49 protein-coding genes (2 of these 49 only partly in view) are annotated in these 56888 nt (G+C 61.1%); 25 read left to right on the top strand and 24 right to left on the bottom strand.

Features of this window, described 5'->3' with window-relative positions; genetic code table 11:
* Positions 1-1001: the beginning of a membrane-bound PQQ-dependent dehydrogenase, glucose/quinate/shikimate family gene (locus RHE_RS17355; protein WP_042118964.1), read on the bottom strand. It extends 1318 nt beyond the left edge of the window; only the first 1001 of its 2319 coding nucleotides appear in the window; it begins with the start codon at positions 999-1001; its stop codon lies off the left edge, out of view.
* A gap of 168 nt (positions 1002-1169) precedes the next feature.
* Here RHE_RS17355 and RHE_RS17350 point away from each other — a divergent pair, with 168 nt between their 5' ends.
* On the top strand, positions 1170-2321 hold the full coding sequence (locus RHE_RS17350; RefSeq protein ID WP_187331696.1) for an acyltransferase family protein: 1152 nt from the start codon (positions 1170-1172) through the stop codon (positions 2319-2321).
* A 243-nt stretch (positions 2322-2564) separates the two neighbouring features.
* Here RHE_RS17350 and RHE_RS17345 read toward each other — a convergent pair whose 3' ends face one another.
* Together RHE_RS17345 and RHE_RS17340 are read right to left on the bottom strand one after the other, a co-directional pair.
* Positions 2565-3683, bottom strand: coding sequence for a glycosyltransferase family 2 protein (locus tag RHE_RS17345; RefSeq protein ID WP_011426624.1), 1119 nt, complete (start codon positions 3681-3683; stop codon positions 2565-2567).
* 59 nt (positions 3684-3742) lie between these two features.
* Complete coding sequence (locus RHE_RS17340) at positions 3743-4654, bottom strand: glycosyltransferase family 8 protein (RefSeq protein ID WP_011426623.1); 912 nt, start codon at positions 4652-4654, stop codon at positions 3743-3745.
* A gap of 302 nt (positions 4655-4956) precedes the next feature.
* Here RHE_RS17340 and RHE_RS17335 point away from each other — a divergent pair, with 302 nt between their 5' ends.
* The gene (locus tag RHE_RS17335) at positions 4957-5256 is read left to right on the top strand and encodes a hypothetical protein (protein WP_042119320.1); all 300 of its coding nucleotides are present in this window, start codon (positions 4957-4959) and stop codon (positions 5254-5256) included.
* A 137-nt stretch (positions 5257-5393) separates the two neighbouring features.
* Here the strand turns inward: RHE_RS17335 and RHE_RS17330 are convergent, their stop codons facing one another.
* A complete protein-coding gene (locus RHE_RS17330; protein ID WP_244425796.1) occupies positions 5394-6809 on the bottom strand; it encodes a hypothetical protein in 1416 nt (471 codons plus the stop codon).
* Here RHE_RS17330 and RHE_RS34380 point away from each other — a divergent pair.
* On the top strand, positions 6696-6986 hold the full coding sequence (locus RHE_RS34380) for a hypothetical protein (protein ID WP_244425801.1): 291 nt from the start codon (positions 6696-6698) through the stop codon (positions 6984-6986). The genes RHE_RS17330 and RHE_RS34380 overlap by 114 nt on opposite strands.
* On the opposite strand, the gene RHE_RS17325 is transcribed toward RHE_RS34380, so the two are convergent.
* The 4 genes from RHE_RS17325 to RHE_RS17310 all read right to left on the bottom strand — a co-directional run bounded on the left by RHE_RS17325 (position 6983) and on the right by RHE_RS17310 (position 11964).
* Positions 6983-8362, bottom strand: a complete 1380-nt coding sequence (locus RHE_RS17325) for a polysaccharide biosynthesis/export family protein (RefSeq protein ID WP_011426620.1) — start codon at positions 8360-8362, stop codon at positions 6983-6985. The two genes, RHE_RS34380 and RHE_RS17325, sit on opposite strands and share 4 nt — an antisense overlap.
* 4 nt (positions 8363-8366) lie before the next feature.
* Complete coding sequence (locus RHE_RS17320) at positions 8367-9389, bottom strand: glycosyltransferase family 2 protein (protein WP_011426619.1); 1023 nt, start codon at positions 9387-9389, stop codon at positions 8367-8369.
* The gene (locus tag RHE_RS17315) at positions 9386-11035 is read right to left on the bottom strand and encodes a tyrosine-protein kinase domain-containing protein (RefSeq protein ID WP_244425795.1); all 1650 of its coding nucleotides are present in this window, start codon (positions 11033-11035) and stop codon (positions 9386-9388) included. The genes RHE_RS17320 and RHE_RS17315 overlap by 4 nt, the downstream gene beginning before the upstream one ends.
* A 227-nt stretch (positions 11036-11262) precedes the next feature.
* The gene (locus RHE_RS17310) at positions 11263-11964 is read right to left on the bottom strand and encodes a sugar transferase (RefSeq protein WP_011426617.1); all 702 of its coding nucleotides are present in this window, start codon (positions 11962-11964) and stop codon (positions 11263-11265) included.
* 447 nt (positions 11965-12411) lie between these two features.
* Between RHE_RS17310 and RHE_RS17305 the strand changes: the two genes are divergently transcribed.
* From RHE_RS17305 to RHE_RS17285, 5 genes are all read left to right on the top strand, one after another.
* A complete protein-coding gene (locus RHE_RS17305) occupies positions 12412-13149 on the top strand; it encodes a Crp/Fnr family transcriptional regulator (protein WP_011426616.1) in 738 nt (245 codons plus the stop codon).
* Positions 13149-14495: a glycosyltransferase family 4 protein gene (locus tag RHE_RS17300; RefSeq protein WP_011426615.1), complete on the top strand. Its 1347-nt coding sequence runs from the start codon at positions 13149-13151 to the stop codon at positions 14493-14495. Before RHE_RS17305 ends, RHE_RS17300 begins: the two co-directional genes overlap by 1 nt.
* Positions 14492-15736 (top strand): glycosyltransferase family 4 protein, encoded by a 1245-nt coding sequence (locus tag RHE_RS17295; RefSeq protein WP_020922140.1) that lies wholly within the window; start codon positions 14492-14494, stop codon positions 15734-15736. The genes RHE_RS17300 and RHE_RS17295 overlap by 4 nt, the downstream gene beginning before the upstream one ends.
* A gap of 79 nt (positions 15737-15815) precedes the next feature.
* Entirely contained in the window at positions 15816-17297 is a 1482-nt protein-coding gene (locus RHE_RS17290) for a lipopolysaccharide biosynthesis protein (protein WP_011426613.1), read from the top strand.
* A 51-nt stretch (positions 17298-17348) separates the two neighbouring features.
* Complete coding sequence (locus tag RHE_RS17285; RefSeq protein WP_020922138.1) at positions 17349-18176, top strand: glycoside hydrolase family 16 protein; 828 nt, start codon at positions 17349-17351, stop codon at positions 18174-18176.
* Between the two features lie 21 nt (positions 18177-18197).
* Here the strand turns inward: RHE_RS17285 and RHE_RS17280 are convergent, their stop codons facing one another.
* The 6 genes from RHE_RS17280 to RHE_RS17255 all read right to left on the bottom strand — a co-directional run bounded on the left by RHE_RS17280 (position 18198) and on the right by RHE_RS17255 (position 24271).
* Positions 18198-19277, bottom strand: a complete 1080-nt coding sequence (locus RHE_RS17280) for an ABC transporter ATP-binding protein (protein WP_011426611.1) — start codon at positions 19275-19277, stop codon at positions 18198-18200.
* Complete coding sequence (locus RHE_RS17275; RefSeq protein WP_011426610.1) at positions 19274-20203, bottom strand: PfkB family carbohydrate kinase; 930 nt, start codon at positions 20201-20203, stop codon at positions 19274-19276. The genes RHE_RS17280 and RHE_RS17275 overlap by 4 nt, the downstream gene beginning before the upstream one ends.
* The gene (locus RHE_RS17270) at positions 20204-21226 is read right to left on the bottom strand and encodes an SIS domain-containing protein (RefSeq protein ID WP_011426609.1); all 1023 of its coding nucleotides are present in this window, start codon (positions 21224-21226) and stop codon (positions 20204-20206) included.
* Positions 21223-22068: a carbohydrate ABC transporter permease gene (locus RHE_RS17265; RefSeq protein ID WP_011426608.1), complete on the bottom strand. Its 846-nt coding sequence runs from the start codon at positions 22066-22068 to the stop codon at positions 21223-21225. The genes RHE_RS17270 and RHE_RS17265 overlap by 4 nt, the downstream gene beginning before the upstream one ends.
* Complete coding sequence (locus RHE_RS17260) at positions 22068-22952, bottom strand: carbohydrate ABC transporter permease (protein ID WP_011426607.1); 885 nt, start codon at positions 22950-22952, stop codon at positions 22068-22070. The genes RHE_RS17265 and RHE_RS17260 overlap by 1 nt, the downstream gene beginning before the upstream one ends.
* An 80-nt stretch (positions 22953-23032) precedes the next feature.
* Entirely contained in the window at positions 23033-24271 is a 1239-nt protein-coding gene (locus RHE_RS17255) for an extracellular solute-binding protein (protein ID WP_011426606.1), read from the bottom strand.
* A gap of 229 nt (positions 24272-24500) precedes the next feature.
* Here RHE_RS17255 and RHE_RS17250 point away from each other — a divergent pair, with 229 nt between their 5' ends.
* The 5 genes from RHE_RS17250 to RHE_RS17225 all read left to right on the top strand — a co-directional run bounded on the left by RHE_RS17250 (position 24501) and on the right by RHE_RS17225 (position 30482).
* Entirely contained in the window at positions 24501-25706 is a 1206-nt protein-coding gene (locus RHE_RS17250; RefSeq protein WP_011426605.1) for an ROK family transcriptional regulator, read from the top strand.
* A gap of 364 nt (positions 25707-26070) precedes the next feature.
* Entirely contained in the window at positions 26071-27426 is a 1356-nt protein-coding gene (locus tag RHE_RS17240) for an extracellular solute-binding protein (RefSeq protein WP_011426604.1), read from the top strand.
* Positions 27427-27550: 124 nt separating this feature from the next.
* Complete coding sequence (locus RHE_RS17235; RefSeq protein ID WP_011426603.1) at positions 27551-28435, top strand: carbohydrate ABC transporter permease; 885 nt, start codon at positions 27551-27553, stop codon at positions 28433-28435.
* 10 nt (positions 28436-28445) lie between these two features.
* Positions 28446-29360, top strand: a complete 915-nt coding sequence (locus RHE_RS17230) for an ABC transporter permease subunit (protein ID WP_011426602.1) — start codon at positions 28446-28448, stop codon at positions 29358-29360.
* A 12-nt stretch (positions 29361-29372) separates the two neighbouring features.
* On the top strand, positions 29373-30482 hold the full coding sequence (locus RHE_RS17225) for a sn-glycerol-3-phosphate import ATP-binding protein UgpC (protein WP_011426601.1): 1110 nt from the start codon (positions 29373-29375) through the stop codon (positions 30480-30482).
* Between the two features lie 16 nt (positions 30483-30498).
* Here the strand turns inward: RHE_RS17225 and RHE_RS17220 are convergent, their stop codons facing one another.
* The gene (locus tag RHE_RS17220; protein WP_011426600.1) at positions 30499-30972 is read right to left on the bottom strand and encodes a cupin domain-containing protein; all 474 of its coding nucleotides are present in this window, start codon (positions 30970-30972) and stop codon (positions 30499-30501) included.
* Positions 30973-31063: 91 nt separating this feature from the next.
* Between RHE_RS17220 and RHE_RS17215 the strand changes: the two genes are divergently transcribed.
* Positions 31064-31600 (top strand): hypothetical protein, encoded by a 537-nt coding sequence (locus RHE_RS17215; RefSeq protein ID WP_020922132.1) that lies wholly within the window; start codon positions 31064-31066, stop codon positions 31598-31600.
* Here RHE_RS17215 and RHE_RS17210 read toward each other — a convergent pair.
* Positions 31597-32367 (bottom strand): TIM barrel protein, encoded by a 771-nt coding sequence (locus RHE_RS17210; RefSeq protein ID WP_011426598.1) that lies wholly within the window; start codon positions 32365-32367, stop codon positions 31597-31599. The two genes, RHE_RS17215 and RHE_RS17210, sit on opposite strands and share 4 nt — an antisense overlap.
* A gap of 140 nt (positions 32368-32507) precedes the next feature.
* On the opposite strand from RHE_RS17210, the gene RHE_RS17205 reads away from it, so the two are divergent.
* On the top strand, positions 32508-33296 hold the full coding sequence (locus RHE_RS17205; protein ID WP_011426597.1) for an SDR family NAD(P)-dependent oxidoreductase: 789 nt from the start codon (positions 32508-32510) through the stop codon (positions 33294-33296).
* 176 nt (positions 33297-33472) lie between these two features.
* Complete coding sequence (locus RHE_RS17200; protein ID WP_011426596.1) at positions 33473-33937, top strand: RrF2 family transcriptional regulator; 465 nt, start codon at positions 33473-33475, stop codon at positions 33935-33937.
* A 12-nt stretch (positions 33938-33949) separates the two neighbouring features.
* Here the strand turns inward: RHE_RS17200 and RHE_RS17195 are convergent, their stop codons facing one another.
* Positions 33950-35098, bottom strand: coding sequence for a monooxygenase (locus RHE_RS17195; RefSeq protein WP_011426595.1), 1149 nt, complete (start codon positions 35096-35098; stop codon positions 33950-33952).
* 204 nt (positions 35099-35302) lie between these two features.
* On the opposite strand from RHE_RS17195, the gene RHE_RS17190 reads away from it, so the two are divergent.
* Positions 35303-36040: a metallophosphoesterase family protein gene (locus RHE_RS17190; protein ID WP_011426594.1), complete on the top strand. Its 738-nt coding sequence runs from the start codon at positions 35303-35305 to the stop codon at positions 36038-36040.
* 136 nt (positions 36041-36176) lie between these two features.
* Here RHE_RS17190 and RHE_RS17185 read toward each other — a convergent pair whose 3' ends face one another.
* From RHE_RS17185 to RHE_RS17175, 3 genes are all read right to left on the bottom strand, one after another.
* A complete protein-coding gene (locus tag RHE_RS17185) occupies positions 36177-39362 on the bottom strand; it encodes an efflux RND transporter permease subunit (protein WP_011426593.1) in 3186 nt (1061 codons plus the stop codon).
* Positions 39359-40537 (bottom strand): efflux RND transporter periplasmic adaptor subunit, encoded by a 1179-nt coding sequence (locus RHE_RS17180; protein WP_011426592.1) that lies wholly within the window; start codon positions 40535-40537, stop codon positions 39359-39361. The genes RHE_RS17185 and RHE_RS17180 overlap by 4 nt, the downstream gene beginning before the upstream one ends.
* Before the next feature lie 259 nt (positions 40538-40796).
* A complete protein-coding gene (locus tag RHE_RS17175; protein WP_011426591.1) occupies positions 40797-42338 on the bottom strand; it encodes a cation:proton antiporter in 1542 nt (513 codons plus the stop codon).
* A 230-nt stretch (positions 42339-42568) separates the two neighbouring features.
* Between RHE_RS17175 and RHE_RS17170 the strand changes: the two genes are divergently transcribed.
* From RHE_RS17170 to RHE_RS17160, 3 genes are read left to right on the top strand one after another with little or no spacing between them, the layout of a single operon-like run.
* Entirely contained in the window at positions 42569-43033 is a 465-nt protein-coding gene (locus RHE_RS17170; protein WP_011426590.1) for a MarR family winged helix-turn-helix transcriptional regulator, read from the top strand.
* Positions 43026-44243 carry an HlyD family secretion protein gene (locus RHE_RS17165; RefSeq protein WP_011426589.1) on the top strand — a complete coding sequence of 406 codons (1218 nt, stop codon included), beginning with the start codon at positions 43026-43028 and terminating at the stop codon, positions 44241-44243. The genes RHE_RS17170 and RHE_RS17165 overlap by 8 nt, the downstream gene beginning before the upstream one ends.
* Positions 44236-45777 (top strand): DHA2 family efflux MFS transporter permease subunit, encoded by a 1542-nt coding sequence (locus tag RHE_RS17160; RefSeq protein WP_011426588.1) that lies wholly within the window; start codon positions 44236-44238, stop codon positions 45775-45777. The genes RHE_RS17165 and RHE_RS17160 overlap by 8 nt, the downstream gene beginning before the upstream one ends.
* Here RHE_RS17160 and RHE_RS17155 read toward each other — a convergent pair whose 3' ends face one another.
* From RHE_RS17155 to RHE_RS17145, 3 genes are read right to left on the bottom strand one after another with little or no spacing between them, the layout of a single operon-like run.
* A complete protein-coding gene (locus tag RHE_RS17155) occupies positions 45778-46395 on the bottom strand; it encodes a DNA-3-methyladenine glycosylase (protein ID WP_011426587.1) in 618 nt (205 codons plus the stop codon).
* Between the two features lie 47 nt (positions 46396-46442).
* Complete coding sequence (locus RHE_RS17150) at positions 46443-46757, bottom strand: hypothetical protein (RefSeq protein ID WP_011426586.1); 315 nt, start codon at positions 46755-46757, stop codon at positions 46443-46445.
* A 23-nt stretch (positions 46758-46780) separates the two neighbouring features.
* Positions 46781-47689 (bottom strand): LysR family transcriptional regulator, encoded by a 909-nt coding sequence (locus RHE_RS17145; RefSeq protein ID WP_011426585.1) that lies wholly within the window; start codon positions 47687-47689, stop codon positions 46781-46783.
* A gap of 116 nt (positions 47690-47805) precedes the next feature.
* Between RHE_RS17145 and RHE_RS17140 the strand changes: the two genes are divergently transcribed.
* Positions 47806-48549 carry an SDR family oxidoreductase gene (locus RHE_RS17140; RefSeq protein WP_011426584.1) on the top strand — a complete coding sequence of 248 codons (744 nt, stop codon included), beginning with the start codon at positions 47806-47808 and terminating at the stop codon, positions 48547-48549.
* A 245-nt stretch (positions 48550-48794) separates the two neighbouring features.
* On the opposite strand, the gene RHE_RS17135 is transcribed toward RHE_RS17140, so the two are convergent.
* Positions 48795-49706 carry a LysR family transcriptional regulator gene (locus RHE_RS17135; protein WP_020922119.1) on the bottom strand — a complete coding sequence of 304 codons (912 nt, stop codon included), beginning with the start codon at positions 49704-49706 and terminating at the stop codon, positions 48795-48797.
* 164 nt (positions 49707-49870) lie between these two features.
* Between RHE_RS17135 and RHE_RS17130 the strand changes: the two genes are divergently transcribed.
* The 4 genes from RHE_RS17130 to RHE_RS17115 all read left to right on the top strand — a co-directional run.
* Positions 49871-50686, top strand: coding sequence for an alpha/beta hydrolase (locus tag RHE_RS17130; protein ID WP_020922118.1), 816 nt, complete (start codon positions 49871-49873; stop codon positions 50684-50686).
* 46 nt (positions 50687-50732) lie between these two features.
* A complete protein-coding gene (locus RHE_RS17125; protein WP_011426581.1) occupies positions 50733-51923 on the top strand; it encodes an efflux RND transporter periplasmic adaptor subunit in 1191 nt (396 codons plus the stop codon).
* A gap of 117 nt (positions 51924-52040) precedes the next feature.
* Positions 52041-55241 carry an efflux RND transporter permease subunit gene (locus tag RHE_RS17120; protein ID WP_011426580.1) on the top strand — a complete coding sequence of 1067 codons (3201 nt, stop codon included), beginning with the start codon at positions 52041-52043 and terminating at the stop codon, positions 55239-55241.
* Between the two features lie 290 nt (positions 55242-55531).
* Positions 55532-56888, top strand: the 5' portion of a protein-coding gene (locus RHE_RS17115) for an IlvD/Edd family dehydratase (RefSeq protein WP_011426579.1). Its footprint extends 428 nt past the window's final position; only the first 1357 of its 1785 coding nucleotides appear in the window; it begins with the start codon at positions 55532-55534; its stop codon lies off the right edge, out of view.

The following is a 56888-nucleotide window of genomic DNA, read 5'->3' as shown; positions in this document are numbered from 1 at the left end:
TGATTGTCGGTGACCCAGCCTCCGATGACAATCAAGTTGCGGGCAATCAGCGGAGCCGATGTCTGGAAATAGTAGCCGGTCTTGACTTCGCCCATGCCCTGGGAGAGCTGCACAGTACCGTTGTCGCCGAAGGCCGTGCACGGCGCGCCGGTCTTGCTGTCGATCGCAAGGAGGCGGGCATCGATCGTCGTCTGTATCAGACGCTCGTTGCAGAGATCGTCGGCCAACCGGTCTTGTTCCGGCATCCTGTAATAGCCAAGGCCCCGGCAGCGCTGCCAATAGGGCGCCGACGCTTTGGGGTCGAACGTCCAGCGGAGTTTTCCCGTATCGGCATCGAGAGCTGTGATCACATTCGTCGGTGTGCATGTGTAGACCGTATCCCCGATCTGCAGAGGTGTATTCTGATCGACGCCGTCGCCCCTTCCGGTTCGATATGTCCAGGCAAGGTCAAGCTGGGCAACGTTGCTGCGGTTGATCTGGTCGAACGGGGAATAGCGATCTCCCGCCGTGCTGCGGCCATAGGATGTCCAGTCGGAAGGGGAGTTGTCGCCCTTGACGGTCTTGTAAGCCGGGGTGTCTGCAGAAGGGCGGATCACCTCATGCGGGATGAAGGCAAGACCGAAGCCTGCAGCAAACAGAATGGCGGCAAGCACGGCGCCCCTATGGAAAAGCTTTCGGCCGGCGGTCGGCAAACGTGCTGGCGCAAAAACAAACGCAAATCCGGCCAGCGCGATGGGGGACATCAAACGTGCGAAGAGCCCCCAGAAATTGGTGCCAGACTCCCATAATGCCCAGGGAAGAGTGAAAACGGCGACAAGCAGGATGATGAGTGCTCCCAAGGGCTTCCGGCGCCAAAGCACGACGGCCGCAACGAGGTAAGCAAGTCCCGTGATTGCGTAATAGGGCGAGCCGCCGAGGCTGAGCAGCAAGGCGCCGCCTCCCATCAGGCCCAATCCGATAAAGGCGAGAACGAAACAGAACAGAGCAGCCAGAAACTTCATCGTCTTCCTCATCAATTCACTGCCCGATCGCCCACGTTCGTCTCCAACCATCGAACGGCGTTCGGGGCAGCACTGGACGGATAGTCAGGTATTCGTTTCGAAGAGAGGCAGCCCCTCAAAATTTCTCTGATGTAGCTGTGGTCACTGACACGTGTTCCCGAGCCGGCAATGATGCTTGCGATTGCGTCAAAACTTCTGAAAGGGGCACAGATGGTTATCGGCGAAAAACTTGATCTGGCGAAAGGGCGGCCGACAGGATTCGATTACATGCGGCTGCTTTTGGCCTTTTCGGTGCTTTGGTTACATACGGCACGCGTCACCTATGGTGATGATCTGTTTCTGTGGGAAACGCCCCTGCGTCCTTTTATCAAGTCGGTGCTACCTATGTTCTTTGCCCTCAGCGGGTTCCTGGTTGCCGGCAGTCTGGCGCGATCGAAGACGTTGATCTCCTTTCTTGGCAATCGGTTTATCCGGATTTACCCCGCTCTCGCAGTGGAAGTGATGCTGGCTGCTTTTATACTTGGAGCGATCTACACCGAGTATGACCTCAGTAACTACTTCACCGACGCCCAGTTTTTTGCATATCTGCTGAATGTCACCGGACACATTCACTTCAATCTTCCGGGAGTGTTCCTGAACAATCCTGACGCCGCGATGGTAAATGGCCAGCTCTGGACCGTGCCTTTCGAACTTGAATGTTACGTCGCGATCGCCGTGTTTTTCCTGCTCGGCGTGGTCAAGCGGCGTGCAATCGCGCTGGTGGCGACGACGGCGTTGATCGTGGGTTTTGGGCTTGCGAGATATTGGAAGCACGAGAGCAACTGGGCATCCATGCCGACGACCGCATCGGGGAATCTGCTGATCGGTGCCTTCCTCGTGGGGGTGACCATCTACCTCTACAGGGACAAGATTCTGTGGGATGTCCGCATCTTCATCGCTGCTGTTGCCGTCATCTTGTGGGCTTACTGGTTCAGCCCATTTGGGGACTTCGTTGCCATTCCGGCTATTGGATATGTAACGGTCTTTCTCGGGCTCACCTCGCCCCGTAAACTCGGAGTGCTTCAGGGGGCCGACTATTCCTATGGCGTATTCCTCTATGGCTATCCCATCCAGCAGGCCTTCGTCGCGCTCGGGCCCTGGGCGCATAACTGGTGGCTGAATGGGATCGTCTGCAGCATGATTGTCACTTGTTTTGCCGCCTTCTCGTGGCACTTTATCGAAAGGCCTGCGTTGGGGATGAGGAAACAGGTGACCTGGCTTGAGAACCTGTACCTGCAGCGTGGTTCAAGACGGGAGTTGGCCGGCGTGGTTTTGAAATAGGCCTCTGTCGCCATCGGAGAGCCGGCAAACCGAAGCCGGCCAGCGAAGAGATCATCGCGATTTGCCGTCGCAGCGGGCTCTGACTGCTCAATGCTGATGCTGGGCTTATGCAATCGCATGATGGCTCAAGCAGTCGTACCGTGCGACGCTTCAGCCGAGCCGCGCGACTTAGATTTTCCCCCTAAGCTTCGAGCGGAACGGCGGAAAATCCGATAGAGCCGTATTGGCGGCTACCAGGTTCGGTCACGATGCCGATCCAAGGGAGGCAGGGTCGTAGCGATTTTCATGCCTTCTCTGCGGATGTCGCTGCGCTGAACCAGGCATGTTCTGCTGGACTGTTTCGATTTCGTCCTCGGATACATTCTTCCAATATTTCCAGCCTTCGCCTTGAATGAGCCCGTGATCGGACAAGTCCCTCCAGCTTGCATAAGTGCCTGTATCGTCACAGACGAAGCCGCCCATCCCCTTGTCAGTGGAGTAAACAGTATATTCTTCCGTATGCTGAGAAAGATGCTCGGCATCGGCAACCTTGTGCACGAAGGTCGATAGGAATTTGAAGTGGAGAAGCGCGCCGGATACGCAAATCGCGCCGTGCATGTCGCCCAGATTCAGGGAGAGCGGCCAGACCTGGTGTGATGATTTGAGAAACAGCCGTTCACCTGTCACATATACGAGAGGGATCTTGTTGAGCGCCGGCCCGTCCCAGAGCCGATCGCGAAAGTAAATGCGTCCGCGAACGCCGCCTTTGATCCACGTTGTCCTGTTGCGGTCGTCGAAATGTGCGACGTAGCCGGACCGGTCGAAAAGATTGCAGACCTCCAGCGGATTGCGACCGGGTTCGCATATATTTTCCAGGACCGGACGCTCACTGTACATGTCGATCATGACCGAGCGGAGGGAATGGCCGCCGGTGGATTCGATATAGGCTGTCAACTGATTGATCGGGCGGGAGTCGCAATGCGGATAGACCAGAAACTCGTCTGCATCCACATAAAGGACCCATTTCTCCTGACAGTGCCGGTTGATGACTTCATTGATCCAGTCGTTCCCGAACCTTGCCGCCTTGTAGGAACCGTGAGCCGAGAGAAGCGAGACATCGTCGAAGCCGCCCAGCAATTCTACCGTTCCGTCCTTCGAGCCGTTGTCGATGCAGATGAAGTGCTCGAAGCCGAGGTCGCGATAATATTGCAGAAAAAATGCCAGCCGATGGCCCTCGTCACGGATGACGCAGATGACGACGTGGCGTGCCTGCCCGAGCGTGCTACGCAGCAGGTCGTAGCGGATCTGCCGAGCCTTTAACGACCGGCGCAGGCGCGCTTTTGCGTAATGCGAGATACTAGCGACGGAAGCCCGATAACTCATTTTCCATCCTGGGTTCTATATGCGGCTCTTTATTTTTCGGGTCGGACCAATATGCGTCATCATACGGCGTAATCGCCAACCAGCAGGCTCTGGACCCTCGGGTGAGGTCCATTCCTCTCGATCGCGTGTTCGAGGCGCGCCCGCATCGACCGATATTTATAGAGCATCTTCCGATCGAGGCTTATTCCGCGATAGAGCGCGCTGTAAATCGGATGCGCTTTGCGCAGATCGGCATAGACTTGGCTTTCCCGGTCGGTCCATGGAAAGAAGGTTCCATGCCATGGTTTCGGATGCGCCATATAGTGGACGATCGCCAGTGACGACATATTCACCAGATGCAGGAACTGCTTGGGAAAATTCCAACGGTTGGACACGAGGATGAGCGACGAACCGCAGACATAGTTCAATGCACCCTGGTCGTGTTTGCCCTCGCAAGCCTCGGGATTTTTAGCAAAAAGCGCAAGCGCCTCCTGCCCGATCCAGCCGTTGCGGTGGAACTTCAGAACCCCTGCATTGAAGTAGTGGTTGTCCTTTCCAGTGTTGAGGAAGTCCTGAATTGCCGTGTAATCGCGCGCCGCGAAAAACCGTCCCTCAGGTACGGTGGCGTTTTCGAGTTTGCCGAGATCGCTGACGATCTGGGTATCGCCGTCCAGATAGATGATCTGGCTGTAATGGGCGGGCAGGATCTCGCATAGGACCAGCTTGGCCATCGTGCTGACGCTGATGCGCCCCTGAAAATGCGAGCTGTCGAGTTTGCCGAGCGAGTCCTGCAGAGCGTCGGCCGCATCGGCCAATTCGACTCCGCTCGCGGCGAGCAGGGCCTTCAACTCATTGAAATTATCGAGACGTTCAGACATGAGGACGCAAACATCGGTTGCGGGGCTTGCGGATTTGCGAGCCTGAAGCGCAGAAAGAATGGTTGGAAATGAATATTCGACATCCGTGACGTACACAACGCACTGATTGTTCATGTCATCACCCTTGCGGTTGTCTTCAAAGCGAGTGAATGGCTGCTCTCTTCAGGGTTGAGGCAACAGTTGTTGCTTGACCCGGCAGACCTGTCGTATGACAGTCCGGTCCTGTATACATAGCGGATCGCAGGGCCGCTCGTTTGCTGAAACAGCGTCCCGCCTCCGGTTGTGTGTTCCATTGTTGAGACGCTCGTCATGGAGAATGCCGTGCCTGTCACAGGACTGTGCTTCGATATCTTGAACCGCGGCAGGACGATTGGTGCCGGGGTCCTTGTCGAAATGCAGAGGGAAGGAAGATGGCCATGCTGATCACCACCCTGGTGGCGGCCGTGATTTCGATAGCCGCCGGCGCTTCGATCCGCGCCTGGGCCTTCGCGATTTTCGCAATTCTTGTGGCAATCGGCTTCAGCAGCGTGGCATTCGCCGACGGCTCCTCGCTGATCGCAGCGATCGCTTCCGGTCTCGCTCTCCTCGTGCTCATGGAGATCGGCTATCTCGCCGGCGTCTTCCTGTCGGGTTTTGCGCGGCGTAGCGCCAGGCTGCGGCAAAGCAATTCCGCCACCGATAGCATCGCACCCACCAGCGAGCGCCAGCAGGGCTGATGTTGAAACGGGACCGGCCACGCGTCCTTCCGAGGACGGGGCGGAACCGCGTTCCTCCCGCGTTTCAACGCCGGTATTTCCTGACGGATGCGGCGCGAGCGGCTTTTGACCTTGAACGAAATTCGCGGCTGGGGTCATCACGCTGCCAACACCCGTGCTCTCCTCAGAGATGCCGATGCCTCCGGTCGATGCCGATTTGCGACAGATCGGGTCACTCGATACTGCGAGACATAGGGAGCGGCCAGGCAACCGGCAGCCAAACCCGCCGTGGTACTGAACAGCAGGCCGAGATCGGTGCCGCTTCCTGAAATCGCCGCAGAGGCGATCTGTGAGATCGACGCCGCAATGGCAGCATTTCCGATCGCATGCGTCTCCCGATCGCCCGAGGCATGTCGACCGGGGGCTCTAATAAGGCTGTACAGAAAGGTGACGAAGAGAAGCGTGCCGGTCAACCCGACGTTTGACAGCAATGCGGCGATAAAGCTCGAAGCTCGAACCGTTCCTAGCCCGGCGCCGAAGGTGGCGGTATCGACGAATGCTATCAGTGCCAGCGTGTTCCAGGCGGTGCGCTCTTCGCCGGATTGCGATTGCAGTTTGTCCGAGACGGTGGTGTTAACCAGGCTGGTGATGGAATCCCACGCATCAGGAACAAGGCTGAGAGCGACGATGGCGCAAGGGACCAAGAAGAGGGTTATCGCCAGGAAAGTCATATGCGAGCTCTTAGCCGACCCGGCAATCATACGTTTGAAGCAGAAAAGCACGAGCATGCAGACAACGAAGAGCCCGGCGATATAGGCGGTTGTCGACGTGCAGAGCAGGATCGTGGGGCCGATGAAAAGCGTTGCCATGCCGGCCATGCGGCTGCGGACATGCTCCAGCCAGAGCAGAAGAGTGAATGAAAAGTAGGCCAGTGCGACCGTCCCGTATATGCTCGCTTCGGGAAAGGCGCCGACGATGCGTTTGAAACCGCTGATCGTCTCGGCCGTGTGCATGGTATAATTCGCGTTTCTGATGACATTGAGGAGGTAGGACTGGCCGGTCAAAAACGTTCCGATGTCAAGCAAGGCAAAAGCAAAACATGCGATTGACGCGACGATCAACTGCTGTGCGATGAAGCGTGCATATCCGAGCCTCGCAAGTCCCGAGACCACGGCAAAGCAGGCGAGATCGCCGAGCAGATAGGCAGATTGGCTAAGGTTGGATGAACCTGGCGACAAGGGGGCGGCCACCGTCGACATCATGCCCGTCGCATCTCTGGCAGAGGAGTACACGAGTGTCGCGCCCGCAAAAATGCGCGGCAGGAAAAAGGACGACACTACGGAAAACAGGACATAGGCGGCAAACCAAAAGCCGGGACTTGGATAGGCGATGCTGGCCAGCGCCGCTTGCGTCTGGACAGGGCGCACGAGGACGGCGGCGACGACAAACAGCAGCAGAAGATGGCTTGGCTGGATACTGCTGCCGCCGAGCGCGGGCAATTGGAGAGCCGCCGCGGCTCCCAGCAGCGTCAACAGGCAAAGGGTCGTGACTGCAAAACGCGCGCCGTGGACCATGGCGAGCAGGCCAAGCAGGAGAACGATGAAACCGAGCGGCTCTATTGCCATGAGTCCAATCCTGACCTGAGCAAGCAGCCGAAACAGCGCTTTGGCCAAATGCGGGCGTTCGCGAGCCGAAATGAGGGCCGGGGCCAAAGTCGCCAGCTGTCGTCGCTGATCATCATCGCCTCCTAGTTCGAGCCCGTCGGGGACATCCAGCCGCGGCCCGCGCGATCATCCCCTGCCACGTCAGACGACGGGGGTGCCGAGCTCTGAGTCTGGAGTGCGGGCTGCCGCGGCGAAATCGGTGTCTGAAGACTGGTGTCCAAACCGACCTCGACGAGATCATGCGGCAGCAATGCGGTTTGCTCGTCGGCGACGATGTTGCTGGTGCTTCCGTCATTGTTGCGGCGCACAATCCTGTAGTTCTTCTGCGCTCTGCCAACACCCGGCTCCTCCATGTTCATCTGAGCAAGTTGAGCGTCGTAGCCGGCCTGTTCGCCGAGGAGCTGAGCCACCTGGATATCTATTGCGGCCCTGCCGATCGCAAGATTGACCTGGTTCAGCAGCTCCTGGTTTTCGCTGTTCTGCCTGTTGACGATATTGATCTTGGAACGTTCGGCTTCACTGAGGCCTTGGCGAGCCGTGGTCAGGGCAACTTCGAGATCGATCAGGGTGCCTTGTGCATCCGCAACCCAGCGGTCGACAGAGACCTGGCGGGAATTGCTGACCAACCCTTTGCTCACCAGACTGTTGACATTGTCCAGTTCCTTTTGGGCAAGGTCAATCTGCCGCTTTTGCGAGCTGATCTTGGCCTCGAGCGACTCGACCTGCTGGCCATAGAGGCGGGTGAGGTCATTCGCCGCTTCGATCTGGCTGTCGATATCGACGCGACGCAGCCGCATCAGGTTCAATTCCTGTGCTTTCAGCTTATCGACGTCAGGCGTTCCCACGAGTTCGGCGGGGATCTCGAAGCTCTGTTCGCCGGCGATCTCGGCGCGCAGCCGCGCCTGCCGCATCAGCAGATCGCGCCGATTGAGGACGGCGGTTCGGTAGGCCCCGGCTGCTTGAATCCGGTCGCGGTTGAAGTAGGTGTTGTCCTCGCGTTCCCGCAGAAAGCCCCCAGCGATGCTGATCGCCTTCATGACAGTCAGTCGCGGTTCAAAAGGATAGCGTCCCGGGGTTTGAACGGTGCCGGTCACAAAGATCGGCGCATGCTCCGCAATCTCCAGGGCAATGTATGGTTTGCCAGGAAGTTCCGTCTTTTCAGCGAGCGCGCTGGCGATGGCGTCGGCAAGTTCTTCGGTTGTCTTTCCGGACGCCTGTACATGGCCAGCGATCGGAATCGACAAGTCGCCATTATCGTCGATCGTGTAGACGCCATCGAGAGCTTCCCAGCTGGCATAGCGGGAATCGGCTGAACGCCATTCGACGACGCGCAGTCTTACCTTGTCTTCCGGCACGAGGGTGAAGGTTTGCGCGCGGGCAACGCTCCAGCCGGTCAGACAGCAGAAAATCAGCAAGGCAAGGGCCGCGGAGATAATGCGATCGGGCAAGACTGTGGACTGCATTGATCTATCTCCGTTTCGGTGCGGTCGGCGGCGACCCCATTGCGCGGGACGGCGGATTGCCGAATTCGAGAATGCGGGACGGTGCGGCGCGGCCGGCAAGAAGATCGGCGAGCGCCAGCAAATTGCCTTTCAAACGGCCCCATCGGTCGACCAGGCGATGGTTGAACAACATGCCCGATGCGTTCGCTAGGATGTTGCGGCCGATCTGCGCTATCGCCCGGCTCTTCGACATCGTGCCCTTCCGGATCAGGTAGGCAGGATTTGCGACCTGCGAGTAGCCAAGTCTTCGGCCGGGCTGTCGCCCGGATCTGACGCCGAGATGCACCCCACGGGCCCCTTCCACGTGCACACATCTGCCGTAGTGGGCGATGGACCTGCTGAAATCCACATCCTCAAGCCAGCCATAGAGCGGCAGTTGCTCGTCAAAGGTCAGTGCGTGTTGGAGAACGGGGGCAAGGCGAACCGCCATATTGCATCCGTAGGCATTATAGACATCCGCGATCCGCTCGCACCCTTCGCCGGCGGTTTGAAGAGCCTCCAGGGCTTTCGACATTTCGAGTCCCCCAACGAGGACGCCATCGGCCAGGACCTCGCCGGTGGCGATCACGACGTCGGGTTTTGCTGCAAAAACGGCTTCCATTCGCGACAGGAAGGTTGTGGCGGGAATGAAATCGTCGTCCAGGAAGATCAGAACATCCGTATCGGCCGCGGTCGCCCGGATGATGCTGTTGCGCTGGGAAGTGAGGCCACGGCTGCCGACAATGACTTCCACGTCGGCGCGGCCGGCAAGCCCGGCGGCATCGTCGATGCCCGGTACGCAGACGATTAGCCGCTGCGGCTGGTCCGGCAGGCGGGCGAGATAGTTGACCGTTTCCAGCAGGATCGAAGGGCGGCCCGCCGAGGCAATTCCGATGGCGAGCCGCAACGGCTGGCCCGCGCGTCGCGCCATCGCCTCCGCGTCGCAAGAAACAGACGCCGGTCCGCTCAGGCCGTCCGGTATGGCCGCTTTTGCCGAATGCGCGCTCATGACTGCATGCTCGCCGGAGCGTGGTTGATGACAGCGCCAAGGATCTCCGCGCCGACATTGCGCATCGTCTCGATAACACGGGTGGCCTCATCGATCGAGGTGCGTCCGTGCGAGGCGACCACCAGAACTCCGTCAAGCTCCGGCGCGATGGCATTGGCATCCGGCGAAGCGGAGAATGCGGAAATGTCGACGAATATGGAGTCGAACTCCTTTTTCAGCTCGGCGAAGCTCAATTGCGTGCGGCGCGAACTCAGGCGAATTGCCGGCGTCACGGTGTCGACCTCACCGAGTGGAAGGAATTTCAGCGTCGGGGTGAGGGACAGGGCCGCTGTCCGAATCAGTTCGCTATTGTCGAGGACGTCCACGAGGCCGCTGGAGCTATGGGGCGCGATCGCCTCGCTGAGCCATGGCCTCTGCGCGGCCGCATCAATCAGAAGTGTCGTCGCTCCGGACACCGACGACAGCACCGCAAGTTCACTTGCGATGGTCGATGCGCCGCTGCCGGGACTGACGCCGACCACTCCGATGACGATCCGGCGTTTGCGCCGAAGGCCGACGACCGTTGCGCTCAGTTCCATCATGCCTGGAATAACCGGATAATCGACGGTAGGGCAGTTGGTGCCGGCGGCGAGCAATGGCGTGGGGTGGCCGTTACGTGTCCTTTTTGAAGTCGTCAGTACAGTCACGAAGGGCAGATCACAGGTTTCAGCGATCTGATGCGGGCGGACGAGCCGGCGGTCGCTGGCATGTCTTATCATCGCGAGTGCGAAACCCGTGCCAAGGCCGAGGGCGGCCGCAAAGGCAGCGATCAGCGTGCTACGCGGTCTCGCCTTCGAAAGAGGCAGTGTGGCTCGCGAGACGATGGTGGCATCGGACATCGGGTAGGTGATGCGCTGCTTTGCCTCGGTCAACTGGTTCAAGGTGTTTTCATAAAGAGTGCGGCGGGCATCTGTCGCGCTCTGCAGCTCGGCTAGTTTGAACTGGTCGCGCGGATTGCTCGTGAAGCTGGCCAGGGCGCTGGCGGCCTCGGCCAGCCCTCGCTGTTGCTCGGCCATGAATTTCGCCAGCCAGTCGCTATATTGGCGGGCGGCGTTGGCCTTCATCGCGATATTCTTCTGGATATATTGCCTGGCGAGCGTGTCGGCGATGTCGACGGCCTTCTGCGGAGTTGACGCCGCAGCCGATATCTCGACGATCGTCGAGTTTCCGATCCGGCGGATGCCCACCTTGTTCAGCAATTTGGCCGTTGCCCAGTCACGGAGCCGCTCCTCCTCCGTCTGCTGTTGCGCTTCCCCTGATCCCTTGCCCGCCGCGTTCTGCGATGGTTTATCCGATTGTGGGGAAAACCCCATCAGCCAATTCTTCGCTCTGTCCTGCAGCGAAGGCGTCTGATCGACAAACTCCAGATCATGGATGAGGTCGAGCGCCGCCACCGTTCCGCCGACGACATCGGTCGATCTGGCGATTTCCAGCTGTCCTTCGATGAATGCATCTTCGGCGAAAGCCCTCTGTGGTTCAGAGCCACTCACCTGGGGGAAAATCACGAGCTGTGTGCTGGCAACGAAGGTCGGTTCGGCCGCTAGCAGATAGGTTCCGGCGATCGCCAGGCAGGCGATGGTGGTTACGACGATCCAATGCCAGCGCATTCTCAAGAAGAAGAGCATGTCCCGCAGGGTCAACGGCGAATTACTGCCGCCTGTGGCTGTTGCAGGCAGGGATATGGGAGAGACACCGCTGAAGATCGTGCTGGAGGTCATGTCGTCCTAATCCGGAATGGGAAATCAAGGAATAACCAGGTAATGGCAGCTTCGAGGGGACGGTGGAGAAGCGCATCTCCCGATCTCGGGCATGGTCGGCGGCCTCCCCTGAAGGCTCAGTACGATCCGCGCTGCGAAAACAAGGCAGGAATGGTCTTGGCGATGATGATGAAGTCTCGGGCGAGCGACCAACTGTTGAGATAGTGGACGTCGAGGGAAACCCTGTACTCGTAGCTGACGTCGTTGCGCCCGCTGGTCTGCCATTGACCGGTCAGTCCCGGGCGGACCGACATATAGGCCCACATGTGTTCACCGTAGCGCGGCAATTCCTCGGCCGTAACCGGCCGGGGTCCGACGAGGCTCATTTCGCCGCGCACGATATTGATCAGCTGGGGCAGCTCATCGATGCTCGACCGCCTGAGGATATCACCGACTGCGGTAATCCTCGGATCGTCCTTCAACTTGCGCGTTGCTTCCCATTCGCTGCGGGCAGCCGGGTTGTTTTGCAGCAGTTCGGCAAGCTGAGCGCTCGCATCGGTTTTCATCGTCCGGAACTTGATGCATCCGAACGGCGCTCCCCCGAAGCCAATGCGTGTATGGGAATAAAAGACAGGGCCGCGGTCGGACAGTTTCACGATCATCGCCACGGCCAACAGAAGCGGCGAGAGCAGGATCAGCGCGGTGATCGCGACAATAAGATCGATAGCACGCTTCGACGACCTGCCCACTGAGCGAGGCCGGGACTTGCGTAATTCGCCGCCGTTCGCAGTCCGTCCGAGGCGCGACCAGGTCTCAAAACTATGTGCTTCCCATGTCATCGCGGTCTCCAAAACATTGCCGTCAAGAACCATTCAAACCTTGCTGCGCCGCACCCTGATTGTCTGTTACCAAGGTCATAATTCTTAATTAATTCTTTATGCTACCACGCTGAATAAGAGATTTCCGATGTCGTGCCTGTGTCATCAATTCTTTTAAGTGGTTTTGTAAGATGATTATTCTCTAATATTCGATGTGACAGTTTTGATATTGCTTTAAAAATGTTGATTATTTTTGATCCATGTAGTCTATGTATGTGCATGTATACTGGTTATGACGATGAAGTTTTGATATTCTCGCTAAGAATTTTTAGGGGTTCGAGAATTTAATTTGATATAGACTTGAATTTTTGCCCCGTTTTGCTGATGTTATTTGACTAACGTCCTAATCCAAGATAATTGGTGCAGTGCAGCATTTATTGAGGTCATTCTCGTACTGGAGTGGAGTGCATGGACGGGATCACGCATGCATCAGATCGCAGAGGCGGCATCGGCAAGGCCGCGATTTCGGCCAATGGCGGCATTCGTCTCAACAGCCGCATCGTTATCGATGATGAATTTCTTTCATGCCGCTCGAGCGTACGGCGTTTCCGTCGCGGCGAGGTGATTGCCGGCGCCGGCGTCCTTGTGGATATGTTCGCTCGCGTGCATTCCGGATTGGTCAGTGCGAGCACGATGCTGCCTGACGGCAGGGAATTCATCATCGAAATTATTCCGAAATCGGGTCTGATCGGCGAACTCGAAGTCCTGCGCAGACAGACATTGAGCCTCGAATACAGAGCCGGTTCCAACTGCGAGCTGCATTTCTTCGAGGGACGGCTGCTGCGCGACATGTATGCGAGCGATCCCTGCTTCCGCGAAAAGGTCTTCTCGAGGGCCTTGGCGCGTATTTCAGAGCTTGAACATAGGATCATTGCCAATGCGGCATCGACCCTGCAGGCAAGACTGGCGAGCACGCTTCTGCGGCTCTCGGCTGTTTACGGAAAGGATGCGGCAAATAGTGGCGACGAAGTGATCATCTCGCAAAATGATCTAGCCGCGACACTGCCGGCGTCCCGCGAGAAGGTCAATCAATGCCTGCGGCGTCTGCGCGAATGCAAGATCATCGACGGAGGGCAGGGCAAGATCAGAATTCTCAATCGCAAGGCGCTTGAGGCCTGTGCGAATGGCGCGTTTTCGGTGAAGTGATGCACCCGTCGCTTTCCGAGGCCAACGAATCCGCCGCAAATGTCAGCCGCTTTCCCGGCGGCGGCACGCAAAGGATCGATCGTGTGGTCGTCATCGACGACTACTCGGTGGCCAGGGGCGGGGCAACAGGGTTGGCGGTCCTGTCAGCCAAACTTTTTCGAGGCCTGGATATCCCAGTGACTTACATTTGTGGGGATGACGGGGCCAATGCGGAGCTTGCTGCGCTCGGTGTCTCCACGGTTGGATTGAGCAGCCGCGATCTGCTGAGCGCCGAACGCGCGAAGGCTTTCGTGACCGGCATTCACAATGGGGCGGCCACGCGAATGGTTGCCAACTGGATTGCTGCAGAAGATACGGCGAATACCGTCTATCACGTCCATGGCTGGCATCAGATACTTTCTCCGGCGCTCTTCCGGGCACTGGCCCCGGTCGCGGGACGGTGTGTGGTTCACGCCCATGACTTCTTCACCGCCTGTCCCAACGGCGCCTTCTTCAATTACCAGGCGCAAGAGATCTGCTTTCGGCGTCCGCTCGGCGCCGGCTGCATCACGACGGCTTGCGACAAGCGCAGTTATTCGCACAAATTGTGGCGAGTCGCCCGCGGCTCGAATATCCTCAGGCTGTTGAAGGCGCGGGCCGATTTCGGCCGGATCATCCTGCTGCATGAAAAGATGGCGAGCTTTCTCGTCGGCGCCGGCTATCGGCCCGAACGGCTGACGACGATCCGCAATCCTGTCGCCCCCTTGTCGAAACAGCGCATCCAGGCGGAGGCGAACGACGAGTTCGTCTTTATCGGCCGGCTCGATGAGGAAAAGGGTGTGGAGGACGCCGTGGCCGCAACGCGAAGGGCGAGTGCCAGGCTCTGCGTGATCGGGGACGGGCCGCTGAGGGGTTTGGTTGAGGCTTCCGGCGATCACGTCAGGGCCGTCGGCTGGCAGTCGCATGCAGAGATCGGCACCACGATCCGCGGGGCGCGGGCCTTGTTGATGCCCTCGCGTTATCCCGAACCCTTCGGCCTCGTGGCGATCGAAGCGGCGAGGAGCGGCCTGCCCGTTATCATGTCGCGCAGCGCCTTTCTTGCCGAAGAAATGGAGCAGGCCGGTATGGCATTTGCATGCGACACGGCCGATGAAATCGTCTTTGCCGATGCCGTGATGCGCTTCAGCCAAATGCCGACGCATGAAATCCGCGCCATGAGCGAGAGGGCCTTCCGGCTATCGCCGCATCTCGCCTCGACGCATGAGCAATGGCGCGACGCGCTCCTTGCCGAATATTGCAGCCTGCTTTCGACGAATGCGGTTACCGAGCTGACAGACGCTGTGGCGACACAAGGAGTATTCCTTTGACCTTGAAAGCAACAACCTCTCTTTCCGACGCAAGGGCATTTCTCGGCGATGCGCCAGTGATGTCGAAAAGGCGCGTGGCCGAGGCGGAAAGCGCCAGGGAAACCGGGCAACTGCGTGTCGCTATCGTCCATTACTGGCTCGTCTCAATGCGCGGCGGCGAGAAGGTCGTCGAAGAATTGTGCCGCATGTTTCCTCAGGCAGACATCTTTACGCTCGTCTGCAACCGGGACCGGATCAGCGATTTTCTAAAGACGCGGAATATCCGCACCTCCTTTCTACAGAAGATTCCCGGGGCGCAGCGGCATTACACCAAGATGCTGCCACTGATGCCCTTCGCGCTCGAGCAGTTCGATCTGCAGGATTACGATCTCGTGCTGTCGAGCGAATCCGGGCCGGCCAAAGGCATCATCACGCGCGCCGATGCATTGCATGTCTGCTATTGCCATTCGCCCATGCGCTATATCTGGGACCAGTTCCATGTCTATCGCCATGGCCTGCCCTGGATCGGCCGCGCTCTGATGTCGATCACCGCGCCCATGCTGCGCGCCTGGGATGTGACGACAGCTTCGCGCGTCGATACCTTCATCGCCAATTCCGACTACGTCGCAAGCCGCATCCGCCGCTTCTATGACCGGGAATCCGTCGTCATCCACCCACCCGTTGCGACCGATGACTTTGCGGTGGGGAAGGGTAAAGGCGAATTTTATCTCTATGCCGGACAGCTGACGACCTACAAGCGGCCGGATATTGCAGTCCGCGCCTGCACCGAGGCCGGCCGCAAACTCGTCGTAATCGGCGAGGGGGAACAGCTGCCCTATCTGAAGTCGATCGCCGGGCCGACCGTCCAATTTCTTGGCCACCAGCCCTTCAACGTGCTGCGCGACCACCTGTCGCGATGCCGTGCCCTGCTGTTTCCGGGCACGGAGGATTTCGGCATCCTGCCGGTGGAAGCCATGGCATCGGGCCGTCCGGTTCTCGCTTTCGACGCCGGCGGCGCCAGGGAAACCGTTTCCTCGCCGCAGGTCGGCTTCCGCTTCGCCGAACAGACGACGGAAGCCCTGCTAGAGACGATGGCGGCGTTCGAAGAGGTCGAGGACGATGTCGATCCGCATGCAATCCGCGCGCACGCGCTGAAATTCTCCTCAGCCGTGTTCCGCGATCGTCTGGCCAATCTCATCGAGCAAGAGCTTTCCAGTCGTGGCGATCGATCCGCCGAGGTATTCAGAAAGAGGCCGGGCTGAGGGCCACCGAACAGAGCTGCCTCATTGCCGCCGCGACCGAAACCGTCTCAATCCGTCGACGAGGAACAGATAGCAGATCATGTCAAGCGTATCTCGGAAAACGGCGACGGCAAGTATCTGGACGGTCAGTGGAAAATTCCTCGCCCGGCTGCTCGATTTTGTCAGCCTGCTTATTCTGGCGAGGCTTTTGAGCCCTGCGGATTTTGGCCTGGTCGCCATCGCAACGTCGGTTCTCGTCATCGTCGAGACGATTCTGGATCTGCCGTTGACGCAGGCCCTGATGCGACAACCGTTGCCTTCCAAAGAGATGTTTGCCACGGCTTTCACTCTCAGCCTGCTTCGAGGGGCGGCCATAAGCCTGCTGATGATCGTCCTCTCCTGGCCCATGGCGCTGATCTACGGCGATTCCCGGCTCTTTGCCCTCGTCGCCGTTCTCTCGATCGCGCCTGCCATGCGCAGCATGATCAGTCCGCGCATGGTGCTCTTCATGCAGCAATTCGATTTCAAACGCGAGTTCGCGCTCGATCTCATCACCAAGGCATCGACATTGCTGTCCGGTGTTGGTGTGGCCGTGGCAACGGGCAGCTATTGGGGGCTGGCAGTCGGAGCGGTTTCGGGCCCGACCGCGGCGATGATCACCTCCTATGTCTTTGCCCCGATGCGGCCGGCATTCAGCCTTTCCGAATGGAAGCATTTTCAGGACATGATCAGCTGGAACACCGTGTCGCAGGTGCTGAATTCGATCAACTGGCAGCTGGACCGGCTGCTCTTGCCGCGTTTTACCGGCCTGTCGACATTCGGGGGCTTCAGCGTCGCCGACAACATTGCCGGAATTCCGTATCAAACTTTCGTCGGGCCGTTGCTGCGTCCGCTGATGGCCGGATTCTCCACCGTCGAAGACCGCCGCAATCTGGTCGCTGCCTACCTGAAGGCGACCAGCGCCATCACCTTCGTCGCGGCCCCCGTTCTGATCGCTCTCGCCATGCTCGCCGAGCCGACCGTGCGCGTCCTCGTCGGCGAGAAATGGCTATCTGCCGCGCCGATCCTGCAATGGCTCTGCGTTGTCAGCCTGCTCGGTCTTCCCACGAATATCATGCCGGCATTGGCGATGGTGCTGGACAACACCCGTTCCCTCGCCCTCAGAATGTTTGCGGAATTCGTCGTCAGGGTGCCGGTCACCATCCTGGGCATCGCCTATTTCCAGGTCCCTGGTGCGCTCGGTGCTCGGATCATCGCCGTACTTGTCGCCTATGCCGCGTCGCTCGTCATCACCCGGCGGCTGATCGGTGCGAGTTTTGTCGCGCAGCTGAACGCCTTCTGTCGGCCGCTGGCCGCGAGCGTGCCGATGATCGCTTTCCTGCTCTGGGTGCAGCCGATGCTCGCCGCCATGCCTGCCAGCTTCAACCTGATCGCCAGCCTGGCGGTCTGCGGCGCCGCGGCTGCGTCGATTTTCTGGGCCTTGGCCCTGCTGCTGTGGCAGATCGTCGGACGCCCAGACGGTATCGAGACGATCGTCGTGCAAAGGCTGACACCGCGGCGAAACGGAGTTCTCACCTCATGATGGCGAGAGGTGAAGTCCAGCGATCGGGTTTGGCCTTTTCGGAGAATCAGAATGCGTTACAAGGTATCTTCTAAGACTTTGGGTCTGCTCGTCGTTCTTGGTCTGGGAGCTTTGCCCGGCGAGCCGAGCGTGGCCCAGGAGCCGATCAATATGAATGCGTATCAGCTGACGTTCGAGGAAAATTTCGACACCCTCGACGTCTCGACATGGGGGGAGAAAAGCTCCCGCTGGATCGCTCACACGCCCTGGAACGGCGATTTCGGCGACGCCCGCTTTACCGATCCGGCTCCCGGCTTTCCGTTCACGACTGATCAGGGAATCCTGAAGATCGAGGCGCGCAAGGGCGAGGATGGAACCTGGCGATCAGGCCTGCTCTCGGCGGTCAATCCGAAAGGCGAAGGCTTTTCGCAGCAGTTCGGCTATTTCGAAGCGCGGATGAAGCTGCCGCCGGGCAAAGGTGTGTGGCCGGCCTTCTGGCTCATCGGGCTCGACCGGTCGAAATACACCGCCGAGATCGACGTGCTGGAATATTATGGGCGCGCGCCGTACGAGTTCAGCATGGGCTTTCATATCTGGCGCCAGGCCCATGGCGGTGAGAATTCCAATGGTGGCTACTGGAAAACGGTTCAGGATGGAATTCTGAACAGCGAATATCATACCTACGGCGTCGATATCCAGGCCGACAAGACGACCTTCTATCTGGATCGCTATTACCTGTGGAGCTTCGACACGCCGAAGGAGTTCCATATGCCGTTCTATCCGCTGGTGAACCTGGCGCTCGGCTCGGGTTGGCCGATCGATGAAACGCCGAACCCTTCCATCCTGCTCGTCGACTATATCCACGTCTACCAACGCAAGCCGGCCGACGCGGCAAATTGAGCGAGCGACCGTTTGACCGCACTATTGCCCGCGGAGGCAACTGAGACCGGTTTGCGCATCGAAGAGATGCAATGCCTCCTCGTCGGCGAAGAGAGCGAGTTTTTCGCCGTCGCGGACCTGAGTGCGCGGCGGCAGGCACGCCATCAGCCGCTGGTTTCCCGCGAGGGCGGTGACGACGAGCTCCGGGCCGGTCAACTCCGCAACCTCCACGATTGCCTCGAACGAAGCCCCGGATCCAGCCGTGCGAAGCGCCTCGGGGCGGATGCCCAGAATGAGGTCGCGGCCATCGGCTGCCGCCTTACCGAAGCGGACGGGCAGAGATAGGCTGGCATCGGAACCAGAGAGCACCAGTCGATTATCCCGGACGGTTACCTTGAGCAGGTTCATCGGCGGCGCGCCGACGAAGGTGGCGACATAGAGCGTCGCCGGACTGTTGTAGATCTCTTCCGGCGTGCCCAACTGCTCGATGCGGCCGTCGCGCATGACGGCGATGCGGCTCGCAAGCGTCATCGCCTCGATCTGATCATGGGTGACATAGACCACAGTGGTGTTCAGTATCCGGTGCAGCCGCTTGATTTCGGTGCGCATTTCCATGCGCAGCTTGGCGTCCAAATTGGAAAGCGGCTCGTCGAAGAGGAACACCTCCGGCTTGCGCACCAGCGCGCGGCCGATCGCGACGCGTTGCCGCTGGCCGCCGGAGAGCTGGCTCGGCTTGCGATCGAGCAGGTTTTCGATCTGCAGGAGTTTGGCGGCGTCGCGCACGGCCTTGTCGCGTTCGGGCGTCGGGACCTTGCGCATTTCCAGGCCGAAGCCGATGTTCCTATGCACCGTCAGATTGGGATAGAGCGCATAGGATTGAAAGACCATGGCGATGTCGCGGTCCTTCGGATGCACGCGCAGCACCGATCGCCCGCCGATCCTGACGTCGCCGCTCGTCGCCTCGGCAAGGCCGGCGATGATGTTCAAGAGCGTTGACTTGCCGCAGCCCGAGGAACCGAGCAGCACGAGGAATTCGCCGCTTTCCAGGGAAATGTCGATGCCTTTCAGCGTCTCGACCTCGCCATAGGTCTTGCGGATGTTTTCAATGTCGAGCGCGCTCATGACACGGGTTCCTGGGGAGGCGATGGCTCGCCATAGCTGCGGGGAAGGGTGGAGATGGCGCGCGAGGCGACTTCGGTTCCCGCTCTCAGGCAAGACATCAAAGGCTCGTCCTTTGCCAGCGCCGCGAGGAAGGCGGCATTGAAGACATCGCCGGCGCCGATGGTATCGACGACTGCGACAACAGGCGCGGCCACTGAAACCAGTTGGTCGTCCGGCGCGATTGCGATGGCGCCGCTGGGGCCGCGTTTGACGACGACGACCGCACCTTCCGGCATATGCAATCGGATCTCACGGGCAGCCTCAATCGGATCGGCAATACCGGCAAGCGTCGTCGTCTCGACCTCGTTCAGCAGCGCGATGCGGCTGCGCGAAAGCCAGGCGCGTGTCGCCGCGCAATTCTCGTCCGTCCAGCCGTCGAGCGGCCAGCCGGTGTCGAGCGCGACGGTGATGCCATGGCTGTCGGCCCAATCGAAGAAAGCGCCATATTCCTTTACCAGATCGTCGGTCAGGAACGCGCCGCAGAGAAGCGCGTAGCCGCCCCGGAGCCTTTCGCCGTCGATGACGGCAAAGACGTCGGCAAGGCTGAAGCGCGGCAGGTGGCCGGTCGTCGTGAAGAAGGTGCGTTCGCCGTCCGGATGGGTGATGCCGACGGAGAGCGTCGTTCTCTCAGGGCGCACCGGCCAGTTCGCGGAGCGATGACCGAAGGCTTCGGCGAGCCACCGGCCGAACTGGTCGTTGCCGATATTGGCGGCGATCTCGAATTCGATGCCGAGCGCCTGCCAGGCGAGCGCACTGTTGCCGGCAGATCCGCCGACGCGCAACTCGTCATGATCGACGATGATTTCCGTGCCGGCCTTGGGCCACGGGGCGGCCGGTCCAAGGATGAGATCGACATTGACATTGCCGATGACTGCAAGCGGCCGCATTCATTCACTCCGGGTAATCTTGGTGGACCGGACCGGCGTTCCGGCATTCTCCACGCGGGTTTCTGCAAAAGCGATCATCAGCCGCTGGGCGACCGGCAGCATGGCGAAGACCGCTGCAAGGCCGCTCGCCGGTGCAAAGCGGATTGTCACGGCGCCGGCGACCGGCGCTTCACTCGAGGCGTCGAACAGGATGACAGGCGCACCGGTCTCGACGGCGGAGACCGCCATGGCGGTGACGAGGCCGGCGGTCTCATCGAGACCGCGGAACAGCACGACGCCGATCTTCGGCCCCAGCATCTCCATCGGGCCATGGCGCAGCTGGCCGCCTTCGAGAGAAAAGCAGGGGCGGCGCGAAAGCTCCGTCAGTCCGAGGGCCAATGCCTCGGCGACACCTTGCAGGCGGCGGCCCGAGGTGACCACGGTCGAGACGGTTTCGAGTGCGGCGAGTGCCGCCGCAATGTCATGGTCTTCGGGCGCCTTGAGGACGGCAAGCGCCGCCGCGGGATCTTCACCGAGGGCGGAAAGGATTGCCAGATGCAGGGCGAAGGTCACCGTCAGGCTGCGGGTGGCGGCGAAGGCGAGCTCGGTGCCGCCGCTGCCGACCAATGAAGCGGCGGTTCTGGCGAGGAATGAACTGCCTTCGAGCGTCAGGCCGAAAGTGTCCGGTGTGCCGCCGGTCTCGTTGAACCAGCGCACGACCTCGGCGCTTTCGCCCGATTGCGAGGTGACGAAGATCGTCCTGCCGGCGATCGGCAGCGGCTGGCCAAGCTGTTCGGACAGCGGCAGGGCGACGGCATCGATGCCGAGGGCACGGTAAAGCGGCTCGACGGCCCGATTGACGGCATGCGAGCCACCCATGCCGAGCAGAAGCAGCCGGCCGGTCTTCTTCAGCGAGGCGGCGGCTCTTGCCGCCATCGGTGCGGCGGTTTCATAAGAGGCGAGCGCATCGGAGTGCTGATGCGCCATCTCGCGGTCGATCGCCGCAAGTCCGGACGGCCGGTTGCTTTCTCTAGTCATGTTCATCCCTTGACGCCGCCGCTGGTGAGCCCCGAGATCAGGGCGCGTTGCATGACGAGACCAATCAGCACCGGGGGCAGGGCGGCGAGCACGCCTGCCGTGGCGATCAGTCCGTAATCGGAAACGCGGCCGCCGGCGAGGTCGGCAATGGCGACGGTCAGCGTCTTGGCGCGCTGGTCCGAGGTGAAGAGCAGCGCATAGAAGAATTCATCCCAAGCGAGCAGGAAGGCAAAGAGGCTCGATGTCGCGACCACGGGGGCAGCAAGCGGCAGCGTGATGATCCTCAGCGTCTGGAACAGGCCGGCGCCATCGATCATAGCGGCGGATTCGATCTCGCGCGGGATGGAATCGAAGCCTGATTTCATCAGCCAGGTGGTGAAGGGCGCCAGGATGGTGAGATAGACGAGGGCAAGGCCGAAGACGTTGTTCAACATGCCGAGATGGGAGAGACCCATATAGAGCGGCACGGCGAGCGCCACCGGCGGCAGCATATAGGTGGCGATCACCATCGACAGCGACCAGCCCACGGAGGGCGTGCGCGACACCGCCCAGCCGGCCGGTATGGCGAGCGCGATGGCAGCGATCGTCGCCATGCCGGCCACCTCGATGCTGTTGCGCAGCGATGAGGTGAAGGCGGCGCCGGCGCTGTTTTCCAGCGTCGACAGCAGCACCTGGTAACGCGAGAAATCCGCCGCCTGCGGCCACCAGCGCAGCGGCTTTGCCGCAAGGTCGGCGGCCGGCGAGATGCTCATGATGAACAGCCACAGGATCGGCGCCAGGATGACCGCAGCAAGCAGCAGCGCTGAGAGGTGAATGAAAAAGGAAAAGAGCGGGCTCTGGCGTTCCATCAGGCGGCACTCCCGGCGGTCTTACGCACCAGGGCGGCGTAGCCGGCGGCAAGCAGCGTCACCAGCAGCGTGACGATCAAGGCCAGCGACGCGCCCGAGCCCGCCCGCTGGAATGAGAAGGCTTCCTGATAGACGAGGATCGACAGCGTGCGGGTGCTGTTGGCCGGGCCGCCGCGGGTCATGACCCAGATGATGTCGAATACCTTGAAGGCCTCGATCGTGCGCAGCACCAACGCCACCATTAGCGGGCCGGCAAGATAGGGCAGGATGACGAAGCGGAAGCGGGCAAGCGCGCCGGCGCCGTCGACCAGCGAGGCGGCGGTGATGTCGCGCGGCACGGCCTGGAGCGCGGCAAGCGCGATCAGCGCTACCAGCGGGAAGTTCTTCCAGCAGTCGGCGACGATGAGGGCAGCGAGCGCCGTGCCCGGCTCGCCGAGCCAGGAGCGATAGGCATCGAGCAGACCAAGCTGCGTCAGCGCGGCGTTGAGCGCACCATATTCCGGATTGTAGATCAGCCGCCAGAGCGTGGCGTTGACGACGGTCGGCAGCGCCCAGGGCAGGATCATCAAGGCGCGCAGCGCGGTGCGGCCGCGGAACTGCTGGTTCAGCAGCAGGGCGGCAAGCACGCCGATCACCATTTCGGCGGCGACCGAGACGATTGCGAACCATGCGGTGGTAACGAGCGTGCGCTGGAAATTCGAGCCGAAGAGCATCTTGGCATAGTTGTCGATACCGACGAAATCGCCCGCGGTGCCGACGAGCTTGGCATCGGTGAAGGAGAGGCCGACGGTATCGACCAGTGGCCAGCCGATGACCGAGATCATGACCACGAGAAGCGGCAGCATCAACAGCCACGCGCGCGTTGTCAGCCATGTGCCCGACATCGAGGCGACCCTTTTTCATTCATAGGTTATTGGAATGGAGCCGGGCGACGACAGGGCGCCGCCCGGGGTTTATGCCGGACTCAGAGGCCGCTGTTTTCGGCGGCCGACTTCAGCGCATCCTCAGGCGTCGACTGGCCAAGCAGCGATTCCTGGATCGCCTGCTGCAGCGCCGTCGAAAGCTCCTGATATTTTGGCGTCGTCGGGCGCGGATACATGGCGGCAAGGCCGACCTTCGCGGCCGAGATCAGCTCTTCCTGGCCCTTGGTAACGGCCGGGTCCGCGTAGGAGGAGGCCCAGATCGGCAGGCTGAGCTTGGCGTAAGCGTTCTGTGTCGCCTGCGAGGTCATGAAGGTGATGTATTTCCAGGCCTCGTCGGGATGCTGGCTGGCGGAGGTGATGCCGAGGCCCATCGAGCCGTTGACGGCCGAAGCCTCGCTCTTGCCGGCTACCCCCGGGGCCGGCACGACGCCGACCTTGCCCGCGACCTTGCTGTCCTTCGGGTCGTTGGCCATGTTGTACATGTAGGTCCAGTTGAGCGCGAAGGCGGCATCGCCATTTTCGAAGACCTTGCGGACGTCCTCTTCCAGGAACTCCTTGGAGTTTGGATTGGTCAGGCCGGACGTATAGCTGGCCACCATATATTTCAGGGCGTCAAGGCCGCCACCACTCTGGAAGGCAGGTTTGCCGTCCTTCAGGAAATCTCCGCCATAGGCGCTGACGAGCGTGGTGTAGTCGCAGATGGCGGCTTCGGCCTGCGACCAGCTCCAAGCGATCGGCGTGGCAAGCAGGCCCTGGTCCTTGATCGTCTTTGCCTGTTCGGCCAGCTCGTCCCAGGTCTTCGGCGGGGCTTTGATGCCGGCCTTCTCCAGAATTTCCTTGTTGTAGAAGAGATATTTGGTGTCGAGGATCCACGGCATGCCGTAATATTTGCCTTCATATTGCACGGTGGTCCAGGCGCCCGGTAGCACGCCCTTCTTCATCTCGTCAGTGATGCGGGAGGAGACGTCGACCAGAACCTTGTTGGTGGCATATTCGGCCGGCCAGATGACGTCGAAGAGAACGACGTCGTAACCGCCGCCGGAACCCTGTGCCAGCACCGTCTTATCGTGCAGGCCTTCATAGGGGACGAATTCGAGATTGATCTTGATATCGGGGTTCGCCTTGACGAAGGCGTCGGTCATGGCGCGCACATCGGCTTCGCTATAGGCGGCCTGCGCCATGAAAAGCGCGTTCAGCGTCGTTTCGGCGAAAGCATGTGGAGCAAAGGATGCGCCGATCAAGGCCGCACCCAGAAGCGTCTTGTTGAGAGATTTCAGCATTGCAGCCTCCAGCTTTTAAAATTTACGCATGGCCGATGGCGGTTCTGCCGCCATCGGTTTTCGAGAAGGCACGCGTGAAAAAGAACGTGCCGATTCATCATCTCGGAGCGTCGTTGGAGGCCCTATTCGGCTTCCAGCGTTCCCTGGAACTCTTCGGTCCCTTATTAAGTCAAATGTCTTGACTTATTACTTCGCCAACATTTTACTGGAGTCAAGAGGCAATTGACACATGAACGACGTCAGGCCGATCCGGGCCAAGAGCGGCACCAATCACGAAGGCACCAGCGCCCACAACCGGCGCGTGATGATCGATGCCTTGAGGATCAATGGCGCGCTCTCGCGCGCCGATCTGGCGCGGGCGACGCGGCTGACCAAGCAGACGGTGTCGAATATTATCGAGGAACTCGAGCGCGATGGTCTCGTCAGTTCGCAGGAGGTGGTGCGCAAGGGCAGGGGGCAACCCTCGACACCCTATCGCCTCGTGCCCGAAGGCGCTTTCGCGATCGGTCTGCAGATCGACCGGCATGTGACGCGGGCGGTCGCCGTCGATCTCGTCGGCACCGTTCTCGTACGCGCAGAAGCCGTTTTGCCGCCGGGAGGTCCTTCGACGGGAACCAAGGCCATTCTCGATCTCGTCGCAGGCGTGCGATCCCGGCTGGCCGGGGTCGTCCAGCAATCGGAAAAACGGCTGGTCGGCCTCGGCGCCGCAATGCCCGGCCCCTTTGGGCTGGACGGCAGCGGCGATGATCCTTGGATGATGGAGGCGTGGCAGAAGTTTCCGCTCCTGGAAACGTTGAGCGATGGCACCGGCCTCGATGTCAGCCTTCAGAATGACGCGGCAGCGGCTGCGACCGCCGAGCGCATGGTGGGAGCCGCCCACGGCGTCGATCACGCCGTCTGCCTGTTTGTCGGCTACGGCATCGGTGCCGGCCTGATCCTCAACGGCGAGCTCTATCGCGGCGCCAACGGCAATGCCGGCGAGATCGGCATGGCGCTACTGTTTGCCGATGGTAAAGCGACGCCGCTCGAACACCGCGCCTCGCTCGCCTCGCTCTACCAGCATCTGTCGGCCGATCCGGCCGATCCCGATCTCCATGCGCGCATCAATGAGCTCGCCTCTAGCGGAGCCCCAAGCATCGAAGACTGGATCGAGGCGGCGGCGGCGGACCTGCGCTGGAGCATCCATCTCATCGAAACGGTCTTCGATCCGCAAACGGTGATCCTCTGCGGCAGTGCACCGGAGGCGCTGGTAAGCAGGTTGATTGCGGCGATCGGGCCGCTGCTGCCCTCGGTCGCTGAAAGGCGTGGCCGGACGCTGCCACGCCTGCAGTCCGGCATGGCCGATCCCTGGTCGGTCGCGGTCGGCGCCGCCGCCGGACCGATCAGCCGGGCATTCGATCCGCATTTTGCTGCGATTTTGAAGGATTCTCACTGATTTCGAGCCTGATACCGGCCGTTGCGCAGCAGTGCAACGGCAGAAAAATGGCCCTCTTTGTAAGTTTCAAGCGACCAATGCAAGCGAATGAAGAGGCTTTAGCGAAGTATAGGAAAGTATTGAAAATCATTGAAAATTATATGAAATCTGGTATAGATATAATTATTCGGCAGTGCGCTGGGGTGGCTGGCGAGGCTTATCTCAATATAGCCTTCAGCCGTGGCAAATAACATCCGCATGAAGGTTTCGTGACGGCGCGATTTCGTTTGTTTCATGTCATGGAATATTCATTGGCCGCGGCAATTTGGACCAGCTAATAGGGCGTGCGCTGAAAGTGCGCGTCTCTTTTACGTTCGAGGTTCTCATGCAAGCCAAGCTTCTCGGCGCCGTCGGCGCCCTTCTCGCTACAGCGTTTCTTGCTGATCCCGCCGCCGCCGCCGATAAGACCAAGATCGACTTCTGGTTCGGCAATTCCGGTGACATCGCAAAGCGTGTCCAGGAACAGTGCGATCGCTTCAACCAGTCGCAGGGCGACTACGAAGTCGTCTGCACCAGCCAGGGCAGCTACGATGCTTCCCTGCAGAATACGATTGCCGCGTTCCGCGCCGGCAAGCAGCCGACGATCGCTCAGGTCTCCGACGCCGGCACCCTCGACATCATGCTCTCCGGCGCCTTCTATCCGGCAAACCAGCTGATGACCGACATGGGCTACACGGTCGACTGGAAAGATTACTTCTCCGGCATCGCAAACTATTATGCGACGTCCAAGGGCGAGATGTATTCCTTCCCCTTCAACTCGTCGACCGCTCTGCTCTATTGGAACAAAGACGCCTTCGCCAAGATCGGCAAGGACCATGCTCCCGCGACCTGGCAGGAAGCCGGGGAAGATTTCAAGGCTCTGAAGGATGCCGGTTATGCCTGCCCGCTCGCCTTCGACATCTCCAACAATGAAGTATGGCAGTACGTCGAGCAGTTCGAAGCCGTCAACGGCGAAGCGATCGCGACAAAGAAGAACGGATTTGAAGGCCTCGACGCCGAGCTGACGTTCAACAAGAACCCACTTCTCGTCAGCTACATCAAGGACCTCAAGTCCTGGTACGACAACAAGCTCGCCGTCATCAAGAACAAGGCCGTCGGCCAGACCTTCGTCGAAGCCTTCGCTGCCGGCGATTGCCAGGTCATCCTGACCTCGGTCGGCGACCACGGCAATATTGGCCGCACCGCCAAGCAGGGCATGAACTGGGGGGTTTCGATGTTGCCGACCTATGGCAACGCAACCCGCCACAGCTCCTATGTCGGCGGTGCTTCGCTCTGGGTCCTGAAGGGCCACTCGGACGCTGAGTACAAGGCTGCCGCTGCCTTCTTCAACTTCATCGCCAAGCCGGAAGAAGCGCTGACCTGGTCGACCGTGACCGGCTATATCCCGGTTCGCAACTCCGGCTTCGAATATCTGAAGAAGCAGGGCTTCTACGACAAGGCTCCCTATGCGGGCCGCGAACTGGCCATCCAGAGCCTGACCGCATCGCCTGCCAGCGACACCGCTCCGCACGGCATCCGCCTCGGCGGCCTGCTGCAGGTCCGCACCGAAATCGCCAACGGCCTGCAGGCGATCTTCGTCAACAATGCCGACGTCCAGGCTTCGCTCGACGGCGCTGCCGACCGCGGCAACCAGCTGCTGCGCCGCTTCCAGCAGACCTACAAGAACGTTCAGCTTCCCTGATCGCCTGGCATGAGCCGCACCCGGCCGCCTTGCGCGCGCCGGGTGCGTCTTTGTAAGCTCTCCTCATCAGTCGCGGATGTGAACTGCCGTCCGCGCCTAAAGCAAACCATGGCGAACACCACTCATGGAAAAGCGCGTCACTTTCTCCTCGACGACGATCGGACTGCTCTTCGCGTTTCCGATGCTGTTGCTGATCTTCGTCTTCTTCTATTGGCCGAGCGCGCAGGCGCTTTATTGGGCGTTCACGCTCGAGCAGCCATGGGGCGGCGGCAATGCATGGGTCGGTTTCGGCAATTTCAAGCAATTGCTGAGCGATCCGATCTATTGGGAATCGATCACCCGCAGCATGGTTTTCGCCTTTAGCTCGACGATCATTGCGATGGGGTTTGCGCTCATACTGGCGCTTTTGACCGATCGTGAACTGCGCGGCCACAAAATCTACCGCTCGGTTTTCATCTGGCCCTATGCGATCGCGGCTCCCGCTCTCGGTCTCGCCTTCCGCTTCATCCTGGCGCCGGAGGCCGGCCTTCTCTCCGTCATCAATCACGTCTGGCCCGGCCTCTGGAACCCGGCGCTCGATGGCAAGGACGCGATGATCGCCGTCATCATCGCCTTTTCCTGGAAATATATCGGCTATAACTTCATCTTCTTCCTTTCGGCTCTTCAGGGCATCCCGCGTTCGCTGATCGAAGCGGCCGCCATGGACGGATCGGGGCCGCTGCGCCGCATGTGGGACCTCCAACTGCCGCTCTTGACGCCGACCTTGTTTTTCCTGCTCGTGATCAACATCACGGAAAGCTTCCAGGATTCCTTCGGCATCGTCGACGTCATGACGCAGGGCGGTCCTGCCCGAGCGACGGAATTGATGGTCTACAAGATCTATTTCGATGGCTTCCGAGGGCTCGATTATTCGGGCGCTGCCGCCCAGTCGATCATCCTCATGGTGCTCGTCGTCCTGCTCACCATCTTTCAGTTCCGCTTCATCGAGCGGCGCGTGCACTACAAGTGAGGTCGCTGACATGATCGAACGCACGCCGATATTCAACTTTATCTGCTACACGATACTCGCGCTCGGCATGGTGATCGCGCTTCTGCCTTTCGTCATCGTCATCATCGCATCGACGCTCGATCTGGAGACGGTCAACCGCGTGCCGCTGCCACTGACCCCCGGTTCGCATTTCTGGGAAAATGCACAAGCAGCCTGGATCCGCGCCGATCTCGGCAACAAGCTGATCCACAGCATCATCTTCGCGACCGCGGTCGGCGCCGGCAAGGTCATCCTGTCCGCTATGGCGGCCTTCTCGATCGTCTACTTCCGTTTCCGCGGCCGGCATCTGATCTTCTGGATCATCTTCATCACGCTGATGCTGCCGCTCGAAGTCCGCATCGTGCCGACCTATTCGATTGCAGCCAATGCGCTGGCGCCGTTCCAGGCAATCCTCGACGTCACGGGGATTACCGCGCTGGTCGCCTGGCTCTCCGGCATCCAGATCAAGCTCGAATGGGGGCTGTTGAATTCCTATACCGGCCTCGTGGCGCCGCTTGTGGCCACCGCCACCGGCACCTTCCTCTATCGCCAGTTCTATCTGACCGTTCCCGACGAGCTCGCCGAGGCGACAAAGATGGACGGCGCCGGCGCCGTACGATTTTTCGTCGATATACTGCTGCCGTTGTCGCGGTCGAACATGACCGCACTGTTCACCATCATGTTCGTCTGGGCCTGGAACCAGTATCTGTGGCCGCTGCTCGTCACCACCGATCCGAATTTCGGCATTGCGGTGACACAGCTCAAGACCCTGATCCCGTCCGAATTCGGCCTGCCGGACTGGAACGTCGCCATGGCCGGAACCCTGATCATCATGTCGCCGCCGTTGCTGCTCGTCATCCTGATGCAGCGCTGGTTCGTGCGCGGCCTTATCTCCACCGAGAAGTGAAGGAGCAGTCCTGTGGCACCGATCTCAATCCGTGATGTGAAGAAGAGCTACGGCAAGCATCCCGTCGTTCACGGCGTCGACCTGGAGATCCAGTCCGGCGAATTCATCGTCATCCTCGGCCCGTCCGGCTGCGGCAAATCCACGCTCTTGCGCATGATCGCCGGCCTCGAGGAAATCACCGGCGGAGAAATCGCCATCGACGGGCGCGTCGTCAACCAGATGGAGCCGCGCGAGCGCGGCTGCGCCATGGTGTTCCAGAACTACGCGCTCTATCCGCATATGACCGTCGCCGAGAATATCGGCTATGCCTTGAAGGTCGCCGGTGTGGCGAAGACCGAGCGCAGCCGCCGGATTGCCGAGGTTGCCAAGGCGCTCAGCCTCGAACCTTTCCTCGATCGCCGGCCGGCCGCGCTTTCCGGCGGCCAGCGCCAGCGTGTCGCCATGGGCCGCGCGATGATCCGCGAGCCGAAGGTCTTCCTCTTCGACGAGCCGCTGTCGAACCTCGACGCGAAGCTGCGCATCGCCATGCGTGCCGAAATCCGCCGCCTGCACCGCCGCCTCGGCGCCACTTCGATCTTCGTCACGCACGATCAGACCGAGGCGATGACGCTGGCCGACCGGCTGGTGGTGATGAACGGCGGAAGGGTGGAGCAGGTCGGCACGCCGGAAGAGGTCTATCATCATCCTGTCTCGCGTTTCGTCGCCGGTTTTGTCGGCACGCCGGCGATGAACCTGCTCGAAGGCACGATCAACGACGAGGGCGTCTTCGTCTACGATCAGAGCCGCAAGATCGCGCTGCCGCGCGAACGCGCCGCAGCGCTGAAAGGCAAACGCGTCGTGCTCGGCATGCGCGCCGAGGCCGCCCGGCTGGTGGTGCCGGATGCGCCCGGCGCTCTGGTGGCAACGGCCGATTTCATCGAAGAACTTGGCGCAAGCCGCGTCGTGCATGCCGATTTCGACGGGCTGCCGTTCGCCGTGGCGCTGACCGAGGCGGTGAGCGTCAAGTCGGGCGATCCGATCGGCATCGCGATCGATCACAACGCCATCCACCTCTATGCCGCCGATACCGGCCGGCTCATCGAGAATTCCGCCATGAGCGGCGCCGGCGCGGTTCACGCCTGACCGGCGTATGGCGGCATCAGCGATGGATCGGATCGATCCAGGGAACGTCTTCCGGTTTTTCCACGGGCTCGATGTCGAGATTGACGACGACGGGCTCCTGGCCTGAGCGGACGAGCACGCATTCCAGCGTCTCGTCGCGGCTGGCATTGATCTCCTGATGCGGCACGAAGGGCGGGACATAGATGAAATCGCCGGGGCCGGCCTCGGCGGTATATTCCAGATGCTCGCCCCAGCGCATGCGGGCCTTGCCCTTGACGACGTAGATGATGCTTTCGAGATCGCCGTGATGATGGGCGCCGGTCTTGGCGTTGGCATGGATCGTCACCGTGCCGGCCCAGATCTTTTCCGCGCCGGCGCGCGCATTATTGATCGCCGTCGCGCGGTTCATGCCCGGCGTCTGTGCGGTGTTGGGATCGAGCGAATTGCCGGGGATGACCTTGACGCCATGTTCCCGCCAGTCGATGTGGTGATGTTCGTGATCGTCGCTCATGCCTTGCCTCCCCCTTCTATGCAGACAATCTAGGTAGGCGCGGCGCGGCGGCCAAGCGGATTTATCTTCCTGCATCAGAAAGAAGGCACTCATGAGCCATCTGCCAAATATCGATTACGACACAGCTTCGGAAGAGATTCGCGCGGCGCATGACGAGGAAATCAGGCTGCGCGGGCGCATGACCAATATGAAGCGCACCCTCTTACATTCGCCAGCCGCCCACCGCATCTATGCCGAATGGTTCACGCTGCGGGCGGAACTCGATCCTGCCGTTAGCGACCGGGAGATCTGGATCTTCTCGCATGCGATCTCCAAGGCGGCGAAGTCGAAGATCGCCATCACCTTCTTTCGCCGGGCGCTGATCAGCAAGGGTTTCAATCCCGATGCGCTGGAGCTTTCCGAGACGGAAGCGCTGCTCGACGCCTTCGGCACGGCGATCGTCGCCGATTCCAATGCCGTTCCGGCGGCGCTCTGGGCGAAGCTGAAGTCGCGCTACGAAACCAAGGTGCTCGTCGATCTCGTCGCCTTCGCCGGCATCATGCTGGCGACCGCCGTCTTCAACAATGTCGTCGAGGTCGATTTCGACCCCGAGCTTGAAGCCTTTGCCGAAGGCGCAAGTTCGGTCTAGCCGCCGAGCGAGGCGACCGCGGCTCTGACCGCGTCGGCGCCGGGCTGCGTCGGCCGGTATTCCAGGCCGACGGCGCCGTCGTAACCATTGGCGAAAATCCAGCCCAGACGCTGAGCAAGGTCGATGCCGCCGGAGCCCGGTTCATTGCGGCCGGGATGATCGGCGACATGGACGTGGAAGACACGGTCGAGACGGTCTTTCAGCACTTCTTCGGTGCGTTCGTCCATCACGGCGGAATGATAGATGTCGTAGACGATGCCGATCTCGCGGCTGGCGACATCGTCGATGATGTCGAGGGCTTCGCGGGTCGAATCGAGGAAATAACCGACATGATCGATGCGGATGTTGAGAGGCTCGACCCCGAGGCGGACACCGCTGCCTTTCAGGATATCGGCACCTGATTTCAGGGTTTCGGTGAGGGCCCGGCGCTGTTCTTCACGGCTGAAGCCGGTGAGATCGTCGCCGGCCTGGGCGATCAGCACCGGCGCGCTGAGGCGCTTGGCGACTGCAACGGAATCGGAAAGGCCTTTCAGCCAGGCCTGCCGGTTGGCGGCGTCGGTCAGCGCGATCATCGGCTCGGCGACGAGGCTGGTGACGGCAAGGCCGGTTTCCTCCAGCGCTGCCTCGAATGCATCCAGATCCTTGTCGGTCCAGCGCCAGAATTCGACCGCCGTCAGGCCGCCAGCATGGGCGCGGCGGATGCGGTCGGGAAAGCTGTCGCCGTCTTCGGCAAACAGCCATTCTATGCAGGCTGAATAACGTCGCATGAAAACTCCTCCCGGTGCGGACGCAGGCTGCGACAGAACCGAGGCTGCCGCAAGAGGCGTTCGGGTGCTTGACGCCCGAATTCATTGGCGGAACACTCGCTTTCATCGAGCCGGGATTGCCGGCGCTTCTGGAGGAAGACATGGATCTGGGATTGAAGGGTAAAATCGCCGTCATAACCGGTGCGTCGGTCGGCATCGGACTGGCGATTGCAGAAGGGCTGGCGGCTGAGGGCGTGGACCTCGTGCTGGCGGCGCGCGGCGGCGATCGGCTGGAGGCGGAAGCTGCCCGCATTGCGGAGAAATTCGGCGTCAGCGCCACTGCCGTCGTCGCCGACGTTGCGACGGCTGCGGGAACGGAGGCGATCATTGCGGCGACTGCCGAAAAGGGCGGGGCCGACATCCTCATCAACAATGCCGGCACCGGATCGAACGAGACCGTCATGGAGGCGCCGGATGAGAAATGGCAGGCCTATTGGGACCTGCATGTGATGGCCGCCGTCAGGCTTGCGCGCGGCATCGCGCCGCAGATGAAGAAACGCGGCGGCGGGGTGATCCTGCACAATGCCTCAATCTGCGCCGTCCAGCCGCTCTGGTACGAGCCGATCTACAATGTCAGCAAGTCGGCGCTGATGATGTTTTCGAAGACGCTCTCGACCGAACTCATCCAGGACAATATCCGCGTCAACTGCATCAATGCTGGCCTGATCCTGACGCCCGATTGGATCAAGACCGCCAAGCAGTTGACGGCCGAAAGCGGCGGAAACTGGGAAGGGTACCTACAGAGCGTTGCCAACGAGCACGCCGCCTCCAAACGCTTCGGCACGCCGGAGGAACTGGCGAACGTCTTCGTCTTTCTGAGTTCGGAGCGGGCGAGCTATTGCATCGGATCGACCTATTTCGTCGATGGCGGCATGCTGAAGACGATTTGATCGAAGCTGGCGCAAAGCGCCTCAGGGCAAGCCTGTTCTTCGCAAGACTGCCGGCCGGCCGTGGATGTTGCCGATACAAGCTATAAATATTAGCTATTTTGTTGTATCTTCACGCTTTCGACGTTATTTGCCTGCTATTGAAGGACAAATATTGCGATTTCCAAAAGGCGACGACGATGCTGACGAAGAAGGGAAAATACGGTCTGAAAGCACTGGTCGATCTGGCGCGTCTAGCGCCGGGCGAGACGGCCTTCATCAATGACGTCGCGGCGCGCAACAATATTCCGAAGAAGTTTCTCGACACGATCCTGCTCGAACTGCGCAACGTCGGTATCCTGCGTTCAAAGAAGGGGCCCGGCGGCGGGTATTCTCTCTCTCGGCCGGCTTCCGAGATCCGCATCGGTCATGTCATCCGCACGCTCGATGGTCCACTGGCGCCGATCCGCTGCGCCAGCCGCACGGCTTACGAGGCCTGCGACGATTGCGCCGACCCGGAAACCTGTCAGGTGCGGCGTTCGATGACCGATGTTCGGGATGCGATCGCCGCCATTCTGGATAATATGACCCTCGAACAATTCGTCGCAGCCGGCGGTCGCATTGAAGACGCCGGTGACGATTTGCCGATCTCGGCCGTCAGTTGAGACACTTCGATGTCAGAGGGTCTGAGGCACCCCGCTGATATCATTCAAGTTTCGTTTCGACGTATGATCGCCGGCGCGGTGCAACAATCGAGCGCGCGGCAGGGACAGCGCGTGGATTCGCGCATTGCGCCAATGGCGGTCGAGATTGAGGCCTATGCCGGTTGACGCCTCGCCCGCCAGTTCGAACAGGGCGGTTGCCGCGCTGAGTGCCGTTTCCCCGGCAGTGATCGCGGCCGCCGAGGCGGAAAAATAGGCATCGGCCATCGCAGCCTCTACCGGATTGACTTGGGCAATGTCGAGCTTGCGGCCCGCCCGCTCCACAGCTGCCGCCGTGACTTCGATGCCCACGGCGTGTTCGCCGAGCCGTGAGGAGCTGACGCTGCGATCGCCCATTGCCGCTATTAGGTCGGCCCATGCGGCCCGCGCAATGCCGAGGGCCACTCCAGCCTTGAGCAGCAGGCCGAGCGAAACGCCCGTCGAACCGGCCGACGTGGCCGGCGCGATCGAGCGGGCATCGACATGGACTGCGCCGGCGATCGTCGTTGCCGATCCATTGGTGCGCTGGCCGAAACCGTCCCAATCATCGACCACCTGCACCTCCTCGCTGTTCCGGCTGAGGTAGAACGTCACCTGGCGGCCGGGCGGAAGGGTGAGGGCAGCGGCAATCCAATCGGCATAAAGAATACCGGGCGCCTGCCGCATGCGTCCGCTCAGGCGGTACCCTGGGCCTTCGCGCGACAGTTCGGTGCCCTCGGCGACGGTTGCGCCGGCGAAGCGGTCGCCGAGCAGCACACGGGCAAACAGCGATGCCTTCAGATCCTCGGCAGCCTGGGTGCGGAGTGTCTCCAGGACGGAAAAATGATTTTCCAGGGTCTCGCCGATCGAGGCGTCGGCTTCGGCAATGATCGCAACGATTTCTGCAAGCAGAGCGTTCGGCACGTCGAGCCCTTCATGTTCGGGCGGGACAGAGATTGCCGTCAAACCCGAGACCGAGAGCGCGTCGAGCTCTGGAAAAGGCAGGATGCGGTTGATATCGCGCTCGCTTGCCTGGTGACGGAATGTGTCGGCGAGGTTGCGAGCCGTGGATATCGCCTCCTCTTCGTTTTCGATGCGGCGTGCCGGCGGCCTGATGCGATCTTGAAATTGCGATATCGTTCCCATCGCTCACTCCTTCCTCGACGCGTGACAGGAGTGAGGGATTTTCCTCCAAATGATAAGAACGGTTTTTCCAGAAAAGCGCAAAGCTTCGAATTTTCTCACCAACTTGATCGCCTCGCCGGCCACTCTACTTATGGTTAACCGGGGCCTGCTGGATTGAGGAATATGTTGGGTGAAGCACTTGCTCGCCATAGCGAGGTTTTGAAAATGGGGCGCCAGCCTAGACCGCGTCTGACGCTGGATATCGCCGAGATTCCAACTTATGCGATCGGCGACATTCACGGCCGCTACGACCTGCTTTTGAAAGCCGAGCAGGCGATCCTGCGCGATGGCGCGCGACTGCACGGGCAAAAGCTGATCGTGACCCTGGGGGATTATATCGACCGTGGCCCGGAATCGGCGCAGGTCATCGCTCATCTCATGGAGCCGCCGCCTGATGGTTTCGACCGTATCTGTCTTGCCGGCAATCACGAGATCGCCATGCTCGACTATATCGACGGCTGGCTCTCTTATGATGATTGGATGCGGATGGGATCGGCGGAATCGCTTAAATCCTATGGGCTCGATCCGGAGCATCTGCCGCTCGTCTTCCCCACCGGCGCGCAGCTCGACGCCTTCCTGCGGCAGTCGCTGCCGCATACGCATATCGATTTCATGCGGGCGCTGCCGATCATGCTGGACACACCGAGGGTGGTGTTCGTGCATGCCGGCATCGATCCGATGCTGCCGCTCTCCGCGCAGACAGACGAGGACCTGGTCCTCATCCGTCACCGCTTTCTCGAAAGCAGGGTTCCTTTGCCGAAGCTCATCGTGCACGGCCATACGCCCAGCGACGAGCCCGACATTCGCCCGAGGCGGCTCAATCTCGATACGCGCGCTTTTCGCAGCGGCAGGCTGACCGTCGCACGGTTCTGGCAGGGCCGGGTGCATCTGTTTTCCACCTGACATCATCCCACCGGGAGGCCGTGTCACTAAGGCGCCTCGCGATCTTTCAGATTCTCTCCCGCGCTTTAGATCTTGGTTTTCACGCATGTCGTTGCCGCAAAACCGCTGCACACTTTTACGCGACGGGCTAGAGTGATCAGACCGTCTCCCTTTCAGTCGGAACGGCTTCGACCAGCCTTTCAGCCGGCCGGCTGCGACGCCGGCCGCGCAGCACGACGTAGAAGACCGGCGTCAGGAACAGGCCGAAGAGCGTCACGCCGAGCATGCCCGAGAAGACCGCGGTGCCGAGCGACTGGCGCATTTCGGCGCCCGGGCCGGTGGCGATGGCAAGCGGTAGAACGCCGAAGATGAAGGCGAATGCCGTCATCAGAATCGGGCGCAGGCGAAGATGGCTGGCCTCGATGGCGGCCTCCACCGGCGACTTGCCTTCCTCTTCCGCCTGTCTTGCGAATTCGACGATCAGAATGGCGTTCTTGGCTGCCAGCCCGATCAGGACAATCAGGCCGATCTGCGTCAGAACGTTGTTGTCCATGCCCCTGAGCGCCACCCCGATCAGCGCCGCGAGCACGGCGAGCGGAACGATGAGAATGATCGCAAGCGGCAGAACCCAGCTTTCATATTGGGCCGCCAGCGCCAGGAAGACGAATATGACGGATAGGGCGAAGATGTAGACGGCAGTGTTGCCGGTGTGGGTTTCCTGATAGGCCAGCTCCGTCCATTCGAATGTCGTTCCCGGCGGCAGGATCTTGGCGGCCAGCTCCTCCATCTTCTTCAGCGCATCGCCGGTCGAGGTGCCGGGCGTCGGATTGCCCTGCAGCGGCACCGAGACATACATGTTGTAGCGCTGGACAAGCGCCGGTCCGCTGGAATCCTGTATGTCCATCAGCGTTCCCAAAGGCACGAGCGCACCGGTCGCCGAGCGCACCTTCAGGGCGAGGATGTCTTCCTTGTCCATGCGGTATTGCCGGTCGGCTTGGGCGCGGACCTGGTAGACGCGGCCGAACGCGTTGAAATCGTTTACATAAGCGACGCCGAGATTGATCGAAAGCGCGTTGAAGATGTTCGGGATCGGCACATTCAGGAAGCGCGCCTTGTCGCGGTCGATCGAGAGGAAATATTGTGGGCTGGCATCGGAGAAAGTCGTGAAGACGCCGGTGAGCCCCTCGGTCGTTGCCGCAGCCCCCATCATCTGACGGGCAAGGCCGAGCACGCGCGTCATATCAGGATTTTCAAGATCGGAAATCTGCATCTTGAAGCCGCCGGAGTTGCCGACGCCGCGCACCGATGGCGGCGGAATGGCAATGATGAAGGCTTCCTGGATGCTCTGCAGCTTGCCGAAGAGCTCGCCGATGATCTTGTTGGCATTCTCTCCGTCTTCCTCTCGTTCGGCAAAGGATTTGAAGGGGACGAAGACAACTCCCGAATTCGAGGCATTGGTGAAGGTCGCGCCGCTGAAGCCGGCAAATTGCACGGCATTGCCGACGCCGGGTACGGTGCGGGCGATGTCGCCCACCCGTTTGATGACGGCATCGGTGCGCGCAAGTGAGGCGCCATCGGGAAGCTGCACGACGATGATCGCATAACCCTGGTCCATGGTCGGGATGAAACCCGAGGGAACGCGGGTGGTCATGTACCAGGTTGCGCCGAGAAGGGCAGCGAAGGCGACCATCGAGCAGGTCAATCCTACCCAGCTGCTGACCAGGTGCCGGACGGTCCACGAATAGCCGGAGCTCATCCGGTCGAAGCCGCGGTTGAAGCCGCTTGCAAGGCCAGCGCCCAGACGCGACGCGATGCTCTTGCGCTTCTTCTCGTGATCATGGGCCTTCAGCAATATGCCTGCGAGCGCCGGCGAAAGCGTCAGGGAATTCAGGGCCGAGATCGCAGTTGTCACGGCGATCGTCACGGCGAACTGCCTGTAGAACTGGCCTGATATGCCGGGGATGAAGGCTGTAGGCACAAACACCGCGATCAGCACCAGCGAGATCGCGACAACCGCGGTTCCGACTTCGTCCATTGTGACGTGAGAGGCCTGCTTCGGCGTCATGCCGCGGGCGAGATTGCGCTCGACGTTTTCCACCACGACGATCGCGTCATCGACGACGATGCCGATCGCCAGCACAAGGCCGAAGAGTGTCAGCATATTGAGCGAAAAGCCGAAGGCCAAAAGCACGGCGAACGTGCCGATCAGCGAAACGGGGATTGCGACGATCGGTATGATCGCTGTGCGCCAGGATTGCAGGAAAACGAGAACGACGATCGCCACCAGGATGGCCGCTTCGACGATGGTTTTATAGACCTCATTGATCGAGGCCGAGATGAATTCGGTCGTGTCGTAGACGATGCGATACTCGAGACCCTCCGGGAAATTCTGGGAAATGTCTTTCATGAGTGCCTGGACCTGATGGGCCGTATCCAGGGCGTTGGTCCCCGGCCGGGCGAAAATGCCGAGCGCGACCGCCGGATCGTTGTTGAGGTAACTATTGGTGACGTAGTCCTGCGCGCCGAGTTCGATGCGGGCGACATCCTGCAACTGCACGAGCCGGCCCGATGTCGTCGATTTCACGATGACATAACGGAATTCGCGTACATCGGAGAAGCGTCCGTCCGTTCGCACCGTATATTCGAAGGCGTTCCTGCCGGTGACCGGGGGCGCGCCGATCTTGCCGCCCGAGACCTGGACGTTCTGCTCTCTCAGAGCCGAGACGACGTCGTCGGATGTCATGCCGTAGGCGGAGAGTTTTTCCGGATCCAGCCAGATTCGCATTGAATACTGGCGCTCGCCGAAGACCTGCACGTCACCGACGCCATCGAGGCGCACGAGCACGTCACGGATACGGTTGCGGGCGTAGTTCGAGACGTAAAGCTGGTCATAGCGGTGTGATGGCGACAAGAGGTGCACGACCATCATCAGGTCGGGCGAGCTCTTGTCGGTGGTCACGCCGAGCCGCTGGACCTCCTCGGGGAGGCGGGGCAGCGCGATGGAAACGCGGTTCTGGACGAGCACCTGGACCTTGTCGAGATCGGTGCCGAGCTTGAAGGTGATCGTCAGCGAAATGGCGCCGTCAGCGCTGGAATAGGAAGACATGTAAAGCATGTCTTCGACGCCGTTGATCTGCTGTTCGAGCGGAGTCGAAACGGTGTCGGCGATGGTTTGCGGATCGGCGCCCGGATAGGAGGTGCGCACGACGATGGTGGGCGGCGCGATCTCCGGATATTGGGCGACCGGCAACTGTGTATAGGCGATACCGCCGACGACGAGGAAGAGGATCGAGATGACGGCCGCAAAAATCGGCCGGTCGACGAAGAAATGCGCGAACCTCATTGTCCACTCTCCGCGTTTGCGGCCTCCGGCGCCGTATCCTGCCGCTCCTGCGGCAGTTCGCTCATCTGCGGGGTGATCGTCGAGCCGGGCCGGGCGCGTATCAGGCCGTTGACGATGATGGTTTCGCTGCCGTCGAGGCCCTCGCGTATGACGCGATAGCCGTAGAGCCGCGGTCCGGGTCGCACAGGCTTGGTCGAAACCTTGCCTTGCGCGTCGACGAGATAGACGACGCGTTCATTCTGGTCCGAGCCGATCGCTTCGTCGGGGACGAGAACCGCCTTGTAAGTGTTGGAGGCCTCGACCTGAACGCGGCCGAAGAGGCCGGGCTGGAGGATGAAATCGGGATTTGGGAGACGGGCGCGGATGCGTATGGTGCCGCTCTCGTTGTCCACCCGGTTCTCGGCGAAATCGAGCTTGCCCTTGAAGGGTTTGGCGGTCGGGTCCGAGATTGTGACGGAAACATCCACGCCTCCGCCGCCCATTTGAAGATCCTTGCCCTGCTTGCGCGCGGTGTCGGCGAAATTCAGCAGGCGGCGCTCATCCACATCGAAATAAAAATCGATCGGATCGAGGGAAACAATGGTGGTGAGCACGGTCTGATCGGCCTGCACCAGATTGCCGGGCGAGATCAGGCGGCGATCGATGCGGCCGCTGAGCGGCGCTTTGATCTCGGTATATTCAAGATCGAGAGCCGCGCGGTCAGCTGCGGCCTGCGCGCCGCGGACATTGGCCTCGGCCGACTCGAACTCGCGGCGTCGGTCGTCCAGCGTCTGCGCGGACTGGCTGCCGCTTGATGCGAGCGATTGGGCACGCTTATACTGCGCATCGGCAAAAACGAGAGCGGATTGCGATGCTTCGAGCGCCGCCTTCGCCTGGTTGAGTGCTGTTATGAACGGCCGCTGGTCGATGACGAAGAGCAGGTCGCCCTGCTTGACCAAGGCGCCATCTTCGAAATGGACTTCCTGCAGGTAACCGCCGACGCGGGAGCGGACCGAGACTTCGTCAACCGGCTGAAAGCGGCCGATGAACTCGTCGTTGTCGACGACATCGCGCACCACGGGTTTTGCGACGGTGACCGGAGGGGGGGCAGGCGGTGCACCCTGCGCCATCGCTGCCACAGGCATCGACATCGCAAGAGAGCCGAGCATCAATATCCGTCGAAGCGCGTAAGTCATACCGGTCCCTCCAATCTCGACGGCCGATCGACTGCCGCCGAACCTAAGATGAAGTGATGTTATTCTTGTCTTGCTGCTTTGAACGAAGGCCTTTGCCTTCGTGATTCCCCCGGCGTCCAATTCTGGAAAGGAAGGCCGGCATGCAATGCAAATCGGAAAAATCGTAACGCTATGAAACTGGATATAAACGGCAGCGGCGAAAAATAGCAAATGCCAATTGGCTGCTCTTGCGCAATCCGTCGAAACTTCATGGGCGGCGTCAGCTCTCGACGATTTCGTCGCGGCCGGGCGGCAGGACGGCGAGCTCTGCCCAGTCGAGCTCCTGTTCCAGCCTATGGAAAACATCGTCGTCAATCTCGTCGGCACGACGCATCTCCGCCAGCTTTCGGCGTTTCGCGGCAATGACGCAGCGCCGCTGCCTATCGAGCCTGCTGACCTCGCGCGGGTGTCTTCCATCGGCAGTAATCTCGCGCTCGGAGATGTAGACGTCGCGCAGGATGCGGGTGGACTTGTCCTCGCCTTCAAGCTCGGCAAGCGCCGCGTCGATCAATGCCACGCGGGCTTTGGTGAGATCGCGGTTCAGGGATGTGTCCGGATCGAATTTCAGGAAGCGGATCAGCGGTCCGAGCGTCAGCCCCTGGACGATTAGCGTGCCGAGAACGACGGCCAGCGCGCTGAGCAGGATAATATCGCGATCATGGAAGTCGATCGGCAGGGCGAGCGCAGTTGCCAGCGTGACGAGACCGCGCATGCCGCACCAGCCCGCAAGCAAGCTCGCAGCAAATGAGGGAGCGGCTTGTGTCGTGAGACGGCGCGCGGCAAGAAAAGTGATGGCGCGGTTATAGACGAGCACCCAAGCTAGGCGCACGACGATGACGGTGACAAAGACCGCGGTTGCCAAGGTGATCGCAAAATTCAGCCGGCCGGGATCGAGATCGAGGACGATCTGGCGGACCTGCAAGCCCATCAGCAGGAAGGCGAGCACGTTAAGTAGGAAAACCGCGGCTTCCCAAACCGAATAGGAATGAATGCGGTGCCGGGCCGTCTGCCGCTCCGGCATGTAGCGGGCGATCACCATGGCATATGCGACGATCGCCAGGATCGCCGAAAGGTGGAGTCGCTCGGCGATGATCCACGTGCCGAAGGTGGCGACGAACTCGAGCAGTGTGCCACCGAGCGTGCCGGCGAGCTTCAGACCAACGATCATGTAGAGACGGCCGAGAAAATAGCCGAGGATGAGACCACCCGGCGCTGCCAGCGTCAATTCTGCCAGAATGCCGGTGAAGAAGGCGGGGTTGGTGGCGGCCGCCACTGCGGCGCTGAAGATGAGGAGGGCGACGGCATCGTTGAGCAGACTCTCGCCCTTGAGAATTACATAGGTCTGGCGGGGCAGATTGAACCGGTCGAGCATGACGGTCGCCGCGACCGCATCCGGTGGCGCCACGATGGCGCCGAGTGCGACGGCCACGGCAAGCGGCAGGCCGGCCATTGCGACGCCGACGGCGGCGACGGCCGCGGCCGTCAAAATGACGGCGATTGCGGCAAGCGAAAAGAGCGGCAGCCAGTTGCGCCTCAACGTCCTCGGCGGCAAATCATACGCGGCATCGAAAAGTACGGGTGCGATGAAAAGCGCCAGCGCCAGCCTGGGATCGATCGCCACCTCCGGAGCCCATGGGAAGGCGGCGACAATGATGCCCGCGATCGCCAGCATGGTCGGATAAGGAACACGGAACTTCCTGGAGAATTGCAGGAAGATGATCGCCACCAAGAGCAGCGTCAGCATGCTTTCGAAGAACGCCATAGGCCCTCCAGACTATTTCTGCGGATGGTTCCTGCCAGAAACTAGGGCCAGGCGATGCCGCGGCTACCGTTAGAGCCTAAAGCTGTGAGGGACGGCATGCTGCCGGCCGCGGCCTGCGGCATTTTGGCCGCGGTTGCAGAATCTGCGGCTTGCGCTCTTGTGCGAGCGTCTGCGCTCAATATATGTGAGCATATCATAAGTATGCTTATAAATATCCGCTAGAGTTTTCCATGAATGCCACGCCCACACTCGGTTTCCTTCTCCACGATGTCGCCCGGCTGCTGCGCAAGCGGTTCGAGCAGCGCGCGAAGTGTCTCGGGCTAACGCGGTCGCAATGGCAGACGCTCGCCTATCTCTCGAATAATGAGGGCATCCACCAGAGCGGCCTTGCCGAAATTCTCGAGGTCGAGCCGATCACGCTGGTGCGCATTCTCGACAAGCTCGCCGAACGCGGGCTCATCGAGCGCCGCCAGCATCCGAGTGACCGGCGGATCTGGCTGCTCTACATGCGCGACGAGGCGCATCCTCTGCTCGCCGAAATGCGCGAACTTGGCGATATCACTCGTGCAGAGGCACTTGAAGGTATCTCAGCCGAGCAGCGCGAGCAGCTTTTCCACATCCTGTCCGTAATGAAGACCAACCTGGTCCAGGCATGCCGGACCCCGGTTGACGAAAATGAGATGAACGATGGCTAATCAATCTCCCCTTCGCGTCGTTGCCGACGCCAAGTCACCCATTGAAGAAAATGAAGCGAAACAGCAGGAAACGGTAGCCGAAGCGCCTTCATCCAATTCAGCGCCGGCTGCTGTGGGGGCTGCGTCTGGCGGTAACAAGGTCCGCCGCCGGCGCAGTCTCACGCGGCCGATCCTGTTCGCACTCCTGCCGGTGGCACTCGTCGTCGGCGGCTATTATTACGTCAATGGCGGCCAGGTGATGTCGACCGACAACGCTTATATCCAGGCCGATATGGTCGGGGTCACCACCGATGTCTCGGGCCTCGTCGACCGGATCGACGTTCATGAAAACCAGGCGGTCAAGGCGGGGCAGGTGCTCTTCAGCCTGAAAGCTGATTCCTTCAAGATCGCGCTCGACGGCGCCAAGGCGCAGCTCGGCGCGCAGCGCAACCAAATCATGAACCTCAAGGCGAGCTATCAGCAGTCGCTCGCCGAGATCACGCAGGCGCAGGCCGATCTGCCCTATTACCAGGATCAGTTCGACCGGCAGCAGGCCCTCGTCAACAACGGCAGCGCGACGCAATCGGCCTATGACGAGGCCAAGCATAATCTCGAAGCCGCTCAGCAGAAGGTTGCCGTCGCCAAGGCGGAAGCCGCAACGACGCTCGCCCAGCTCGGCGGTTCTGCCGACCAGCCGGTCGAAGAAAACGCGCTCTACCTGCAGGCCAAGTCGAATGTCGACAACGCCCGGCGCGAACTCGCCAACAGCATCGTCAAGGCGCCCTTCGACGGCATCGTCACCAACGTCCATGCGCTGCAGGTCGGCTCCTACCTGCAGGCTTCGCAGCAGGCCTTCTCGCTTGTCGCCACCGATCATCTGTGGATCGCCGCCAGCCCGAAGGAAACCGAGCTCACCTATGTCAAGCCAGGCCAGATGGCCACGATCTACGTCGACACCTATCCCGGCGTCACATGGAGCGGCAAGGTCGAGAGCATCAGCCCGGCCTCAGGCTCGAGCTTTTCACTGCTGCCGGCGCAGAACACCACCGGTAACTGGGTGAAGGTCGTGCAGCGCATTCCGATGCGCGTCAGCATCGAGGATGCCGCAGGCAAGCCGCCGCTGCGCGTCGGCATGAGCACGGTGGTCGACGTCGAGACCGGTCATGCCCGCGGCCTGCCCGACTTCGTCAACAAGCTTCTGGGCCGGCCTCAGGGTAAGGACCATGAGTAACGCTCCGGCATCTGCGGCGATCCCCGTCGCCAATCGCGGTGCGATCACGGCCTGCGTCATTCTCGCCGTCATCATGCAGGCGCTGGATACGACGATCGCCAACGTGGCGCTGCCCTATATCCAGGGCAGCGTGTCGGCCAGCGCCGACCAGATCAACTGGGTGCTCACATCCTACATCGTCGCGGCGGCGATCATGACGCCGCCCTCCGGTTTCCTCGCCGCCAAATTCGGCCGCAAGCGCGTGCTGCTCGTCGCCATCGCCGGCTTCGTGGCCGCCTCCGTGCTCTGCGGCCTGGCGCAATCGCTGAACCAGATCGTCGCCTTCCGCCTGTTGCAGGGCCTGTTCGGCGCGTCGCTGGTGCCGCTTTCCCAGGGCATTCTTCTCGACATCTATACTGTCGAGGAACGCGGCTCGGCCATGGCGCTTTTCGGGGTCTCGGTGATGGTCGGGCCGGTCCTCGGCCCGGTCATCGGCGGCTGGCTGACCGACAACATCAGCTGGCGGTGGGTGTTCTACATCAACGTGCCGATCGGCGCGCTCGCCTTCATGGGGATCGTCGTCTTCGTCACCGAGACCAAGCGGGATCTGCTCGCCAAGCTGGACTGGTTCGGCTTCGGGATGATGAGCCTGTTCATCGCCGCGCTGCAGCTCTTCCTCGACCGCGGCGAGCAGCTCGACTGGTTTTCCTCAGGCGAGATCATGCTCGAAGCGATCATCTGCGCCGCGGCATTCTATCTGCTCCTGGTGCACACGCTGACGGCAGAAAAATCCTTCGTCAATCCGAAGCTGTTTCTCGACCAGAACTTCACGGTCAGCATGATCTTCATCTTCGTGGTTGGCGTGACCTATCTCGCCTCGCTCGCACTGATGACCCCCTATCTGCAGACGCTGATGGGCTATCCCGTCATCACTGCGGGCATCGTCATGGGGCCGCGCGGGCTCGGCACCATGCTCTGCATGTTCATTGTCGGGCGGCTGATCGGCAAGGTCGATACGCGCTTGCTCTTGGTGCTCGGTCTCGGCCTGACTGCCTGGGCGATGTACGATATGACGGGCTGGACGCCCGATGTTTCGCAATGGACAATCGTCTCGGTCGGCTTCATCCAGGGCGCCGGCCTCGGCTTTCTCTTCGTGCCGCTGACGACTGTCGCCTTCGCCACGCTGCCCGCCCATATGCGTGGCGACGGTACCGGCCTCTACAACCTGTCGCGAAACATCGGCTCGGCGGTCGGCATCTCGATCGTCTCGGCACTGATCGTCGAGAACACGCAGAGCAATCATCAGTCGATCGCGGCCTATGTGACGCCTTTCAACCACGCCTTCAATGCTGTCGCAGCGCAGGGGTTGAGCCCGTTCACGGCCGCCGGCCGCGCTTCGCTCAACGAGATGATCACGCTGCAATCGACGATCATCGCCTATATGGACGATTTCAAGCTCTTGATGCTGATGTCGCTCGCGGTCATTCCGCTGGTGCTGCTGCTGCGCAAGCCGAAGGCGGCGCCTGCCGTCGACCACAGTGCAGTCATGGAGTGATCAGCGAAAAGGTTTGCTGAGATATCGCGATCCCTGAATGCCGAAGCGCCACGGTGCTTCGGCATTTCTAGTGATGCCGATGCGTTTCCCCGCAACGATCGGCACCGGCGTGGACGGCGTCAACGCATAGGGCGGGAGGTCAAGCAGTCTGTCGTTGATTTCGATGTCGATGCCGAGCGCCTGGCAGAGCTTGCCCGGGCCGCTGCAGAGCGCCGTCAGCATGTCGGTGCCGCGCCGCTCCATCATGGCGGCAATACCGGTTTCCGGCTCGAGCGCCCGGATCAGCACGGCCGAGCCCGGATGGCAGACGAAGTTCAGGCACCAGTACATGCCGTAGATGCGATAGATGTAGACATTGCCGGGCCGGCCGAACATGGCGCCGTTGCGCTTGGTTGGGCCGCGAAAACTGTGCGAGGCCTCGTCATCGGGGAAATAGGCTTCGGTCTCGGTGATGCGGCCGCCGGCGCCATCCACGGTCAGATGGCAGCCGAGCAGGTCGCGGGCCACAGTGATGGCGTCGCGCTCGAAAAACGCCCTGAGGCCCTCGCCGGCAAGCGCGCCGGCGCCGATTGCGTCCTTTGTCATTCCACCATCGGTCATAACCGAGGCAGATAACATTCGCTGCCGCCGCCGTCATCCCAAAACCATTGATGGGGCCGGCCACGTCAGCGGCCCGCATTCGGATCACGCATCGGGATCGAGGATGATGTAACCGAGACAGGATCGCTCGCCGGGAAGGAATCTTCCAGACCCTCCTCCAATTCCTCTTCGAGCAAGGCCGGATCCTTGCTGCGCGCGCCGTCACCATGGGCTGGTTCGATTGCTGCCGCAAGCAGGACCTTGGCGCGCGCGACCGTGTTTTCCAACGTCAGTTCGGGTGCGCTTCGCAGCGTTACGGCGATGTTGTCTTCGCCTTCACCGCCGAATTCGACGACGAAGCCGTCTTCCGTCTGATAGACGGTGATATCGCTGAGTGCCATGGCCCTTCCCCCAAGTGCTCATATTAGCAAAGCGTGTTTTTGGAATTTTGTCGAGCGAAGACCTTTACCAGCCAATCGACGAAGACGCGCACGCGCGGCGAAAGCTGGCGGTTGCGGGGATAGAGCAGGGAGACCGGCGTCTGGGTCAGCGGAAAATCCGGAAGCACTTGGATCAGCGTGCCGTCGGACAGGTCCTTTTCGGCGTGGTAGCGCGGGATCTGGATCAGGCCGAGGCCCATCCTCGCTGCAGCAACATAACTTTCGGCGGCGTTGACAGTGACGGTCGCGGGAATGGTTATGTTGCGTAGCGTGCCATCGACCATGAATTCGAGCGGCAGCGGACCGCCGGTGCTGCTGGAGCGGAAGCCGACCATGCGATGGCCGGCAAGCCGGTCCGGATGCTGCGGCAGGCCACGGGCAGCGACATAGGCGGGAGAGGCGAGCGTGATCTCGTCAAGCATAGCGACACGCCTGATGATCATGTCGCTATCGACAGGTGTGCCGACGCGCAGCACGCAATCTATGCCTTCGTGCACCAGATCGACCAGCCGGTCGCCTTCGCTCATATAGAACTCGATCTCGGGATAGGCCTCCAGAAAGGACGGCAGGCTCGGCAGCACGAAATGGCGTGCGAGCGTGCCGTGCACATCGACGCGCAGCAGGCCTTTCGGTCTGGCGCCGGCGAAGGCCGCTTCCGCATTCTCGATGTCGGCGAGGATCGACAGGCAGCGCTGGTAGTAGGCCTCGCCGTCGAGCGTCGGGCTGACATGGCGCGTCGTGCGCTGGAGCAGGCGCACGCCGAGGCGGGCCTCGAGCTGCTTGACCGCGTCGGTAACGGTCGAGCGCGGGAGGCCCGTGTCTTCCGCTGCGAGGGTGAAGCTGCGGCGCTCCAGAACGCGGCAGAACACACGCATAGCGTCGAATCTGTCCATCTTATTTGTTCGTATTTCCCGGATAGTGATGCCAGAGAATGCACGATTATCCGTCGCAGGAAAAGGCTCATCTCTTTCTCGTCGAAAACGCGCTGCGGCGTAGAAGGAGAAGAACAATGGCTTCCAACAAAGACAGCAAGGTCGCACTGGTCACCGGCGCTTCCCGCGGCATCGGCGCCGCCGTTGCCAGACGCCTCGCCAGGGACGGTTTCACCGTCGTCGTCAACTATTCCGGCAGTGCGGCTGCGGCCGAGGACCTCGCCCGGGAGATCGAGCAGGCTGGTGGCAGGGCGCTGACGGCCAAGGCCGATGTCAGCGATGCTGAAGCCGTCCGGCGGATGTTCGACGCTGCGGAGGGCGCCTTTGGCGGCGTTGATGTGCTCGTCAACAATGCCGGCATCATGATGCTGTCGCCGCTCGCCGAGGCTGACGATGAAAACTTCGGTCGCCAGATCGGGGTCAATCTCAAGGGCACTTTTAATACACTCAGGGAAGCGGCCCGTCGTCTGCGCGATGGCGGCAGGGTCATCAACTTTTCGACTTCGGTCGTCGGGCTGAAGCTTGAAAACTACGGCGTCTACGCCGCCACCAAGGCCGCCGTCGAAACGCTGACGGCAATCATGGCCAAGGAGATGCGCGGCCGTAACATCACGGTCAACGCCATTGCGCCCGGGCCGGTGGCCACCGACCTTTTCCTCAACGGCAAGACGGAGGAACTTATTTCCCGCATGGCGAAGATGAATCCGCTGGAGCGCCTCGGCTCGCCCGAGGACATCGCCTCCGCGGTCGCCTTTCTCGCCGGCCCGGACGGCGGCTGGATCAATGGCCAGACACTGCGGGCCAACGGCGGCGTGATCTGACGAAGGCGCCCTCATCGCAATTATGTGAACGAAGCTTGTAGGTCTTCCCTCTTACAATCATGTGGAGAGTGCCTATAGTTGCTTTATCGCGAGAGAGTGGAGTTCCCTGACGCTCTTTCCCGAACCTCCAGAGCCTGCCGCGCCCAGTCTGCGGCGCGACAGGTCCGATGTTCAAAATTTTGCGGCCCGTCGAAGGTTTCCCTTGCCTTCCGGGCCGTATCTGTTTTGCCGCCGCGCGACATGTTCTAGAAATCGTTCAGCTTGGCCTCGACCAGGAGCTTAACCAACCAATCGACGAAGACGCGGACTTTGTTGCTAAGGTGTCGGTTCGGTGGATAGACCACATAGAGCGGCACTGGATCGCGGCGCCAGTCCGGCAGCACGCGGACGAGTTCGCCCCGCCGCATCGGTTCACGCGCCATGAAGGTCGGCACCTGCGCGACGCCGAGCCCCGTCAGGGCCGCGGTCAGATAAGTGCGGCTGTCATTGACAGAGGCGATGCAGCGCGGGGTGGTCTCGACCATTTCGTTGCCACGGCGAAATTCGAATGGCAACGTGCGGTTGTTCTGGGCTCGGAAATAATTGACGGAGTAGTGTGTGGCCTCCAAATCCTCCGGCCGTTCGGGCATGCCGAATTTCTGAATGTAGCTCGGCGAAGCGCAGGTGATCAGATCCATCTCCGAAACCCGCCGGGCAATCAGCGATTGATCGGTGGGCGTGCCCGCCCGCAGCGCGCAATCGACGTTTTCGACCAGGTAGTCCACGGTGCGGTCGCTGACCCCCAGGTCCAGACGGATATCTGGATAGCGCTGGTAGAAATCGCAAAGTGCCGGAACGACGATGGCGTCCGCAAAGGCGCCGCTCATTTCGATGCGCAGCCGTCCGCTCGGCAAACTCTGCGAGTTGGAGAGGCTGCCATCGAGTTCCTCCAGCTCGGAGATGAGCTGGGCGGCGCGTTCGTAATAAAGCGCGCCGTCCGTGGTCACCATGACCCGGCGCGTGGTGCGGTTCAGGAGCTTGGTGCGCAGATGCGCTTCGAGGCCCTGAATGAGGTTAGTTACCGTCGCCTTGGGCATGGCGAGCATGTCGGCGGCGCGGGTGAAATTGCCCGTCTCCACGACGCGGATGAAGACGCGCATTGCCGAGAGCTGATCCATCGGTTTCAAGTCCGCAGTTTGCGTTGCACTATTATTCGAGAATCGGAACAGTGTAATCGCGATATCGCTTCTTATTCCTTGTGCTGAATAACAATATCTTTTTTGTACAAAATGCAAGCGGCGGAATGTGCCTGTTTGTTCCAATGCGGAAAGAGACCGGAAGCATGACGGTGGAGTGGAAAGATATGATGCTGGACAAGGTGGCCATTGGCCCCGTCTCCGCACGTATTTACCAGGGCGCCGATTACGGCAAGGGTCCGCCGATCGTGCTTTACCTGCATGGCGGCGCCTTTCTTGACAGCGAGACCAATGTCGATCGCCCGGTGGCGATGAGTCTCGCCAAATCCGGCGCCATCGTCGCCGCCGTCGACTATAGCAGCCTGTCGGACAACCTGTTTCCGAAGGCATTGGAAGTTTCCTTTTCGGTTTTCAGCTATCTCGCCAACAAACGTGCTGCCGGCCTTGGCGACCGAAAGTCGCTGCTTTTTGTGGCCGGCGAGGAGGCGGGGGGCAATATTGCCGCCGGCGTGGCGCTGAAGGCGCGCGACCAGTTGCCTGATGCGCTCGACGGCCAGGTCTTGATTTCGCCGCTGCTGGATCCCTTCATGGGCACGGCTTCCATTCGCAAGGCGGAAGCCATCGGCATGCGCCAGCGCTGGACCGAGGGCTGGAGTCATTACTTGAGCGGCGGTGGCTGCCATCCTTATGCGGCGCCTTGCCTCTGTTCGCGTCTTTCCGGCGTCGCGCCGGCACTGATATTCACTGCCGAGGACGACCCTCTGCACGACGAAACACTCGGTTACGGTGCCCGCCTGAAAAAGGCCGGTGTCGGTGTGCGCCAGCATGTCTTTCCCGCCGGGACGGGCTGGCCCTCGATTTATGGTGGGAAATCCGGGGAAGCGCCCGATTGGCAGGAACACGTCAGCCGCCATTTCGGAAGTTTCCTTCAGGACGTAAGCGTCCAACCGCAATTGCATTGAAGAAGATCTGATATTTCGGCGGCTTGAGGCCGCAAGGAGAGTACTGATGACGTCCAGAAGCAAGCGCTGGGCCCTGGTGGGCGCCGGCATCAGCCTTATTGCGTCGGTTTCCGGCGCTGCATTGTTTTTCGAACTGCCGATGAGCACGGCTGCTACGGCTGCTTCCGCCCCCGCACAGCCTCCGGCCGTTCCGGTGACAGTTGCCGCCGTCGAGGCCCGCGACGTGACGGCTTGGGAAAGTTTCTCCGGTCGGCTGGAAGCAGTCGATCGTGTTCAGATTCGTCCCCGTGTCGAGGGCGCCATCCTTTCTGTGGCTTTCCGTGAGGGTGCGCTGGTGAAGCAGGGCGACCTGCTCTTCACCATCGATCCGGCTCCCTACCAGGCGAGCGTGGCGCAGGCGCAAGGTCAGGTGGCCTCCGCCGAAGCCAAGGTCAGCCTGGCGCAGACCGAGCTCGATCGTGGTCGCAGGCTTTCCGACAATCGCACCATTTCGCAAAGCGATCTCGATCAGCGACAGAGCGCGCTGGCCGAGGCGCAGGCGGGGCTGCGTTCGGCGCAGGCCGCATTGCGGTCGGCTCAGCTCAACCTCGATTATACGCAGGTGCGGGCGCCGGTTTCCGGCCGCATCGGCAAGATCGAAGTGACCGCGGGTAACTTGGTTGCGGCCGGCTCGGCGTCGCCTGCATTGACGACGCTCGTTTCGGTGGATCCGATCTATGCGAGCTTCAATGCCAGCGAAGAGATGGTGACGCGCGCCCTTGCGCAGCTTCCGCAGACGGATAGCGCCCTGCCTCCGGTCGAACAGATTCCGGTCGAGGTCGGCACCCTGGCCGACAGCGGCACGCCGATCAAGGGCAAGCTGCAACTGATCGACAATGAGGTCGATGCGTCAAGCGGCACGATCGGCGTGCGCGCCGTGTTCGACAATCCGGGCGGACGCCTCATTCCCGGCCAGTTCGTGCGCGTGCGCATGGGCCAGCCGAAGGCCGAGAACAAGATCGTTATCAGCGACCGCGCCGTCGGCACGGACCAGGACAAGAAGTTCGTCTTCGTTGTCGACGGCGAGAATAAGGTCGCCTACCGGCAGGTCCAGCTCGGTACGCTGGCTGACGGCCAGCGGGTGGTCGAAAGCGGCCTGAAGGCCGGCGAGAAGATCGTCGTCAATGGCTTGCAGCGCATCCGTCCCGGTGCCGTCGTCATTCCGCAGATGGAAGAGAAGGTCGCGACCGCTCAGTAAGATCCCGCCTTCCCCTGCGGGGGAAGGCCGATAGTCGAAATAATATGACCCGCCGGCGGCGCCTCACCCGCCGGAGCGGGACATTGCATCCATGTTCACCCCGGAGAGGGCTTTGATATGAACATCTCCAGATTCTTTGTCGACCGCCCGGTGTTTGCTGGCGTCCTTTCGGTCCTCATCGTGGTTGCCGGCCTGATCGGCCTCAGGGCGCTGCCAATTTCCGAATATCCTGAAGTCGTGCCGCCATCGGTCGTCGTGCGCGCCACCTATCCCGGCGCCAATCCGAGCGTCATCGCCGAAACGGTAGCGACGCCGCTCGAAGAGCAGATCAACGGCGTCGAGGGCATGCTTTATATGTCCAGCCAAGCGACGTCGGACGGCGTGCTCAACGTCACCGTCACCTTCAAGCTCGGCACCGACCCCGACAAGGCGCAGCAGCTCGTGCAGAACCGCGTTTCGCAAGCCGAACCGCGCCTGCCGGCGGAAGTGCGTGCACTCGGCATCACCACGGTCAAGAGTTCGCCCGACTTCATCATGGTCGTCAACCTCGTGTCCGACGGGGACAGCCACGACATCACCTATCTGCGCAACTACGCGACGCTCAACATCAAGGATCGGCTTGCCCGCATCCCGGGTGTCGGTCAGGTGCAGGTCTTCGGCGCCGGCGACTATTCGATGCGCGTCTGGCTCGATCCGCAGAAAGCTGCCGAGCATGATCTCGCTGCTAGCGACATCAGCAACGCGATCAGCTCGCAGAACGTCCAGGCCGCTGCCGGCATCATCGGCGCCTCGCCGAGCCAGCCGGGCGTCGACCTGCAGCTCAACGTGAATGCGCAAGGCCGCCTGCGCACGCCCGAGGAGTTCGGCAACATCATCGTCAAGACGGGCGCCAATGGCGAGATTACCCGCCTTCGCGACGTCGCCCGCATCGAGCTTGGCGCCGCCGACTATACGCTGCGGTCGCTGCTCGACGGCAAGCCGGCCGTCGCCGTGGCGGTGCTTCAGGCGCCCGGTTCGAATGCGATCGAAATCGCCGATAATGTGCGCGCGACCATGGATCAGCTGCAATTGGCGATGCCCGAGGGCGTCAAATACGAGATCGTCTACGATACGACGAAATTCGTACGCTCATCGATCGAGAAAGTCATCGACACGCTGCTCGAAGCCATTGCGCTCGTCGTCCTCGTCGTCATCGTCTTCCTGCAGACATGGCGCGCCTCGATCATTCCGCTGATCGCGGTTCCGGTCTCGATCATCGGCACTTTCGCGGTCATGTATGTCTTCGGCTTCTCGATCAACGCGCTCAGCCTGTTCGGGCTGGTGCTTGCGATTGGTATCGTGGTGGACGACGCGATCGTCGTGGTCGAAAATGTCGAGCGCAACATCGAACAGGGCCTGTCGCCGAGAGCCGCCACCTACAAGGCGATGAAGGAGGTGTCCGGCCCGATCATTGCAATCGCGCTGGTGCTCGTCGCGGTTTTCGTGCCGCTCGCCTTCATCTCTGGCCTGTCGGGGCAGTTCTACCGCCAGTTCGCTCTGACGATCGCGATCTCTACCGTCATCTCGGCCTTCAACTCGCTCACGCTCTCTCCGGCGCTCGCGGCCCTTCTCCTGAAGGGCCACCATGCGCCGAAGGACTGGCTGACGCGGTTCATGGACGCGATCTTCGGCTGGTTCTTCCGCGGCTTCAACCGCGTCTTCGGCGCAGGCTCGAATGCCTATGGCAAAGGTGTTGGCGGCCTGGTGTCGCGCAAGAGCATCGTCATGGTGGTCTACCTGGCGCTGGTCGGTGCGACCTATAGCATGTTCACCACGGTTCCGGGCGGATTCGTGCCATCCCAGGACAAGCAGTATCTGATCGGCTTTGCCCAGCTGCCGGATGCCGCCAGCCTCGATCGCACGGAAGACGTCATCAAGCGCATGACTGATATCGCGCTCGCCCAGCCGGGCGTTGCCAATGCGATCGCCTTCCCGGGCCTGTCGATCAACGGCTTCACCAACTCCTCGAATGCCGGGATCGTCTTCGTGACGCTGAAGGATTTCGAGGAGCGTAAGACACCGGACCTTTCTGGCGGCGCCATCGCCATGGCGCTGAACCAGAAGTTCGGCGTCATCCAGGATGCCTTCATCGCCATGTTCCCGCCGCCGCCAGTCAACGGCCTCGGCACGACGGGCGGATTCAAGCTGCAGATCGAGGACCGCGCAGGCTTGGGCAACCAGGCACTCGACGAGGCGACCAAGGCGGTGCTGGCCAAGGCCTATCAGACGCCTGAACTTGCCGGGCTGTTCTCGAGTTTCCAGATCAACGTGCCGCAGCTCTATGCCGATCTCGATCGCGCCAAGGCCGAGCAGCTCGGAGTTTCCGTCACCGACGTCTTCCAGACGCTGCAGATCTATCTCGGTTCGCTCTATGTGAACGACTTCAACGCTTTCGGCCGCACCTACAGCGTCCGAGTGCAGGCCGATGCGAAATTCCGCGCCCAACCGGAAGATATCGGCCAGTTGAAGGTCCGGTCGGCATCGGGTGAGATGATCCCGCTTTCGGCCCTCCTAAAGGTGCAGCCGAGCACGGGTCCGGAGCGGGCGAACCGATATAACGGCTTCCTTGCCGCCGATATCAATGGCGGTCCGGCGCCGGGCTTCTCGTCCGGTCAGGCTCAGGCGGCAATCGAGAAGATCCTCCGTGAGACGCTGCCTTCCGGCATCGACTTCGAATGGACGGATCTGACCTATCAGCAGATCCTTGCTGGCAATTCGAGTGTCGTCGTCTTCCCGCTGGCATTGCTGCTCGTCTTCCTGGTGCTGGCTGCCCAGTATGAAAGCCTGACGCTGCCGCTTGCGATCATCATGATCGTCCCGATGGGCGTGCTGGCCGCCTTGACCGGCGTCTGGCTCACCGGCGGAGACAACAACATCTTCACCCAGATCGGCCTGGTCGTCCTTGTCGGCCTATCGGCGAAGAACGCGATCCTGATCGTGGAATTCGCCCGCGAGCTGGAGTTCGAGGGCAGGACGCCGCGGGAAGCCGCGGTCGAGGCCAGCCGCCTTCGCCTTCGCCCGATCCTCATGACCTCCATGGCCTTCATCATGGGCGTCGTGCCGCTCGTCGTGTCGACCGGTGCCGGCGCGGAAATGCGCGCCGCCATGGGTGTCGCGGTCTTTTCAGGCATGATCGGCGTGACCTTCTTCGGCATCTTCATGACGCCCGTGTTCTACGTGCTGCTGCGGCGTCTGACGGGCAACCGTCCGCTCGTCCAGCACAAGCCGGACGAACACAAGGAGGAAGAGGCCGAGGTCATCCGGCTCGCAGCGGAATAAACGGAATTCAACCTTCCTTTGTCGAGTAAATCGGGCGGGAACTGCGGTTCTCGCCCGTATCGCTTTTGGGCACCCGACAAAGATGCGTTACGTTCATCAAAATGGTTGCAACCGCGAGCGAGGGGACTATCAAAGACGGGATAGCAGCTCCGAGGATCGGCGCGGACTTTGCCTGCACCATCTGGATACTAGGCCGGCAAGGCCGGAGCGCGCGCGGGAGATGGGTGTGAAGGACTGCAGCGGCCTGCTTCTCGACTTTGGGAGAGAAATGGCTGGTCGGGAGGATAATGATGACGCATAACCAAGCGATGAAACGCCGCCTGCGTTCGCAGGACTGGTTCGACAACCCCGATCATATCGACATGACTGCGCTCTATCTGGAGCGTTTTATGAATTACGGCATCACGCCGGAAGAACTGCGCGCCGGCAAACCGATCATCGGGATTGCCCAGAGCGGCAGCGATCTAACGCCCTGCAACAGGGTGCATGTCGAGCTCGCCAAGCGCGTGCGCGATGGCATCCGCGATGCAGGCGGCATCCCGATCGAATTTCCGACACATCCGATCTTCGAAAACTGCAAGCGCCCGACCGCCGCCCTCGACCGCAACCTCGCTTATCTCGGTCTCGTCGAAATCCTCTACGGCTACCCGCTCGACGGGGTCGTGTTGACCACCGGCTGCGACAAGACCACGCCTTCGGCGATCATGGCTGCGTCGACGGTCGATATTCCGGCCATCGTGCTCTCCGGCGGGCCGATGCTCGATGGCTGGCACGAGGGGGAGTTGGCCGGTTCCGGCACCGTCATCTGGCGGATGCGGCGGAAATATGCGGCAGGCGAAATCGGCCGGGAGGAGTTTCTGCAGGCCGCGCTCGATTCGGCTCCATCGGTCGGCCACTGCAACACGATGGGGACAGCCTCAACGATGAATGCGCTGGCGGAAGCACTTGGCCTATCGCTCACCGGCTGCGGCGCCATTCCAGCCGCCTACCGCGAGCGGGGGCAGATGGCCTACCGCACCGGACGGCGCGCCGTCGAGATCGTGTTCGAGGATCTGAAGCCGTCGGATATCCTGACGCGGGCTGCTTTCCTCAATGCGATCCGCACCAATTCGGCAATCGGAGGCTCGACCAATGCGCAGCCGCATCTGGCTGCAATGGCCAAGCACGCAGGCGTCGAACTTTATCCCGATGATTGGCAGGTGCACGGCTTCGATATCCCGCTCTTGGCCAATGTCCAACCGGCGGGCGCCTATCTCGGCGAGCGCTATCACCGCGCCGGCGGCACGCCGGCGATCATGTGGGAACTGCTGCAGGCCGGAAAGCTCGACGGCGACTGTCGCACGGTTACGGGCAGGACGATGGCCGAGAACCTGAAGGGGCGGCAGGCCAGCGACCGCGAGGTTATCCGGCCCTTTGACGAACCGCTGAAGGAGCGGGCGGGCTTCCTCGTCCTCAAGGGTAATCTCTTCGATTTCGCGATCATGAAGATGAGTGTCGTCTCGGAGGATTTCCGCCAGCGCTATCTTTTGGAACCCGGGCGGGAAGGTGTTTTCGAGGGTAGGGCGGTGGTTTTCGACGGTTCCGAGGATTATCACAAGCGCATCAACGACCCCGTACTCGGCATCGACGAGAACACCATCCTCGTCA

This window comes from Rhizobium etli CFN 42 (assembly GCF_000092045.1).
Lineage (GTDB): Bacteria > Pseudomonadota > Alphaproteobacteria > Rhizobiales > Rhizobiaceae > Rhizobium > Rhizobium etli.
This window is presented reverse-complemented; position numbering and strand designations above follow the sequence as displayed.

What these genes read in the sequence shown, in the direction of transcription:
- RHE_RS17350 (WP_187331696.1), top strand. Translation starts at nt 1,170, where the DNA reads ATGATGCTTGCGATTGCGTCAAAACTTCTGAAAGGGGCACAGATGGTT.
- RHE_RS17345 (WP_011426624.1), bottom strand. Translation starts at nt 3,683, where the DNA reads ATGAGTTATCGGGCTTCCGTCGCTAGTATCTCGCATTACGCAAAAGCG.
- RHE_RS17340 (WP_011426623.1), bottom strand. Translation starts at nt 4,654, where the DNA reads ATGAACAATCAGTGCGTTGTGTACGTCACGGATGTCGAATATTCATTT.
- RHE_RS17335 (WP_042119320.1), top strand. Translation starts at nt 4,957, where the DNA reads ATGCTGATCACCACCCTGGTGGCGGCCGTGATTTCGATAGCCGCCGGC.
- RHE_RS34380 (WP_244425801.1), top strand. Translation starts at nt 6,696, where the DNA reads ATGGCTTGGCTGGATACTGCTGCCGCCGAGCGCGGGCAATTGGAGAGC.
- RHE_RS17330 (WP_244425796.1), bottom strand. Translation starts at nt 6,809, where the DNA reads ATGGTCCACGGCGCGCGTTTTGCAGTCACGACCCTTTGCCTGTTGACG.
- RHE_RS17325 (WP_011426620.1), bottom strand. Translation starts at nt 8,362, where the DNA reads ATGCAGTCCACAGTCTTGCCCGATCGCATTATCTCCGCGGCCCTTGCC.
- RHE_RS17320 (WP_011426619.1), bottom strand. Translation starts at nt 9,389, where the DNA reads ATGAGCGCGCATTCGGCAAAAGCGGCCATACCGGACGGCCTGAGCGGA.
- RHE_RS17315 (WP_244425795.1), bottom strand. Translation starts at nt 11,035, where the DNA reads ATGCGCTGGCATTGGATCGTCGTAACCACCATCGCCTGCCTGGCGATC.
- RHE_RS17310 (WP_011426617.1), bottom strand. Translation starts at nt 11,964, where the DNA reads ATGACATGGGAAGCACATAGTTTTGAGACCTGGTCGCGCCTCGGACGG.
- RHE_RS17305 (WP_011426616.1), top strand. Translation starts at nt 12,412, where the DNA reads ATGGACGGGATCACGCATGCATCAGATCGCAGAGGCGGCATCGGCAAG.
- RHE_RS17300 (WP_011426615.1), top strand. Translation starts at nt 13,149, where the DNA reads ATGCACCCGTCGCTTTCCGAGGCCAACGAATCCGCCGCAAATGTCAGC.
- RHE_RS17290 (WP_011426613.1), top strand. Translation starts at nt 15,816, where the DNA reads ATGTCAAGCGTATCTCGGAAAACGGCGACGGCAAGTATCTGGACGGTC.
- RHE_RS17285 (WP_020922138.1), top strand. Translation starts at nt 17,349, where the DNA reads ATGCGTTACAAGGTATCTTCTAAGACTTTGGGTCTGCTCGTCGTTCTT.
- RHE_RS17280 (WP_011426611.1), bottom strand. Translation starts at nt 19,277, where the DNA reads ATGAGCGCGCTCGACATTGAAAACATCCGCAAGACCTATGGCGAGGTC.
- RHE_RS17275 (WP_011426610.1), bottom strand. Translation starts at nt 20,203, where the DNA reads ATGCGGCCGCTTGCAGTCATCGGCAATGTCAATGTCGATCTCATCCTT.
- RHE_RS17270 (WP_011426609.1), bottom strand. Translation starts at nt 21,226, where the DNA reads ATGAACATGACTAGAGAAAGCAACCGGCCGTCCGGACTTGCGGCGATC.
- RHE_RS17265 (WP_011426608.1), bottom strand. Translation starts at nt 22,068, where the DNA reads ATGGAACGCCAGAGCCCGCTCTTTTCCTTTTTCATTCACCTCTCAGCG.
- RHE_RS17260 (WP_011426607.1), bottom strand. Translation starts at nt 22,952, where the DNA reads ATGTCGGGCACATGGCTGACAACGCGCGCGTGGCTGTTGATGCTGCCG.
- RHE_RS17255 (WP_011426606.1), bottom strand. Translation starts at nt 24,271, where the DNA reads ATGCTGAAATCTCTCAACAAGACGCTTCTGGGTGCGGCCTTGATCGGC.
- RHE_RS17250 (WP_011426605.1), top strand. Translation starts at nt 24,501, where the DNA reads ATGAACGACGTCAGGCCGATCCGGGCCAAGAGCGGCACCAATCACGAA.
- RHE_RS17240 (WP_011426604.1), top strand. Translation starts at nt 26,071, where the DNA reads ATGCAAGCCAAGCTTCTCGGCGCCGTCGGCGCCCTTCTCGCTACAGCG.
- RHE_RS17235 (WP_011426603.1), top strand. Translation starts at nt 27,551, where the DNA reads ATGGAAAAGCGCGTCACTTTCTCCTCGACGACGATCGGACTGCTCTTC.
- RHE_RS17230 (WP_011426602.1), top strand. Translation starts at nt 28,446, where the DNA reads ATGATCGAACGCACGCCGATATTCAACTTTATCTGCTACACGATACTC.
- RHE_RS17220 (WP_011426600.1), bottom strand. Translation starts at nt 30,972, where the DNA reads ATGAGCGACGATCACGAACATCACCACATCGACTGGCGGGAACATGGC.
- RHE_RS17215 (WP_020922132.1), top strand. Translation starts at nt 31,064, where the DNA reads ATGAGCCATCTGCCAAATATCGATTACGACACAGCTTCGGAAGAGATT.
- RHE_RS17210 (WP_011426598.1), bottom strand. Translation starts at nt 32,367, where the DNA reads ATGCGACGTTATTCAGCCTGCATAGAATGGCTGTTTGCCGAAGACGGC.
- RHE_RS17205 (WP_011426597.1), top strand. Translation starts at nt 32,508, where the DNA reads ATGGATCTGGGATTGAAGGGTAAAATCGCCGTCATAACCGGTGCGTCG.
- RHE_RS17200 (WP_011426596.1), top strand. Translation starts at nt 33,473, where the DNA reads ATGCTGACGAAGAAGGGAAAATACGGTCTGAAAGCACTGGTCGATCTG.
- RHE_RS17195 (WP_011426595.1), bottom strand. Translation starts at nt 35,098, where the DNA reads ATGGGAACGATATCGCAATTTCAAGATCGCATCAGGCCGCCGGCACGC.
- RHE_RS17190 (WP_011426594.1), top strand. Translation starts at nt 35,303, where the DNA reads ATGGGGCGCCAGCCTAGACCGCGTCTGACGCTGGATATCGCCGAGATT.
- RHE_RS17185 (WP_011426593.1), bottom strand. Translation starts at nt 39,362, where the DNA reads ATGAGGTTCGCGCATTTCTTCGTCGACCGGCCGATTTTTGCGGCCGTC.
- RHE_RS17180 (WP_011426592.1), bottom strand. Translation starts at nt 40,537, where the DNA reads ATGACTTACGCGCTTCGACGGATATTGATGCTCGGCTCTCTTGCGATG.
- RHE_RS17175 (WP_011426591.1), bottom strand. Translation starts at nt 42,338, where the DNA reads ATGGCGTTCTTCGAAAGCATGCTGACGCTGCTCTTGGTGGCGATCATC.
- RHE_RS17170 (WP_011426590.1), top strand. Translation starts at nt 42,569, where the DNA reads ATGAATGCCACGCCCACACTCGGTTTCCTTCTCCACGATGTCGCCCGG.
- RHE_RS17165 (WP_011426589.1), top strand. Translation starts at nt 43,026, where the DNA reads ATGGCTAATCAATCTCCCCTTCGCGTCGTTGCCGACGCCAAGTCACCC.
- RHE_RS17160 (WP_011426588.1), top strand. Translation starts at nt 44,236, where the DNA reads ATGAGTAACGCTCCGGCATCTGCGGCGATCCCCGTCGCCAATCGCGGT.
- RHE_RS17155 (WP_011426587.1), bottom strand. Translation starts at nt 46,395, where the DNA reads ATGTTATCTGCCTCGGTTATGACCGATGGTGGAATGACAAAGGACGCA.
- RHE_RS17150 (WP_011426586.1), bottom strand. Translation starts at nt 46,757, where the DNA reads ATGGCACTCAGCGATATCACCGTCTATCAGACGGAAGACGGCTTCGTC.
- RHE_RS17145 (WP_011426585.1), bottom strand. Translation starts at nt 47,689, where the DNA reads ATGGACAGATTCGACGCTATGCGTGTGTTCTGCCGCGTTCTGGAGCGC.
- RHE_RS17140 (WP_011426584.1), top strand. Translation starts at nt 47,806, where the DNA reads ATGGCTTCCAACAAAGACAGCAAGGTCGCACTGGTCACCGGCGCTTCC.
- RHE_RS17135 (WP_020922119.1), bottom strand. Translation starts at nt 49,706, where the DNA reads ATGGATCAGCTCTCGGCAATGCGCGTCTTCATCCGCGTCGTGGAGACG.
- RHE_RS17130 (WP_020922118.1), top strand. Translation starts at nt 49,871, where the DNA reads ATGACGGTGGAGTGGAAAGATATGATGCTGGACAAGGTGGCCATTGGC.
- RHE_RS17125 (WP_011426581.1), top strand. Translation starts at nt 50,733, where the DNA reads ATGACGTCCAGAAGCAAGCGCTGGGCCCTGGTGGGCGCCGGCATCAGC.
- RHE_RS17120 (WP_011426580.1), top strand. Translation starts at nt 52,041, where the DNA reads ATGAACATCTCCAGATTCTTTGTCGACCGCCCGGTGTTTGCTGGCGTC.